The following is a 57,190-nucleotide window of genomic DNA, read 5'->3' on the forward strand; positions in this document are numbered from 1 at the left end:
GTCTGCGCCGCCGTTGTTGGCCGTGGGCAGGAAAGGAAAACTAATCAACATAGAAATAATCCTGTGGTCACACGGAGAACGGAAGCTTGTCGCTGTACATGAATGTGATGTTTGTAAAAATGTAATTTCGATTTCAAGTCGAATGGGGCCCGCTTGTTCCGTTGTCTCTTTTGTTGCTGCGACGCAAATTGCGCCGTATGAAAACCATCTTCGTCGACTGCTTGATGTGATTGTATTTTTACGTCTCGTCGACTCCGCAGATAGTGGTCAATTTATGTTTGAAGTTACGAAACGTCGGGTCAAAGCAAAGGCTTGTAGCTTTTATTAAAACAGCTCAAATTTATTCGAGTCAAGGAAAACAGAGTTCGAAATAGTTTTGAGATAATGCGGTGAATAAAGAGATTTAATCGAACGCTCGGGAAGATTCTTTAGATGTATGGGAAATTAATTAATCGTTAAAAACCAGACGCATAGAAAATCTCTGCGCCATTCGATACAAGCTTATTTTCATTTTGAGATATTTTCGCGACATTTTGAGATCCGCGGAGTGTGGCGAATCTTAGCCGGTTCGCGAAAATCAACCTACCAGACTTGTGACAACACATAGTCCTGTTACTGATCCACGTAGCTTAAGCCGAATGAGGATTGACCCCGTTACCTAGCTTTTAGAAACAAAAATTATGGATTGCGGCTCTGCGCTTCGTTCGTGTCAACAAAAGCCCCGCAAGCGTCAAGCTGATCGGCGCCGCTAATCGCAAGCTTGCCCGGCGTCATCGCTCGTTGGGAGGCTAAGTGTCTTATTGTCTAGGCCAGTATCGTACAGGTCGCATCCAACTCGCTTGAAACATAGGTTGTCGTACAACATGTAATTTCTGTGGCGAAGAAAATGCGTACGGCTGTCAAATCTAGCGCCAGACGCCGAGTCCTATCTCACTTCCTGCAAGGTCCGACCCACCGAGCTTTTCGGCCTTGCAGCCTTAACTTTTAAACTCACCCCGAACCTTACGTTTAAGGGTTAACGGTTATGGAAAGCGCCGTGCGTCCCGGTTATGTTCTCATACGACAACATACATCGATAAACGCGCTGTAAAGAGCGTCCGCATCGGCTGAAACAGGCCGAATGGCCGGCATCGGCCCCAAATCGATCCGCATAAAATTCATATGAAGAGCGAGGAGACGAAATGATTCTGTCCGGCCGTTTATTGGCTAGATTCTCAACGAAGCTGACCGCGGTGTGCGGCGCCTTGAGCGCGGTCGCGGCCATTGCCGTGATCGCCACGCCTATGGCGCACGCGGCCGATCCTGTATCGATCAACATTGTCGACGTCGCGGGTAACTTGCAGCTCACGCAAAAAGCGTTCGAAGCGTTCAAGGCGAAGAATCCGCAACTCGTTTCCAACATCACGTTCACCAACGCGCCCGCGCCGCAATTGCCCGGCAAGATCAAGGCAATGCAGGCTGCCGGACGTTCCGATATCGACCTCGTGCTGACTGGCACGGACGCGCTGGCTGCGGGTATCGAACAGAAGCTGTGGATGAAACTGCTTCCCGAGCAATCGGCCGCATTCCCGGGCGTCCTCGATAAATACGCGCCCGGCCCGCGCAAGATGCAGGACGTGGCGCAGGGTTATGGCATTGAAGTGACGTACATGCCGGCCGGTCCGCTGATCGAGTACAACCCGGCAAAGGTCACCGATCCGCCGAAGACGCCCGAGCAACTGCTCGCGTGGTGCAAGGCGCATCCGGACAAGCTCATCTATGCACGTCCGGCGAATTCCGGTCCGGGGCGAACCTTCCTGATGGGCTTGCCCTACGTTCTCGGCGACAAGGACCCGCGCGATCCCATCAACGGCTGGGACAAGACGTGGGCATTCCTCAAGCAATTAAATGATTGCATTCCTTACTATCCGGGTGGAACGTCGGCGGTGATGAAGGAACTGGGCGAAGGCTCGCGCGACATGACGTTGACCGTGACGGGCTGGGACATCAACCCGCGTGCGCTGGGTCTCGTGCCGGCGGAATTCAAGGTTCAGGCCTTCGACAACATGACGTGGGTGAACGATGCCCATTACATGGTGATCCCGAACGGCGTGCCGAAGGAAAAGCTCGACGTGCTCTACAAGATGATGAACTTCATGCTCGAGCCGGCGCAGCAGGCCATGACTTTCGACGATGGTTATTTCTATCCGGGCCCTGCAGTGAAGGGCGTAACCATCGAATCGGCGCCCGCGAAAAGCCAGGACGTGATCAAAAAGTACGGCCGCCCGGAATACGCGAAACTGCTGGCCGACCGTCCGCACGTGGTGCCGTTGAGCGCGACCGCGATGGTCGCCGCGTTCCAGAAGTGGGACCGCGAGATCGGATCGCAAAAGTCGAAGTAAACGCCTGAAGCCGTGCGGTTTTGGTTAAGCCGCACGGCGTCGTTATCAGCTTCACGAATGAAGTATCAGGAACCAGCCATGAAACATCAGTTCGATGAGTTGCGACTCGATTCCGTCAGCCGCAGTTTCATGAACACCGAAGGCCAGGCGGTCGCGGCGTTGCGCGGACTCGCATTGAATATCCAGCGCGGCGAGTTCATCGCGTTGCTGGGACCTTCCGGATGCGGCAAGTCGACGGCGCTTAATTGCATCGCCGGATTGCAGCCCTTGACCGGCGGCAAGATCTGGCTCGATACGCAGCGTATCGATGTCCTGCCGCCAGAGAAACGCGGCTTCGGTATGGTGTTCCAGAACTACGCGTTGTTCCCGCACATGTCGGTGCTCGACAACGTCGGTTTCGGCCTCAAGATGCGCGGCGTGGCGAAAAGCGAAGCCGCGCGCCGCGCGTTCGAGGCGCTGCAGATGGTGCAACTCGTGGGACAGGAAAAGAAATTGCCGGGGCAGTTATCGGGCGGTCAGCAACAGCGCGTTGCAATTGCACGGGCGATCGTGATCGAACCGTCGCTCGTGTTGATGGATGAACCGCTATCGAATCTCGATACCAAACTTCGCATTGAAATGCGTGCTGAAATCCGGCGCATTCATAGTCAGCTCGGCCGCGCGACCATCTATGTGACGCACGATCAGGACGAGGCGTTGTCGATGGCGGATCGTATCGTGGTGATGCGTGAAGGCACCGTACAGCAGGTTGCGTCGCCGAAGGAAATCTATGAGCGGCCAGGCAACCTGCATGTGGCGCGTTTCATGGGATATCGGAACGTGGCTGAGTTCACGCTCGAAGGCATGGCGGGTGAGGGCGTTGCTGTCAACGCGAACGGCGTGCGCCTGACCGGCATGCCGATGGCAGGTTTCAACAGCAAGCGCGTGAGCGTTGCAATGCGCCCTGAAGATATCGACCGTGCTTCTCCGGGTGCGGAGAATGCGTTCAATGCCGAAGTGCTGACGGTTGAGTACGGCGGCCAGGATTCGCTGATTCGCGTGAAGGCTGCGTTTGGTCTGCTGTGGGCGCGCGTGACCGGCGATGTTGCCGTTGGCGACGTCGTCACGCTTCGCGTTCCGCCATCGCGCACGCTGGTGTATGAAGGGGAAGCGCAATGAGTTCGCCACCGCTGCCGCTGCCTGATTCGCTGCCTGATTCGCCGCCCAACGCGGTGCCGCGCGATGCCAAGGCGTGGCTCGTTTCGCCGGCGCTGATCTTCATCCTCGCGTTGTTTGTTTATCCGTTCATCTACGGCCTGGTGCTTTCGTTCCAGCCGATGAACGGCGGTTCCGCGTTCGCCAACTACATCGCGTTTTTCACCGATACCGCGATGTGGCCCACGATCATCGTCACGTTGAAGCTTGCGGTTCCGGCGACGATCATCAACGTGGGTTTATCGGTTCCTGTCGCGTTTGCGTTGCGGCGCAATTCGCCGTACCAGAAGTTCGTGACCACGTTGCTCGTGATTCCGGTGACGCTCGGCACGGTGTTGATCGCGGATGGCATGCTGACGTATTTCGGACCCAACGGCTGGTTCTCGCAAGCGGTGCACGGTCTGCATTTTTACCGCGACGAAGTCAGGCTCACGCATAACTATTGGGGCGTGTTGATATCGCTGATCGTATCGGGATTTCCGTTTGCGTTCTTGCTGACGCTTTCGTATGTGACCGGTATCGATCCGACGCTTGCGCGTGCGGCCGCTACGCTTGGCGCAAGTCCGTGGCAGCAGTTCAGGCAAATCTATTTGCCGCTCTTGATGCCCGGGCTGACCATGGCCGCGTGTTTATCGTTCGTGCAGGCGTTCTCGGTGTTTCCTTCGGCGGTGCTGCTTGGCGCGCCGGCCGGACCTACGCGTGTGATATCGATCGCCGCTGCAGAAGCCGCGTTCGAGAACTACGATTATTCGCTTGCATCCGCCATCGCGATGGTCATGGGCTTCGTGCAATTGCTGGTGGTGGCCGGAATGCTCGGCACGCGGCGCTTCTTCTACACAGGTCCGGTGACCGGAGGTAAAGGCTGATGGCAACCGATAATCATGCACCCGTGTGGTCCGCTTCCTCTCATGCTTCCGCGCCGGATAGCCGGAACGACGGCGCCCGGCCTGCCAAGCCGATGAAACCTCGTGTCAGCCTCGGCGATCGTATCTGGAAGATGTTCGTCTGGGGCGCGATGGCGTTTTTCCTCTTCAACGTGTTGCTGCTGATTGCGACTGTTGCCGTGAATTCGGTCGCGACACGCTGGTTTGGTACGTTGTTGCCGGCTGGCTTCACGCTGCACTGGTATGCGCAGGCCTGGGGCGACTTTCAGTTGGCGAGCGTGCTGTGGGTGACCATGGAGGTCGTGGGCGCGGTGGTGCTTTTATCCATTGCGCTTGGCGTGCCCGCGGCTTATGCGTTGGCTCGCGTGCAGTTTCGCGGCAAGCGTTTTGCGATGCTCGTGTTTCTGTTGCCGTTGATGGTTCCGCCTGTCACTTATGGGATTCCGATGGCAACCGTCATGTACAAGGTCGGGCTCGCGGGGACGCTGAGTGGCGTGATCTTGGCGAATCTGGTGCCGGCGTTGCCGTTTGTCATTCTTGTGATGACGCCGTTTATCGAGCAGATCGATCCTAATCTTGAGGCTGCAGCGCGGATTTTTGGGGCGAGTACTGCGAAGTATTTTCGATATGTGCTGTTGCCGTTGTTGATGCCTGGCATGCTCGCCGCGGGGTTGCTGGTGCTGGTTCGCACTATCGGGATGTTCGAGTTGACGTTTTTTACGGCGGGGCCGACGACGCAGACGTTGGTGGTTGCGCTGTACTACGCGGTGTTTTCGACGGGGGTGCGGGCGCCGCAATCGATTGACGCCATGGCGATGATTTATATGGCGATTACACTGGTGTGGGTGTTGATTGCGCTGCAGTTTGTCAGTCCGACGCAGTTGGTTTCACGGGTTAAGGAGCAGAGGTAAGACGGGCAGGGGGTGGTGCTGGGTTGTTGCTGCTTAGGTCTTCGCGGGTTATGTCGTGGCTGATTTCTTTAGCGCTGTTAGCCACTGACCGTGGTGGGACTTTATTTCACGAGGTTTAACGCTGGCGCGAGGACAGTTGTTTGTAGCGGTTGGGGTCGGGGTTGGTGCTGGGTTGCTGCTGCTTAGGTCTTCGCGGGTTTCTCGATGGCTGATTTCTTTAGCACTGTTAGCCACTGTCCGTGGCGGGACTTCATTTCTTTGTCCAACGGCGACAAAGAAACGAAGCAAAGAAAACGCCTCTCCACCGCTAATTCTTAATGTCCGTGGCGGGACTTCATTTCTTTGTCCAACGGCGACAAAGAAACGAAGCAAAGAAAACGCCTCTCCACCGCTAATTCTTAAGTGTCCACAGCGTGCCGTGACAACTGCGTGGCACGCAAGAAGCACCCTTAGCGCATAACCGCGCCTGGTTGAAACCCTCCCCCTCCGTTCGCGGATACCCACACGCTTCGCCACCAGTGTGGGAATCCACTAACCAGGCCTCCGCGCTGCGCGCGCTAGCGCCCAAACGGAACAAGCCGCGGTACTGGCGGCAAAGTCTGCAGTTCAAGATGCTTTGGCCAGTTATGAGCCCGCCTTTTCGTTATGCGTTGGACGGGTTTCCGTATTAACGGATTCCGACGCTGGTGGCGAAGCGTGTGGGTATCTGTTGCCGGAGGGGGAGGGTTTCAGGAGGATGTGGTTATGCGCTGAGGGTGCTTCTTGCGTGCCACGCAGTTGTCGTTGCACGCTGTGGACACTTAAGAATTAGCGGTTGGAAGGCGTTTTCTTTGCTTCGTTTCTTTGTCGCCGTTGGACAAAGAAATGAAGTCCCGCCACGGACACGTTTTCTTTGCTTCGTTTCTTTGTCGCCGTTGGACAAAGAAATGAAGTCCCGCCACGGACAGTGGCTAACAGTGATAAAGAAGTCAGCTAAGACAGAACTCGCGAAGGCCTAGGTAGCAACAACCCGGCATCAAACCTGACCGCTACAAACAAACGCCCGAGCGCCAGCGCCAAACCTTGTGAAATGAAGTCCCGCCACGGACAGTGGCTAACGGTGATAAAAAAGTCAGCTAAGACAGAACTCGCGAAGGCCCAAGCAGTAGCAACCCGGCATCACCCCCGACCACTACAAAAAAACCGCCCGAGCGCCAGCGCTAAACCTTGTGAAATGAAGTCCCGCCACGACCAGTGGCAATAGTGCAAACGAGAACAGCTAACATCAACCTCGCGAAGGCCCAAAAACCACCACCTCAACCCCACCCACGACCGCCCCTCGCCCGGAACCATCGAAAATGGAACAACCCCCTCACTACATCCGCGTCCATCCCCACGACAACGTCGCGATCATCGTCAACGACGGCGGCCTGCCCGAAGGCACAACCTTCCCCGATGGCCTGACACTGCGCGACCGCATCCCCCAAGGCCACAAGGTCGCGCTAACCGACCTGACCAAAAACGACCCCGTCGTACGCTACGACGTAACCATCGGTTATGCGCTCCAGGACCTGCCCAAAGGCAGCTGGATCAACGAGCACGTAATCCGCATGCCAGAACCGCCGGGTCTGGAAGCCCTGCCCATCGCAACCCGCGTCGCGCCCGCCATGCCGCCGCTCGAAGGCTTCACGTTCGAGGGATTCCGCAATGCCGATGGCACCGTCGGCTCGCGCAACATTCTCGCCATTACCACAACCGTGCAGTGTGTATCGGGCGTAGTCGAGCACGCGGTCGCGCGCATCAAGGCGGAATTGCTGCCGCGATATCCGAATGTGGATGATGTCGTCGGGCTCGAACACACGTATGGCTGCGGCGTGGCGATCGATGCAACCGATGCCATGGTCCCGATTCGAACCGTCCGAAACATCAGCCTGAATCCGAATTTCGGCGGCGAAGTGATGATGGTGAGCCTCGGTTGCGAAAAGCTCCAGCCCGAGCGCCTGATGCCCGCCGGCACCATCCCGATTGCAATGCAGGACGATGCGAACGGCGACGTTGTCGTACTGCAAGACAACGCGCACGTCGGCTTCCAGTCGATGATCGATTCCATCATGCACACGGCCACGCGCCATCTCGAACGTCTGAATCAGCGGAGGCGCGAAACATGCCCGGCATCGGATCTCGTGATCGGCGTGCAGTGCGGCGGCAGCGATGCGTTCTCCGGACTCACGGCCAACCCAGCAGTCGGTTTTGCGACCGACTTGCTGGTCCGGGCCGGCGCCACGGTGATGTTTTCCGAAGTCACCGAGGTTCGTGATGGCGTCGATCAACTGACGAGCCGCGCGGCGAACGCGGACGTCGCGCACGCGATCATCCGCGAGATGCAGTGGTACGACACTTACCTGAAGCGCGGCGGCGCGGACCGCAGCGCAAACACGACGCCGGGAAACAAGAAGGGCGGGTTATCGAATATCGTCGAAAAGGCGATGGGATCGATCATCAAGTCCGGCAATTCCGCGATCTCCGGCGTGCTTTCGCCGGGCGAGAAAGTGAAGCAGAAAGGCTTGATCTTTGCAGCAACGCCGGCAAGCGATTTTATTTGCGGCACGCTGCAAGTGGCAGCCGGTATCAACCTGCATGTGTTCACCACCGGACGTGGCACGCCGTACAGCCTTGCAGAAGTGCCCGTCATCAAGATGGCGACACGGTCGGATCTCGCGCGCCGCTGGCACGATCTGATGGACATCGATGCCGGACGCATCGCAACGGGCGATGCAACCATTGAAGATGTCGGCTGGGAATTGTTCCGGCTGATGCTCGATGTCGCAAGCGGCCGGACAAAAACGTGCGCGGAAAAGCTGAAGTTGCATAACGCACTGACGCTGTTCAACCCCGCGCCGGTGACGTGATCCGGGTTGCTTAGGGCGATGCGCAAGCTGCGGGGATATCGACGTAATCGTCCGACGTCACGTTGTCGCCGCAGCGTGGACATGCGGGATCGCGCATCAATTTCATGCGGTTGAATCGCATGCCGAGTGCATCGAACTGAAGCAAGGTTCCTGATAGCGAGTTCCCGAGCGCGAGGATTAGCTTGATGGCTTCAACCGCTTGCAACATGCCGATCACGCCTGGCAAGACGCCCAGCACGCCGGCTTCGGCGCAGTTCGGTGCGAGCGCGGCAGACGGCGGTTCGGGGAACAGGCACCGATAACAACTGCCGCCTTCGTGCGCAGGCCAGAAGACGCTAACCTGGCCATCGAAGCCTTGCACCGCGCCATACACGAGCGGTATGCCGAGGCGTACGCATGCGTCGTTGACGAGGTATCGCGTGGAGAAATTATCGGAGCCGTCTATCACAACGTCATGTCCTCGAAGCAATTCCTCGACATTCGATGCAAGCAGCCGTGTTTGCTTCGCATCGATTAAAACGTCGGGATTGAGCGCCTGCAGAGTCCGTTGCCCGGACTCCACTTTAGGCGCACCGACATCAACCGACCGATGCAACACCTGGCGTTGAAGATTGCTCAGATCGACGAGATCGTCGTCTATCAAAGTGATCCGTCCGACTCCCGCCGCCGTCAGGTATAAAGCCACGGGCGAGCCAAGGCCGCCCGCACCGATCAGCGCAACGCGCGCAGCGCCAAGTTTGCGCTGCCCAATCAACCCGACTTCTTGCAATTTCAAGTGTCGCGAATAACGTTCTAGAAAAGCGGCGTCGGCGGTGGGCGCGCTCATCGGGAAGCCTTCCAGCTTCCAGCGAGTCGTGCCGCCGCTGACGGAGAAGACGTGGGAGTATCCCTTTGATTGCAGTGCTTTCGCGCATTGCAAGGAGCGTGCGCCGGCCGCGCATATCAGTAGGATTTCGGCAGCAGGGTCCGATAACCAGGCCGATGGATTTGCTTCGAGTTGCGACCGGCTAACGCCCGATGCGCCTTCGGCCATGCCGGCAGCACGCTCACCGTCCTCGCGCACGTCGACGAGCGTCGCACCGGATTGTTGGCGTTCGCGTGCTTGGTCAGGGGAAAGTTCGACAACTATGGCATTCATGAGAGTGCTCCTTCTTGCTGTTTTAATCCACGGTGACCAGACGTGTGAACTCACGCAGAAGATCGTGTCCGTCCCAGATCGAAGAAAATTCGAGCGCGCGGCCCATGGGCACGATGCGGTCGATACCACGTCCCGCAACTTCGCGGCCGAATAACATCATTTCAGCAGGCGTGAAGCCGAAATAGCTCAACGTCTGATCCTGACGCTGCAGTAGCGGCGCAATGTCATTCAGTGACGCCACGCGATATTGCGGGAACGTTCCGGCGCCGAGCCACCTTCGTGGAAGGTGAACTGGCTCTGCAAGCTGAACGACTGCGATCTCATTTTCGATGAATCGCACTTCGCGGGCTATGCCTTCAGCGGCAAGACCGTAGACCGCAACGTGCTTTTCGATTGCCATGGCTGCGTCGACACGAGGCCCGCGAATTTCGACCACCTGCCTCAGCAAATCGAAGAATGCTTGCTGGGCCACGCTGACCGACGACACTGATCCTACCCAGAATATGGTACCCGGTGACGAGCAAGCTGCTTGATCGAAAAGATAGGCATCCGAATGAAATGATTCGACGGCGCGAAGCCGACTCGTCGCGTCAGTGGCAAGAAATGAATCCGCCGAAATCGCGGCAAACGATGAACGGTTGGGAAACGGTAAGTCGCGCGCTGCGGGTTGCAACGGCGAGCGACGAATTTCCTGGATCGCCCGGTCTCCTCCCCACATCACGCGCAGGTTGCAGGCGGCAGAAAGGGCGTTGGTGATGTTTTCTTCGCTATGGTCGTAGCTTATGATCCGCTGCGTTCGTGCGATCACCGGCGAAGACGCTTCAAGCGTTTGGACGAGCACGTCGAGTATGACCCGCGCCGCCTCGCCTCCTCGCGCTGAAAGCCGGACGACGTTGCAATTGCCTGTCAACGCGGCAAGCGCCCAGGAATACACGAAAACGGTATCGGCATTGCCTGGTGCAACATGGAAAATGAGGCCACGGGGAAATCGCAACTGGCGATCGGTTGTATTGATACGAGCAAGTTCCGCAGTCAAATGGCCGCGGCGAAGATAAGCCCCGAGCGCTCCAAGCTCCGGATGACGCCGGGCAATTGCAGGTGCGCGAAGCCGCTGGCCGGCTGTATCGAGGAAAGAAAGCATACGTTCGTCGCCGACCTGCAAATCGGGCCCACCGATGGAATCGAGCAACGCGGATGCATCGAGCGGCGCAGCTGGCGGGAACAACTGGCGGATCATTGGGGAACCTCGTTACTCGCCTTGGTGATCAGCGCACGATAATCGATCTTTCCGTTGCTAAGCGCGGGCAATGCGCCGATGCCGAAAGCGCGGACTCCATGGCGATTCACGTTCAGTTGTTCAGCGACGCGCTTGGAAAGCACCGCGAGTTTTTCCGTGTCAGTTTCGCCTTCGCACCAGATCACGATGGTTTCGTCCTCGAGCGACACGGCCGCCGTCATTCCGCGTGCACCGGCTTCGGCTGCAAGACGTTCAACTGCGTCCAGATTGATGCGTTGACCAAAGAGCTTTGCAATACGTTTGAGACGGCCTTCGAGAAAAAGGTAGCCATCCTGATCAAAATGACCGATATCGCCGGTTCGCAACATGCCGTGGTGATCGTCGCCGCGAGCAAGATCGACGGCGCTATCGGCATAACCCATCATGACGCCGGGACCGCGAAATACGACCTCGCCCGAAGCGTCCGCTTTCTGCGTCTCCTCGCCGGATTCGAGTCGTATAGAAAGTGCGCTGCCCGGCACCGCAAGACCGACCGAGCCCGCTTTCGATGCAATCTTGACAGGCGGCAATATCGCCATGCGGGCTGTCGCTTCGGTTTGCCCGTACATCAGGAAAAAGCGGCCCTGCACTCGGTCGATGTCACCGGCTAACTGTGCGATCAATTCGGGCCGCATGCGGCTCCCCGACTGGGTGAGCGTGCGCAAGGAGGGATGCATTGAAGGCGTCCATCGCAAGCGCGATAGCAACTCGTACACGTGCGACACGGCCGCGAACGAGCTTGCGCAATATGTATCGCAGGCAGCCCAGAATTCCGGACCGATGACAGGGTGCGGCGTCACGATAATGGTCGCGCCGGCGAGCAGATGACTGTTCAATACCGAAAGCCCATAGCCCAGGTGAAACGGCAAACTGGTCGGGGCGATCTCGCGCGACGTGATGTCGAGCGCGCGCACAATTGCGCCGGCGTTGGCGTACACGCCGTGACGCGACAGCCGCACCATACGGGCGGCGCCCGTCGACCCGGAAGTGGTCATGAGCAACGCGAGGTCCGGGTGAACGGCCGCGGCGGGCGACTTCCGTACCCACCCCGGAACTTCGCGGCGATATCCCTCGCTCACCGGTGCCTGGATTGCGGGTTGCCACACACCTGCGGGTTCGAATCGAGTCGTCAACTCGGCCAGTGTGGCCGAGTCGATCTGCGGATCGAGCAACGCGATTGGCCGTCGTCTGCGAAGTGCGGCGAGATAACGGCAAATGGTATCGATGGTCCAGGGCGCAGGGAGGAAAACGAGCCCCTCCGGCATGGCGCGCAACTCCAACTCCATTGCAAGGATCCGTTTTGCAAGGTCAGGCCCGGCGAGCGTCGAGCCGTTGGTGGCATCTATAAGGCGAACATCGGCACCGAACGTGTTCATAATGCCAGTCCTCCATCTACGCCTATTATTTGTCCGGTAACGAACGACGCGGCGTCGCTGAGCAGAAAGGCGATCACCATTGCGACCTCGGAAGCGCTGCCTGTACGGCGTAGCGAGGTCTGCGCGCGACGTGCTGCAATGACATCGGCGGGAACGGACGCGAGCACGTCGGTATCGATCAACCCGGGCGCCACGGCGTTCACGCGAATGCCTAAAGGCCCCAGCTCCTTCGCTGCCGATTTGGCGAGCGCCGCGATGCCGGCTTTGGTTGCCGCATAAATGGTTTGTCCTGCGGCGCCGCGCTCGCCGACGAGAGAACCCAGCAGCACGATGGCGCCGCGTCGTCGTCGCATCATCACCTTTGCGGTGACCTGTAATGCTTCCGCTACGCCTAGCAGGTTCACGTCGAGCAGACGACGCGCGACCGATTCCTGCGTCAATCCAAGCGGCGTGCTTTGCATGAAACCGGCGCTGACAAGCATCACATCGATACCGCCATGCTCGGCGGCAATCGACTTGATCGCCACGCTGATCGATGCATAGTCAGCGAGATCGAGCGCATGACCCGCTGCTCGCACGCCATACGCCGCGCTGATCTGGCGAGCCTCGTTGTCCGCTCGTTCCCGGTCGGTGCCGGTCACGATCACGGTTGCGCCTGCTGCGGCGAGTACGCGAGCGCTTGCCTGCCCGATACCGCGCGTGCCGCCAATTACCACGGCAATGCGAGTAGGAGAATCCGTCGGTTGCATCGAATCATCCTGGATAGGGTTCATGTCAGATGCCGATAGTGTGAAAGCCACCATCGGCATGGACGATTTCGCCACTCGTGACGGGGAACCAGTCGGACAGCAGCGCAACGCATGTGCGTGCAACGCCGTCCGCAGAGGTGGAGTTCCATCCGAGCGGCGCGCGTTCACGCCATGTGGCCGCGATGTCCGCGAAGCAGGGTTCGCCATGCGACGCCGCCGTGCGCAAAGGACCGGACGAAACGAGATTGACGCGCACGCCACGCGCGCCGAGGTCGCGGGCGAGATAACGAGCGGTAGCTTCCAGTCCCGCCTTCGCGACGCCCATCCAGCCATAGCCGGGCCAGGTGACGGAGGCATCGAAGTCGAGGCCCACGATCGCGCCGCCTTCGCGCATGAGCGGCAATACGGCGGCGACCAGCGCTTGCATTGAATAGGTGGATACCTGAAGGGTCGTCGAAACATCGCTCCAGGGTGTGCGGAGGAACTCGTTGCCGAGTACTGCGGAAGGCGCGAACGCGATCGAGTGCAACACGCCGTCGAGCCGCGGCACGTGAGCTTGCACGCGTTCCGCGAGCGTGGCGAGTTGCGAGGCATTGGTGACATCGAGTTCGATAACCGGCGCCGGGAAGGGCAAGCGGCTGGACGCGAGTTCGACCATATGCAGCCGGCCATGGCCGGTCAGGACCACCTGCGCGCCTTGTTCCTGCGCGTGTTTTGCGACGGCGAATGCAATCGACGCATGGTTGATCACGCCAGTGACGAGCAGATGTTTGCCTTCGAGCAGGCCGCTCATGGCCGCAGTCCAAAGGTTGTCTCAGGCCGCGTCTCAGGCGGCGTCTCGAGTAACTTAGCAGGCAACGTGTCGGCGCAACCGCGCGGCTCCGCTCGAGCGAGTCTGCCGAGAACGGAAAATCGTTTTCCCGGCCGCTCGCCATCGTCAACGCCATGCACGACTCCGCGATCCTCGGTCAACAGCACGTGTCCCGGATGCGCTCGCGGCACGGCGCTAATGACTTCGATTACGCCTTCCGTGCCTGTCGCTGCTTCTTTCCATGTGTGCGGATCGCGAACGATGACATCGGCGAACTCTGGGCAATACAGGCCATCGCCCGACGCCGATTCGACGTGGATCACGCCGCCTTGTTCCACCATGCCGTAGAAGTTATGGCATTGAGAAAGACCTGTCGCATTGCGAAAGCCGTTGCGAAACGCTTCCGGCGATACAGCCTGGTCCGCGAGCTTTTTCCAACCGCCCGTGTGCAGAAGCCGCGCGTGCGACAGGTCCGCTCCAGTGGACTTTGCGAACGAATAAAACTGCGTCCAGACGAGCGAGGTGAAGCCGAATATCAGAAAAGATTCACGGCCATGACGATGCAGGAAGTTCTCGACTGCAACCGTATCGATGTTGTTGTTTTTATCGAGTGCGAAGACATGGTCGCGGCCAATGTTCATCACACCCAGAACGGTTGCGCCACGAATGGAGAAGCGCTCTTCGCGCACGGCTGTTGGCGAATCGACGATCAGCATAGGCAACCGGCGAGGACCGGTCAGCGTTGCGAGCGTGGTGGTCAATGCGCGCCGCTGATATTCGGCCGCGTCGCGATCCAGTGCGATCCTGCTTACGTTGGAACTGGTCGTGCCCGATGAGGTCAGCACAGCCACTTCGTCGGACGTGGTGCTGACCAATCGATGCTCCTTGAAGAGGCGCACGGGCAGCCACGGCAGGTCCGCCAGCTGCTCGTATTTCCGGTCAACCGAGTGACCGATTGCATCGAGGATGCGCGCGTAGGGTGCGCACGTGCGCCGATGATGCTCGATCAGTTCGCGCATGATCGGCAGCAACTTGGCTTCGCGTATTTCCTGGCGATCGAGCGTTGTACTCATGGTGTCAATCTGGAACACCCAGCTCCCGAAGCATTTGCGCCGCGCCGTCGAACGTTTCCATTTTCAACGCGCGATCCGTGTCGATCTCGATCCGAAATTCTTCTTCTATCGACGAGATCAATAACACCGCGCCCAAAGAGTCCCAGCCGGGTGTCTCCTGGTAACGCAGGGACGAGTCGGGCAAACTCGCATCGATCTCAAGGACCGTGTTGAATATGGAGCGCAACCGGGTGTCGAGGGACATTGCAGATTCCTTTTTGTGAGCCGATGTTGCAGCGGAGGACGTATCAACCGCCGGAGATCGCGGTCATGATTTCGACGGAATCATTTGGCGTGAGCGGTCTGGAAATGTCGCCACGAATCACCTCGCTGTTGATTGCAAGGCGCATGGTTCGGCGAAACGCGAAGTCCTGATCCATCAGCAATTCCCTGAGTTCGGGATAGTCCGCAAACAGTGCGTTCAACGCATTGCCGAGGGTGCTTGCGTCATAAGCAAGCTGGCGACGGTAGCCTACGAAACGAAGCAACGAACCCGAAAAATTAAACGTCATGTGCCACTCCTTTTTCTTTCGGTCACGCGCACGAGAACACTTCTAAAGCGTCGCCGGCATCGGCCCCGGATGCAGTCATCAGCCGATGATGGAAATGGATTTCCTGGCCAACGCAATACGCGGTTGTGATGACGTAGCCACGATCGAAAAGCATGTAAGGACGCCGCAACCCGATGCTGATTCGTTCGATGCGTTGTGACAGGCCCGGCAGCAATGCCGGATGTGTGTCGAGCCATTGCATGACCATGGCTTCGCGACTGTCGCCAACGTAGTCGCAGACATGCTCGGAATACCACTGGTCGGCCACTTCACACGCATGCCGGTGAACGATGAAATCGTGCCGATATTCGATGATGCGTTCTGCGTCTTCGGGCACTTGCGGTGTTCCGCGATTCATCAGCGTAGGACGCTCGTGGATATCTGCGGGACTGTCCAGGAACATCGGCGCTAACCCGCTCGGCAGGCGGCCCGGCGCGGCCGCAAGCGTCTGCGGCGACTCTATGCGCACGCATACTTCTTGCATCGTGATCCGGGCGACTTGGTTTCCATGCTTCGTCGAGAGCAGTACATCAATATCTTGCAGCGTGTGAAACCCATGAGGATTCCAGGTGCTGACTCGCGTGACCACGTCCATGGTTTCGCAATCGAGGAAGCTGAACGGACCGAGATATTCGATGCTCAGACCAATGGGCACGAACCCGGTCAGATGATCACGAACGAGTGCAGCGTGAGACACGGCGTGTTCCATCAGCCACGCCGACCAGCCCATGAACCCGAAGGAGAAGGCGACTCTGGGCTTGAGCTGCAAGTTGGTGAACATCCCGCTGCTGCAGGTGAGAGCGGAGGTGGTTTGCCGTGCTGAGTTCATGCGAGGCGAACGCTCCTCATGCATTCCGTTCAGTCTGCGGTAGCCAGGGATGGTGAGGAAGTCCGGGAAGGCTTTGCCCATTGCGACTTCTTCAAAAAGTGCCTTGGCATTATCGAGGTCGCTTTCGGCGAGTGTTCCATCCGATGACTCACAGTATCGACTGATCTCCTCCGCCATCAAGGCACGCACCACATCGTGGCTGATCAGGCGGCCGTCCTGAAGACGTGCGCCGTGTTGCAGCCATTGCCATATCTGAGAGCGTGAAATCTCGACGGTCGCCGCGCCTTCCATCAGGCCAAAAAGTCGTACGGACCCTCGGCCGCGCAGCCATGCCTCCAGATAGCGGATCGAAATCGCGATGTTGCTTCGCAATCCTTGCTCGGTAATGTGTCCGCCGATTGGACTGGCGGGCATGAGATCCGCCGCCGATATAGGCGCGCCAGCGTGCATCCGGCCAATCTGATTTGGCCGCCGGTCGAGCACAGGATCGAAAGCGTCGTGGCACACCTTGACGAAATCCGGATGGACCACCCACGTCCCGTCGAATCCTTGCGCGGCTTCATGTTCTTTGTCCCGCCGCACGACATTTATCGCCTGTGCACGTGCGTCTACATCGGACCGGTCCGGAATCTGCGTTGCTACGCCCCCGAGTGCATGCGTTCCCCTTTTATGGCAGGTCCGGATCAAAAGCTCGGTGTATGCGCGCATGAACGGCAAGCTCATGGTCAAATCCGAGCGGTCTGGAAGAACACAGTCTTCGCGATTGCGGAATTCCTTCGCGATACTGAAGAAATAGTCCCATCGTCCTGCCGTCAGGCCAGCCGCATGAGGACCGAGGACATGGAGGATTTCCTCCATTTCATACGCCGCTCCAATATGCTCGATGATCACGGTGGCGCGAATAGTCCCATGCGGCATGCCGGCCCAATCTTCCGCGAACTCGAAGACATCGTTCCACAAACGCGCATCCAGATGATTCTCGAGCTTGGGAAGATAGAAGTAGGGACCGCTGCCGTGTTCCAGTTGCTTGCTCGCGCAATGGAAGAAGTACAGGCCGAAGTCCACAAGGCTTGCCGACGCAGCGTGTCCGTCAACTAACAGATGATCTTCGGGAAGGTGCCATCCGCGCGGCCGCACGACTATGGCCGTGGCGTTGTTTTCGAGTTCATATAGCTTGCCGTGTGGATCGAGATAACTAATAGTTCCGGCTACGGCGTCCTTCAGATTACGCTGGCTGACCATTGCGTTCTGCCAGGTCGGAGACATTGCGTCTTCAAGATCAGCCACCCAAACTTGAGCCCCGGCATTCAGCGCGTTGATGACGACTTTTCGGCTGTCGGCTGTGCTTGCTATTTCCACGCGACGGTCGATGAGATCGCTTGGAGCCGAAGGTACACGCCAGGCGGGATCGTTTCGGATATTCGCGGTAATAGGGAGGAATCCGAATCTATTTCCATCTTGGCGCTGACGTGAAGAATTTTGTCGGGCCTGAAGAACTTCTCTGCGCCGAGCCGTAAACTCGCGATCCAGCGCCGCTATAAATGCCAGCGCTTCCTCGGATAACACATCGGCAAAGGGATCTGCCGCATCAATCCGAACTGAGCGGCTTGCATAGGTCGATGGAACCAACTGGAACTCCCGAAAGTTTATTCCGCGCGTTCTATGCCCGCTTCAAGCGAGCGGCTGGAATCCACTATCGGCATCGCGCCGTTTCTTAGCAAGGCTAATAAGGAAATAACGGTTTATATATTTCTGCACAGTCGGATTTTCCGCAGTTGGAGCGCAACAAGTCGATGGCGTTATGAAACGCCCGCCGACCGCGTTTCTTTTTATTTCCCCTTGTCCTGCCCAAGCATCTTCTGCGCTTGCGCCGCGTTTTCTTTGCTTACGAGAATTGAAGGCACGTAGGTCGCGGGCGGTATCGTGCGATCACCGGCGAGATAACGCGCGACGCTATCAACGGCTGTCTTGCCGATCAGGTAAGGCTGTTGCGCGACCACGGCCGCCGCGCTCGATTGCTCATCCTTCACGAGCATCACGGCCTCGGGACTTCCATCCACCCCATAAGTCCGGATCTCGCCGCGTTGCGCTGCATCTACGGCCTGGGTCGCGCCCACTTGCGGCCCGTCCCACGCAGCCCAGATTGCTTGCACGGTGCCCTTCGGATATGCATCGAGCAATCGCGCAATCTGCTCGCGCGCATTCTCCACCGTGTCCGGGATGACTTCATGCAACTCGGGCTGGATGATCGTGATCTTCGGATACCACTTCAGCACCGCGCGCAGCATCTCGTAGCGGATTGCATCGACGGGCGTGTTATAGAAACCGTTGAACACGAGTATCTTTCCTTCGCCACGAAGATCGTTGACGAGCTTCAACGCCAGCTGCTCGCCAATATAAAAGTTATCCGATGTCGTCACGTTGATGCTGGACGGGCTGGCGGTATCGACGGTGAAAAGCGGGATACCCGCCTCACGGATTTTCTTGAGGTACGGTTCAAGTAGCGCCGCCGATCCAAGCTGTTCAATGATCGCGTCAGGCTTCTGTTCGATCAGTGCCTGCAACTGCGCTATCTGCTTACTGTCGTCGCGGCCTGCGTCCATGGGAATGGGCGTGCCGCCGAGCCTTTTGACTTCATCGATTTGTCCTTGATACGCCTTCAAATCCCAATAGTGTTCCGTACCGGCCACGCTGATGCCTATCCGCTTGCCCTTGAGCGTAGGCGTGGTATTCGCATGCGCGATGGCGTCCGCGGACGGCGCTGCGATCGCAGCGCACGTCTGCAGAATGAGCAGCGTCGCGATAATAAATCCAGCCAGCGCGTTGCATCGTGGAAGCGTTGCGTTGGTCTTTGTAGTGCCGTGCTTGGTGACCATGATGGATCGTGACGAAGCGTGATCGCGGAGTTAATGAAGGACATAAAAACCAGATCGTACGTCCTGGACACTCATTTTAGAGTCTTCACTAACTGCGGCCCACGTTCAACGAAACGCTCTCATCTGCGAGGACATCAACTGCAGCATCTTGTTCGATGCCACCGACAACTTTCGTCCCGCACGCGTGACGAGATGCGCCTCGGCTTTCTTCAGAATGGGATGATCGATTTCGATGGCGAGCAGTTCACCCGCCACAAGCTCGGTCGTAACAGCAAACGCAGGCAATACCGCGAGGCCCAGGCCCGACTTTGCGAACTGCTTGAGGATGTTGATGGAATTGGTTGTGACGATGGGATCGAGCCTGACCTTCTCTGCAAACTCGACCGCCTGAAGCATCTGGCGCGTGCCGTAGGTCGCGTGTGTGGCCGCGAGCGGATAACCGGCCAGTTCCTTCACGCTCATGGTTTTTTGCTTGGTGGTACGAATGAAATTCGGATTGACGATTGCCATCATCGGTTGCTGCTTGATGGCACGCGATACGATTTTCGGTTCGGCCGGCGGGTTATACACAAGTCCAATCTCGCCTTCGTCTTCCGAGATCCGGCGCATGACATCGTTTGTGCTGCCCAGATCGAGATTGATCTTGATGCCCGGATAAAGCTTGCAGAAATGCTGCATGGGTCCGGCCAGAACGTCCGATACAAACCCTTCACCAAGCACCACGCCGACGGTCCCCGTTTTCAACCCGCGCAATTCCTGCAGACGGGAAATGAAGTCGTCCTTGTGCGCGAGCTGCTCGCGAAAATACTCGATCAGATATTGCCCGGCCTCCGTTGGCCGCACGCCACGTGCGTGCCGCTCGATCAGCGTGGCGTCCAGTTCCGTCTCGAGCAAGCCGATCTGCCGGCTCACGGCCGATGGCGCGACATCCAGCCAGTCGGCGGCAGCGCGGATCGTGCCGCAACGGACGGCTTCAAAAAAATAGACGATTCGGCTTTCGGTGAGGTTGTCGGCCATGGCTCGGGTCTCGCGCGTGCTTGCGAATGGGTGGTCCGAAGAGTGTTCTAAAAATTGGAACGATTTCAATATTGGCGTTGATGGATTATAGGGTCTTGCGAGCCGAAGATAAGCATTCCAAACGCGCTCGCGACGGACAGACCTTTTCTTTCCGGCCGGCAGCGTATTCGCAATGGAGTGGATTTATGCAGACGGTTGGGGTTATCGGATTAGGAAACATGGGGCGCGGCATGGCGCTTTCGCTCAAACGCGGTGGTTATGAAGTGCTCGGGTTCGACGCGGCGCCTGGCGTGGCAGCGGCGCTCGAAGCGCAAGGCGTCTCGCCGCGTACATCTGTTGCAGATATTGCGCGCGATGCCGATGTGCTCGTCTTGTCGCTGCCGACATCGGCGATCGTGGAAGAGGTCGTGCTCGGCGAAGGCGGTGTTGCGGCGCACGGAAAGGCGGGGCTCATTGTTGTCGATACCACCACGGCCGAGCCAAACAGCACACGCAAGGTTGCGGCCGCGTTGGCGGAGCTGAAGATCGGTTTCGTCGATGCTCCTGTGAGCGGCGGTCCGAAGGGCGCGGCGACGGCGACCATGACCATGGTCCTCGGCGGTTCCGAAGACGACGTCGCGGCAGTCGAGCCGATCCTTGCCGTGATGAGCGCGAAGCGCGTTCACGTTGGCCCCGTCGGCGCGGGCCACGTCACAAAGATCATCAACAACTTGCTGACAGGCGTGCATCTGCTCGCAACGAGCGAAGCGGTGCGCGCGGCAAAAGCAGCAGGCGTCGATCCGCAGAAACTCGTCGAAGCGCTCAACGGCGGTTCCGGGCGCAACAGCGCGACGCTCACAAATTTCCCCACGTGGATCTTCACCGACACGTTCGATTCTGGTTTCACAATGAAACTGATGCGAAAGGACGTGCGCCTCGCGATGGACTTGCTGCACGCTCAGGACATTGATGCACCCATTGCAGCCGAAGCCGGACGTCTCTGGGCGGAGAGCTCAAAGACGATCGGCGACGGCGAGGACTTCAATCGCATCGTGCAATTCATCGAAGAAAAGTAAGCGAATTCTGGAGAAGCAAAAATGGAAAACAACGCAGCAGAAAACCTGTTGGCAGCCTTCGCACATTTCTTTCCGAACGCGAAGACGATCGGATCGTACGTTGGTGGCGAGTTGATAGAAGGAACGGGCGAACCGATTCAGCTCTACGATGCCGCCACCGGCAAGCCGAGCCTTTCGTATAAAGATGGCGGCGCGGCTATCGTCGATATCGCGGCGGACGCCGCCCAGCGCGCGCAAAAACAATGGTGGGCAATGACTCACGCTGCACGCGGCCGCGTGATGTTCGACATTGCCCGCGAGTTGCGACGCGATACCGAAAACCTCGCGCGTCTGGAATCGATGGGATCCGGAAAACCCATCCGCGATTGCCGTGGCGAAGTCGCGAAGGTCGCCGAGATGTTCGAGTATTACGGCGGCTGGGCAGACAAATTTTACGGCGATGTCATTCCCGTTCCAACGTCTCATCTGAACTACACGCGCCGCGAACCGGCGGGAACGGTCCTGCAGATAACGCCTTGGAACGCGCCGGTTTTCACATGCGGATGGCAACTTGCACCCGCTATTTGCATGGGCAATGCGGTATTGCTGAAGCCATCGGGGATGACGCCTTTCACGTCGCTCGTGGTCGCCATGCTCGCCGAAAAAGCGGGTGCACCGAAAGGCTTGATCAACGTCCTTGCAGGCCTCGGGCAGACGGTGGCGCAAGCTGCAATCGCCCACAAGGCCGTGAAGAAAGTCGTGTTCGTAGGTTCTCCGGCAACCGGCATTCGTATTGCCGAAGCCGCGGCGAAACGCGTGCTGCCGTGCGTGCTTGAACTCGGCGGCAAGTCGGCCAACATCATCTTCGCTGATGCCAACCTGAAGCATGCCGCGCTCACCGCGCAAGCCGCGATCTTCGCCGGCGCGGGCCAGAGTTGCGTGGCGGGATCGCGTCTTCTCGTGCAACGCTCGGTCTATGACGAGTTTGTCGGCATGGTCGCGTCGGGCGCGCGCAAGATCAAGGTGGGTCTTCCGCTCGATGACGCCACTGAAGTCGGCCCCATCAACAACGTCACGCAATACAAGCACGTGATGAAGATGATCGCGAGCGGCATCGAGGCCGGCGCGACGCTCGCGGCGGGATCGGCGGAACAATTGGATGGCGGTTACTTTGTATCGCCGACAGTGCTGTCGAACGTAACGAACGAGATGGACGTCGCGCGCACCGAAATTTTCGGACCGGTGGTGGCCGCCATTCCATTCGATACGGAAGAGGAGGCGCTCGCCATTGCGAACGATACCGAGTTTGGTCTCGCGGGCGCGGTCTGGACGAATGACGTTGGCCGTGCTCATCGCGTGGCAGGTCAGGTCAACGCCGGAACCTTCTGGATCAATGGCTATAAAACCATTAATGTCGCGTCTCCATTCGGCGGCTATGGTATGAGTGGATACGGCCGCTCGAGCGGCGTTGAAGCGTTGTATGAATACACGCAGACCAAGAGTGTCTGGGTTGAAACGGCTAAAGAACCCGCAACGACGTTTGGTTATCTATAGCACTTTTATAAAACTACCTGTCCTTCGTCGCCGATAAAAACAAGCGAATACAGGGACCTAAAGGGAGCAACACATGGCAAGTACGTTGGCCGCGCAACAACGGGGCAGTGATGGCTTGAGGAGCGCGAAGCTCTTCTTTTATGCAGCAATCATCCTGCTCATTGCCGAATTCATCGGCTCGTTCACGTTCAAGGTCGGACCGGGAAAAGTCGTGTTGCTCCCGATGATCTGGGCGCTTCTTCTCGGTGCCGCTTTAGGTTTGGCAAGCGGCCGATGGAGCGGCGTTGCGCGGCTCGACGTCAAGACGCAATTCCTCGCGGCCGCCATTCTTCAGCCGGCGCTTTTATTGTTTGTCGCGAAGCTGGGTTTGCTGGTCGGTGGTGCGTTGCCCAAGCTCGTTGCATCCGGATGGGCGCTTGCGTTTCAGGAACTCGGCCATTTTGTCGGGACCATCCTGCTTGGCTTGCCGCTCGCATTGCTGCTCGGAATCAAGCGTGAGGCGATCGGCGCGACGTTTTCCGTGGGGCGTGAACCGAGCCTTGCGATCATCGGCGAAAAGTACGGCATGGACTCGCCAGAAGGGCGCGGCGTGCTCGCCGAGTATCTGACAGGGACGGTCTTCGGCGCGGTGTTCATCGCAATTCTTGCCGGCTTCGTTGCGAGCTTGAACATCTTCCATCCGCTCGCTTTGGCGATGGGTTCCGGCGTCGGATCGGGCAGCATGATGGCGGCGGCATCGGGCGCGATCGCCGCGCAGCAGACGCCCGAAATGGCGAAGGCCGTGCTGACGTTCGCTGCCGCGAGCAATCTGATCACCACGACTATCGGCACGTACTTCACGCTCTTCATTTCGTTGCCGATGGCCGTGTGGGGTTATCGTATTCTCGAGCCGCTGATCGGGCGTACGAGCCGTGCATCCAACGCATCGCAGGCCATAGAAGACGACCGTCCGAAGCTCGGCGATGTCGAAACTGCTACGCCTGAACTGGGATATCGCGGCAAGCTGGTTGCGTGGGGCGTGACCGCGGTATTCGCGCTCGGTTGCGACTGGATCACGCACGGCACTACGCCGTTTTCAGGTTTCCCCGGCATGCTGATCATGGTGCTCGCGACCATTGTGGGCGACGCAATCTATACCTTCAGCGGGCGCAAGATTCCGGCGGTTTGCTGGGTCTCGATTGTTGCGATGTTCCTGACATCGCCGTGGTGCCCGTGGGCGTCGCAGATATCGGCGTATAGCGCGCAGAACGATTTCCTGAGCATCACCACACCCATGTTGACGTTCGCGGGTCTTTCCATCGCGAAGGATATTCCCGCGTTTCGCCGGCTGGGATGGCGCATCGTGCTGGTATCGTTCGTGGCGAATGCGGGCACGTTTTTAGGCGCTACTTTGGTGGCGCAGATATTTCATGTGTGAGCGGACATTGCGCGGTTTACGCCGGGGTTTTGAACTCCGGTAAAACCTCTGCCGCAAGCTCTTCGAGCATGTCGCGAGGCGTCCGTTTCGATGCCTGAAGGTTCAGCGTGATGTGATGCGTGCCGCTATCGCGCATCTTCTGCAGAATCCCGATGAGATCACTTCGCCCTGTCCTGTATCCCAGCGTTCTCGGCTCGGCGATTTCGTTTTTATCGGCGGCGAGATCGAGGCCCATTGCCACGCCGAAGGCACGAAACTCGCCGGGCGCAACCCGGTCGACCGCCGTCCTCCACATGCTGTATCGCGCGCGCTGCTTTTCCGGCTCGCGGTGATACGTCATCCAGCCGATCGAATTGCGCGCGATCCAGTCGACGCTCTGACCGCCCGATCCGACAGCGATCATTGGAACGGGCGTTGGTGTCTTGGGCAGCAGAAAGAACTCCGGAGCGTCGGGCGGCGATTGATCAGGGATCACGCGCGCTTCGTGTTCAACCGCGGACGCGACCGTATCCCAGTTTCGCCGATATAGCTCGCGCCGCGCGTCTGCATCGACACCAAACGCCGCGTATTCATGCGGACGATCGCCGGAACCAAGGCCGAGGATAAACCGGCCGCGACTCAGCGTATTCACCGATACCGCGCCCTTCGCAATATGCAGCGGATGCCGCAACGTCAGCACGATTGCGCCGCTTGCAAGCGCGATATTCCTGGTGTGCGACGCCAGTGCGCCGAGAAAAACCCACGGATCCAGATGCCCGACCGGATCGGGATAGTCGTTGCTGTTCAAGGGCACATCGCGCACCCAAAGCGCGGCGAAGCCGAGCTTATCGGCGAGTTTGGCCAGCTCGATCTGTTCGCCGAAGTCGGCGACGGCATTGCCCGATGGCAGCATCGGCAACGTCAAGCCAACCGAAAGCCGGCCTTCGGTGAACACGCTGTGTTGAATCAGATCTGGCATTGCCACTCCACATATTGGAACACTCGCGAAATGCTATCACTGCACAGCGATCCGGTTTCGCTATCGCATCATCGAATACTCGGATTGTTCGGCTATGACTTGGCCTTTATAGTGCTTCCATCAGCAGAATATATCCAACACAAGGAGACACGATGAACCAGATCGATCTGGCCGGACGGAGCGTGGTGATCACCGGCGGCGCGCGCGGTATCGGTTATGCGGTAGCGCAACGGGCGTTGGCTTCGGGCGCGGAAGTCGCGCTGTGGGACATCGATTCCGAGCGGCTCGAACGCGCGCGCGGCGAATTATCGAAGGACGGAAAGGTCAGCGTTGCCGTGGTCGAACTGACCGAGGAAGCGTCGGTTGAACAGGCTGTCCAGCAAACGCTGGAAGCACATCGCAAGATCGACGTGCTGATCAATTGCGCCGGCATCACGGGCGGCAACGGCACGACGTGGGAGCTTGCGCCCGATGTCTGGCGTCGTGTAATCGATGTAAACCTGATCGGCCCGTACCTCACATGCCGCGCAATCGTGCCGCATATGCTGAAGGAAGGGTATGGGCGCATCGTGAATATTGCGTCGGTGGCCGGCAAGGAAGGCAACCCGAATGCATCGCACTATAGTGCTTCGAAAGCGGGTCTGATAGGACTGACCAAGTCGCTCGGCAAGGAACTCGCCACGCGCGGCATTCTGGTGAATGCAGTCACGCCGGCCGCCGCGAAAACCGAAATTTTCGATTCTATGTCGCAGCAGCACATCGACTACATGCTCTCCAAGATTCCGATGAACCGTTTCCTTCTGCCGGAAGAAGCGGCGTCGCTGATCCTGTGGCTGAGCTCCGAAGATTGTGCTTTCAGCACGGCTTCCGTGTTCGATTTATCCGGTGGCCGCGCGACTTATTAAAGCGCACTGCTTCACGCGGGCCAGGCCCGCAATGTCACCAATAACAATATCCGGAGACACGCATGAGCGAACACGCCAATGCGGAAGACGCCGTCACCGCGCGCGTGATGCGTCGTCTGCTGCCGTTCCTGCTGCTGATGTACATGCTTGCGTTTCTCGACCGGGCGAACATCGGCTTCGCACAGAAAGCGCTTCAACACGACACGGGTTTATCGAACGCCGCTTTCGCATTCGGCGCGGGCATATTTTTCGTGGGGTATGCGCTCTTCGAAGTGCCAAGCAATTTGTTGCTGCATCGCGTGGGTGCGAAGCTCTGGATGTGCAGGATCATGGTGACGTGGGGGCTGGTGTCGGCAGCAATGGCCTTCGCGCACACGGCCACGGCGTTCTATGTTTTGCGCTTCGCGCTGGGCGTGGCGGAAGCGGGTTTCTTTCCCGGCATCGTTTATTACCTCACGCGATGGTTCCCGCAATCCGCGCGTGCGAGAGCATTGGGAATATTTTATTTCGGCGCACCGCTCGCGTTCATTTTTGGTAGTCCGATGTCAGGCGCTTTGCTCGAACTGCACGGCGCGCTTGGATTCGCAGGATGGCAATGGCTTTTCCTGGTCGAGGGCGTGCTTGCATCGATCGTCGGCGTGTGGGCATTCTGGTATCTCGACAACGATCCATCGAAAGCGGGATGGCTCAATGCCGATGAGCGCAGCCTGCTGATCTCGCGACTGGATCAGGACGCCGCCACTGCATCCGCGCATGGTCCCCGTTCCGTGCTTGCCGCACTGGTCGATCCACGCGTGCTGGTTTTATCGGCGGTGTATTTCCTCATTCAGATGTCCGTGTATGGCGTGATCTTTTTTCTGCCGCAACAAGTGGCCGCTTTGATGGGCGCGCATGTCGGCGCGAAGGTCGGGTTCGTCACGGCGATCCCTTGGTTGTGCGCGGTGCTCGTGACGTGGATCGTGCCGCGTTACGCCGATCGTCATGCGCAACACAGGCGGCTGGCGGTCGTGATGCTGGTTGTCGCGGGACTCGGCATCGCGATCTCGGGGCTTGCAGGCCAGCCGCTGATTTCGTTGATCGCGTTGTGTTTTGCAGCCAGCGGATTGATTGCCGCGCAGCCGCTCTTCTGGACTTTTCCTACGCATTACCTCACAGGCGCCGCAGCGGCAGGCGCTATTGCGTTGATCAATTCGCTCGGCAGCCTCGGCGGTTTCGTTGCGCCGATGGTCCGCACGAGCGCCGAGCGTATCTACGATTCAACCAGCGCCGGTCTGGTGCTGCTCGGTCTCGTTGCGGTGCTCGCGGCGATCGCCATCATCGTGTTCGTGCGCCCGGCGCGAACCTCTGCTTACACGCCTGGCGAACGCGCCAAAGCATCCTGAACATCAGAACCCAAACGGAGTCCGATCATGTCCATGCCCACCATTCGCCACGTCCGCGCGTTCACCGTTCGCGGCGGCGGCGCCGATTATCACGACCAGGGCGCCGATCACTGGATCGACGACCACGTCTCCACGCCAATGGCGCGTTATCCCGAGTACCGGCAAAGCCGGCAATCGTTCGGATTGAACGTGCTTGGTTCGCTGGTCGTCGAAATCGAGGCAAGCGATGGAACCGTCGGCTTTGCCGTGACCACGGGCGGGGAGATTGGCGCGTTCATCGTGGAGAAACATCTGGCGCGATTCCTCGAAGGGCAGCGCGTGACCGACATAGAAAAGATGTGGGACCAGATGTACTTCGCTACGCTCTATTACGGACGCAAGGGGATTGTGCTGAACGCAATTTCCGGCGTGGATCTCGCTCTTTGGGATTTGCTTGCAAAGGTCCGCAAGGAACCGGTGTTCCATCTTTTGGGTGGACCCGTTCGCGACGAACTGCAATTCTATGCAACCGGCGCGCGTCCGGATCTGGCGAAGGAGATGGGGTTTATCGGCGGGAAGATGCCGTTGCAGCACGGACCGGCTGAAGGCGAAGAAGGGCTCTTGAAGAACATTGCCAAGCTCGCCGATATGCGCGCGAAGGTTGGCGACGATTTCTGGCTGATGTTCGATTGCTGGATGAGCCTCGACTTGAATTACGCAACGCGTCTCGCGCATGCCGCGAAAGAGTATGGCTTGAAGTGGATTGAAGAAGCGCTGCCGCCCGACGACTATTGGGGTTACGCCGAACTGCGCCGTTCGGTGCCGCGCGGCATGATGGTGACGACCGGTGAGCATGAAGCCACGCGCTGGGGTTTCCGTATGCTGTTTGAAATGGGCTGTGCCGATCTCGTGCAACCCGACGTTGGCTGGTGCGGCGGCATCACGGAACTGATCAAGATATCGGCGCTGGCCGACGCGCATAACGTGCTGGTCGTGCCACATGGTTCGTCGGTGTACAGCTATCACTTCGTGGTGACGCGCCATAACTCGCCGTTCGCGGAGTTCCTGATGATGGCGCCCAAGGCCGACGAAGTCGTGCCCATGTTCAACCCGCTTCTGCTCGATGAACCCGTGCCCGTGAACGGCCGGATGAAAGTGCCGGAGACGCCGGGCTTCGGCGTGCGGCTCAATCCTGAATGCACGCTGACGCGTCCTTATTCACACTGAGGTTTGTAGAGGTCAATCGTGCTGCTCGAAAACAAAGTGGTGATCGTGACCGGCGGATCGCGAGGCATTGGCCGCGCGATCGCGGTGGCCTGCGCGAAGGAAGGCGCGGACGTCGTGCTGAACTATTGGGGCGATAACGATCGCTCGTATGGGCGTTTATCGGCGGTGGAAGAAGTCACCGGCGAGATAGAACAACTCGGCCGTCGCGTGATCGCCGTGGAAGGCAACGTGGCGGAGCGCGAGACGGGTATCGAACTTGTGAAGCATGCCGTGGATGCATTCGGTCACGTCGATGTCCTCGCGAGCAACGCCGGCATCTGCCCGTTTCATGCGTTTCTGGACATGCCGGCATCAGTGTATGAAGCGACCGTTGGCGTGAACCTGAACGGCGCGTTCTACGTCACGCAGGCGGTGGCGAACCAGATGAAATTGCAGGGCACGGGCGGTGCGATTGTCGCCACGAGTTCGATCAGCGCGCTCGTTGGCGGCGCAATGCAGACGCATTACACGCCGACCAAAGCGGGCGTGCATTCGCTGATGCAATCGTGTGCGATCGCATTGGGACCTTACGGCATTCGCTGCAACTCGGTGATGCCAGGCACGATTGCGACCGACCTCAATGCCGAAGATCTCGCCGATACCGAAAAACGTGCGTACATGGAAAAGCGCATTCCGCTGGGACGACTGGGTCAACCTGACGACGTCGCCCAATGCGTGACGTTCCTTGCCTCCGATCGCGCGCGGTACGTGACGGGTGCGTCGTTATTGGTCGATGGCGGTTTGTTCGTCAACCTTCAGTGAGGCCCGGTGAGGCTTAGTGAGGCTCAATGAGGTTCGGTGAGCGAGCCGGCCGAATATTTGCGCAGCAGCGCGATGCAATATTCGGCAGGTTCGCTGAGCGTTTCATGTTTGCGTCGAAGAAGGCCGAAGCCTGAGAGACTCTTGCCAATTTCGATGGGCAACTCGACCAGCAAATGCGCGCGCAAGTAGTCGCGCACGACGGACTCGGGCAGCATCGCAACGGCATCGCTGTTTTGCAAAAGCTGCAGCGTCGCGAAGATCGACGCGCATTCAACAATGTTGGAAGGCGATGCAAGCTTGGCGCGTGCAAGTTCTTCTTCGAACAACGCGCGTGCGGGACTCGTGATCGGTTGCAGGATCCACGGCCATGAGATCAGCGCATCGAGTGAAAGCGGTGTTTGTTTTCCGAGCGGATGACCGGCGCGAACGACAAGCCGCATCGCTTCACGCGAAAGCGGTTCGAAGTCGAAGTCGTTGTGTTGCAGCGGCGTAGTGAGGCGGCCGAGCGCCAGATCCACTTCCCGCCGATGCAGCAGTTGCACGACCTGGTCGCTCGTCTCGCCGAGAATGCGCACGTTGAGGAGAGGCCGCTCGCTTTTGAGTTCCGCGATGGCCATGGCGAGCACGTCGGGCGCGGCGCCCATGATTGCGCCGACTGTCAGTTGTCCATGACCGCCGCGCCGTTTGCTTTCGAGGTCGGCGGCGAAGCGGGTGAGATCGGCGAGTGAACGGCGCGCGTAGGCGAGTGTGGTGACGCCGAGCGGTGTGGGTTGCATACCGCGTGCATTGCGCTCGAACAGGAGGAAGCCGAACGCTTCTTCTATGTCGCTCAGCATGCGGCTTGCGCTGGGCTGCGCGACGTTGATGGCCTCTGCCGCCTGATGCAGGTTGCGGGCGTCGTCGAGTGCGACAAGCAGCGCAAGATGCTTGAACTTCAGGCGATTGACAAGGGCGATCTGGGAGACGTTTTGGGTCATTGGAACTCTCGCGATGAACTCCGCTCTGCGATCCGGTTTTGCGATCGGCTGATCCTTACTTCGGATTGTCATGTTATCAGCCGGCGAATTATAGTCGTAGCCAAACGACGCTACGCCGTAGCTTCAACACTTATAAAAGGCAGGCCGCAATGGAGACGATTGCGTTCAGGATGACCCTCAAGCCAGGCATGCGCGATGAATACGAACGGCGTCATCGCGAGATCTGGCCCGAACTGGCGGAAGCCTTGCGGCACGCCGGCGTGCGTGATTACTGGATCTTTCTCGACGAACCCACCAGCCAACTGTTCGCCACGCTCAAGCGTGCGCCCGATCACGGCATGGACGCGTTGCCCGATTTGCCCGTGATGCGCAAATGGTGGGACTACATGGCCGAACTCATGGAAACGAATCCCGACAACTCGCCGGTGCAAACCGCGCTCGTGCCGGTCTTTCATCTTCCCTGATCGCGCTTATTGTTTCGGTTTGCTTTCAGCTCTTCGGCACGAGGACATATTCATGCAGGTTGTCGATCCGCACATTCATCTTTGGGATTTGAAAACGCATCATTATCCGTGGCTCGCGAACCCGGGGAAGTCGTTCGTGGGCGACGCACGCGATCTGAAGCACGACTACCTGATCGACGATTTTGTGAGCGAGACGGGATCGGTGCAGGTGCTGAAAGTGGTGCACGTGGATGCCAATCACGATCCGGACGATCCCGTCGAAGAGACGCGCTGGCTGCAACAAGTCGCCGATAACGAAGGACGCGGCTTGCCAAACGCAATCGTGGCGGGCGCGGATCTGTCGGCGGAAAACACGCATGAAATACTCGAGTCACACGCAGCGTTCAAGAATACGCGCGGCATTCGCCAGATACTGAATGTGCATTCGAATACGCTTTACAACTATGTGAACCGGCACTTCATGCGCGAGACGCAATGGCGCAAGAACTTCGCGCTGCTGAAGCAATATTCGATGTCGTTCGATCTGCAGTTATATCCGTCGCAAATGCACGAAGCAGCTTTGCTTGCGCACGAACATCGCGATACGCAGTTCATCGTGAATCACGCCGGCATGTGCGCGGATCGCGATTCGGCTGAAGGGAAGGACGAGTGGCGTGACGGCATGCGTGCGCTCGCAGCGTGCCCGAATGTGTCGGTCAAAGTGAGCGGCCTCGCGATGTTCGATCACGAATGGACCGTTGAAAGTTTTCGGCCTTACGTGCTTGAAACCATCGATATATTCGGTTGTGACCGGTCGATGTTTGCATCGAATTTTCCCGTCGATCGTTTGTTCGCCACGTACGAAGGACTGTGGAAGGCGTATGCGTCTATCGTGAAAGATTTCAGCAATACAGAAAAAGATGCGCTCTTTAAAAGCAACGCAGAGCGAATCTATCACATCTGAAGGAGACAGGCATGAGCACGAATCAAACGCCTCGGCTGGAGTTGACGCACGCGAGCAAGTCGTTCGGACGCGTGCGCGCGCTCGGCGACGGCAGCCTCGCATTATGGCCGGGAGAAGTGCATGCGCTGCTTGGTGAAAACGGCGCGGGCAAGTCGACGCTGGTCAAATTGCTAGCGGGCGTTTATCAACCTGACTCGGGCGAGTTGCTCGTGGGCGGCGTGGCGCGTACGTTCGCGAATCCCGCTGAAGCGCGCGATGCAGGTCTCGCTGTGATTTATCAGGAACCCACCTTATTCGCTGACCTCTCGATAGCGGAAAACATCTACATGGGACGTCAGCCGCGGGATCGTATCGGCCGGATTCGTTACGACGAAATGAACCGCGAAGTCGATTCACTGCTGCAATCGCTCGGCGTAAATTTGCGGGCGGAACGCCTGGTGCGCGGTTTGTCGATCGCCGATCAGCAGGTGGTCGAGATCGCGAAGGCGCTTTCACTGAACGCAAACGTGCTCATCATGGATGAACCCACGGCGGCGTTATCGCTGACTGAAGTCGAGCGTCTTTTCGCAATCGTGCGCGCGTTGCGTGAACGCGATGCCGCCATCCTGTTCATCACGCATCGGCTCGATGAAGTCTTTGCGTTGACGCAGCGCCTGACCATCATGCGCGACGGCATGAAGGTTTTCGATGCAATGACCGCCGACATGACGATCGATTCCATCGTGAGCAAAATGGTTGGACGCGATCTCGACACGTTCTATCCGAAAGCCGATGTTCCGCCGGGAGAAGTCCGTCTTTCGGTGCGCAACCTCACGCGCGATGGCGTGTTCAAGAATGTTTCCTTCGATGTCCACGCGGGCGAGATCGTGGCGCTTGCCGGACTTGTCGGCGCCGGACGCAGCGAAGTTGCGCGCGCGATCTTCGGCATCGATCCGGTGGATTCAGGTGAGGTGAAAATCGCTGGCAAAACGTTGCAACTCGGTCGCCCGCAAGCAGCGGTTCGCGCCGGACTCGCGCTTGTTCCCGAAGACCGACGAGCGCAAGGTCTCGCGCTGGAGTTGAGCATTGCACGCAATGCGTCGTTGACCGTGTTGGGGCGGCTCGTCAAACACGGGCTGATATCGGCGCGCAGCGAAACCAGCCTGGCATCGGAATGGGGCACGCGTCTGCGCCTGAAAGCAAGCGACCTGGACGCGCCCGTCGGCACGCTTTCCGGTGGCAACCAGCAGAAGGTCGTGCTCGGAAAATGGCTTGCCACAGGGCCTAAAGTGCTGATCATCGACGAACCCACGCGCGGTATCGACGTGGGCGCCAAGGCCGAGGTTTATAGAACGCTTGCCGAGCTCGTGAAAGAAGGCATGGCAGTCCTGATGATTTCCAGCGAATTGCCCGAAGTCCTCGGCATGGCCGACCGTATTCTCGTGATGCACGAAGGGCGCATCAGCGCCGACATTGCACGCGCCGATGCCAGCGAAGAACGCGTGATGAGTGCCGCGCTCGGCGCTTCGCCATCCACGCTTGGGAAGGCCGCATGATGACCCGACATTCTTCCGCAATGCCGGCCGTGCACGCGCCCAAAGCCAAACGTCGCAACGTGCTGGCCGAACTCGTCCGCAGCCGCGAGGCGACGCTGTTCGTGGTGCTGATTGCGTTGATTGCGGCCACCGCTGCGGTCAAACCCGAGTTCCTCAATCTGCAGAACTTGCGCGACGTATTGCTCAACGTATCGATCATTGGCTTGCTTACCGCGGGCATGACGGTCGTGATGCTGATGCGGCACATCGATTTGTCGGTGGCTTCCGTGGTCGGCGTGAGCGCGTATTCGGTTGGCGCTCTCTACGTGATGTTTCCGCACATGCCGATCATCGTCGCGATGCTTGCCGGGATCGCGATCGGATTCCTGATCGGCGCGGTGAACGGAACGCTCGTGACATTCGGGCGCGTGCCTTCTTTGGTCGCCACGCTATCTACGCTGTACATCGTGCGCGGTGCGGATTACGCGTGGGTCCATGGCGGACAGATCAACGCAACGAGCCTTCCCGATGCTTTCTCGCGCATTGCCACCGGCTCGCTGCTCGGCATTCCGAACCTCGTGTTGATAGCGGTCGTGGTGCTGGTCGCGATCGGCGTTTACCTGAAGCAATATCGTGGTGGCCGCGAACATTACGCGATCGGTTCGAACCCCGAAGCCGCGCGTCTCGCGGGCATTCAGGTCGAGCGCCGCGTGATGATCGGCTTTCTGTTGTCGGGCGCGATTGCGGGTCTTGCAGGCGTTCTGTGGCTCGCGCGATTCGGTACTGTCGATGCCAGCACGGCCAAAGGTATCGAATTGCAGGTCGTGGCTGCAGCAGTCGTCGGCAGTGTGGCGATCACCGGCGGCGTGGGCACGATCATGGGCGCGACGCTCGGCGCGCTCGTGCTCGGCGTGATCAACATCGCGCTCGTGGTGCTGCGCGTGTCGCCGTTCTGGCAACAGGCAATTCAAGGCGCGCTGATCGTTGCGGCGATCGCGCTCGACACATTGCTGGCGCGTTCCGTCGCGCGCCGCATGATGAGGAAACGCGATCATGGCTAAACCCGATTCCGCACTCGCGCTCACCAAGCGCCGGCATCTCTCGTGGGAGACCATGCTCGTGGTCGTCCTAGTGCTCGCATTGGTCCTCGGACGCGTGTTGTCGCCGATGTTTTTATCGAGCGCGAATCTTTCCAACATGCTCGCCGACTTCACCGAGATTGCGTTGATCGCGTTGCCCATGACGCTGATCATCGTCGCGGCCGAAATCGATTTGTCGGTGGCGTCGGTGCTTGGTGCATCGAGTGCGCTGATGGGCGTGCTGTGGCACATGGGCTTGCCGATGCCGCTTGTGATCGTCATCGTGCTCGTTGCCGGAACGCTTGCCGGGCTCTTCAACGGTCTCGTGATCGTGCGCTTCAACTTGCCATCGCTTGCTGTCACCATCGGCACGCTGGCGCTGTTTCGCGGCCTTGCCTACGTGTTGCTCGGCGATCAGGCCGTCGCGGATTTTCCGGCTTCATACACGTCGTTCGGCATCGATACGATCGCGGCTTTCCTGCCAATGCCCTTCGTGCTCGTGATCGTCGGCGCGATCATTTTTACGGTGCTGCTGCAAGCCACGCCCTTTGGCCGCAGCCTCTACGCGATCGGCGCGAATCCGGTTGCCGCGCAGTTTTCGGGCATCGACGTGGCACGCACCAAGCTCAAGCTTTTCATGCTCTCGGGTGCGATGAGCGCGCTCGCCGGCATCGTCTACACGCTGCGTTTCACGAGCGCTCGTGGCGACAATGGCGAAGGCTTCGAACTGTCGGTGATCGCGGCCGTGCTGTTCGGCGGCGTCAGTATTTTCGGCGGACGCGGTTCGATGATCGGCGTGCTGTTGTCGTTGCTGATCATCGGCGTGTTGCGCAATGCGTTGACTTTGTCCGACGTCTCCAGCGAGACGCTGACCATCGTCACCGGCGGTTTGTTGCTGTCGTCGGTGCTGATTCCGAATCTTGTTGCACGTTGGCGTGTCATGCGTGAAAAACGCTTGATGACGCAGACGCTTTGAAGAAAGTTGGCTTTTTAAAACCAGCGTGAAGACTCCAAAAAAACGGAGCGGCGCGCGACATCAGGAGACACAGGCATGTTCAAACCCTTTCACTCACTTCGCGGTCCGGTGCTATGCGCTGCGCTGATCGCGATCTCCGCAGCGGCCACAGTGCCAATCAGCGCGGCCGCCGCCGATCTGAAGAAGGACCTGAAGATCGCGTTCTTGCCGAAGCAGATCAACAATCCGTATGAAGTCATCGCCGACGACGGCGGCCTCGCAGCCATCAAGGAGATGGGCGGGCAGGGCAAGGTGGTTGGACCATCGGATGCAGGCGCTTCGTCGCAGGTGCAATACATCAATACGTTGATTACGCAACGCCAGAACGCGATCGTGGTCGCGGCCAACGACGCGAACGCCGTTGTCCCGTACTTGAAAAAGGCGATGGCGCAAGGCATCAAGGTCGTCACGTTCGACTCCGATACCGCGCCCGACGGCCGGCAGATTTTCGTGAACCAGGCGAACTCGGAATCGATTGGACGTGGACAGATCCAGTTGTTATCGAAACTGGTGGGCGGCGAGGGCGAGTTCGCGATCCTTTCGGCCACGCCGAACGCGACCAATCAGAACACCTGGATCAAGTACATGCAGGAGGAGTTGAAGAAGCCCGAGTATTCGAAGCTGAAGCTCGTGAAGATCGCCTACGGCAATGACGACGACCAGAAGTCGTTCGTCGAAACGCAAGGCTTGCTGCAGGCGTATCCAAACCTGAAGGGCATCATCTCGCCAACGACCGTGGGTATCGCGGCAGCCGCGCGTTATATCTCGACGTCGCCGGCCAAAGGCAAGGTGATGGTGACGGGCCTCGGCACACCGAACCAGATGCGCGCGTTCGTGAAGAACGGCACCGTCACGGCGTTCCAGTTGTGGGACCCGGGTCAACTCGGTTATCTCGCGGCGTACGCGGCGGCCAACCTCGCGTCGGGCACGATCACCGGTAAAGAAGGCGACAGCTTCGAAGCGGGCAAGCTCGGCAAGCGCACGGTGGGCAAGAGCGGCGAAGTCGTACTTGGGCCGCCGACGACGTTCGATTCATCGAATATCGATAATTTCAACTTCTAATGCAGTAGCAATAGCCACGATGAAAAACGCCCTTCGGGGCGTTTTCAAATGGTTTCAGAGCGCGGCTTCAGAATACGCGCGGCAACGTGTTTCCAGGCCAGTCCGCAAGGACGCAGCCCCATACACGTCTGCCAGGCGGCACCTCAATCCGGCAGCTTCAAACCCTGTAGAACTCTATATCTTGCCCGGCATGCACGGCGCGCTTTAGCCACTCCGGCATTTCACCTTCTCCGTCCCACGTGTCGCCGCTTGCATTTCTGAATACCGGCGTAGCGCCATTGGCGTTCTCCGGCATTTGAGGCATTGAAGGTAACGCGCGCTTGGTGGCGCTCGAACTCTTCGTCAACGGGGGTGGAGTAACAGAAGCCTGTGCTTCGGCCAATGCTTCAGCCAAGGCGGTTTCGGAAATGCCGAACTCAGCCATTCGGCTGCGCAAATAGGCAATGATGCTGTCTCGCTTTCTTTCGTCCACGGCTGTCCTGATTCAGCTTTTACTTTCTTGAAGGCGAGCCATCTGCCCGCGCGGACCGGGGCGGCTCGAGGAATATGTGGGTTGACTAAAATCGTGCCGCGCTGAATGGCACGCGTTAATTAGTGTAATACCGCAAATCACCGCATTACTCGCAGCGGCCAATAATGCGCTGCTGCAAATGCGATTCTACAAACTGGTTACTGTGGTTGTGATCGGTGTGAAGCGTCAAGTTGCCGATTCAGCGGCTGTGGCTCACGACCCGATCGGTGCACGACTGGCGGCTGGTCTCGTGTTTCGGAAACGCCTTCAACACAGCCGCTAATTCACAATTTGTCCGACACCCGCGGGCGCCACGAAGAAATGATAGCGCCGAATGCCGCTATTGTATGCCTAAATCATTTTAACGATTATGTTGCTCGCCTGGCAATTCCGCACCGTGGGCGCGAATTGCTGCAATCAATTCAGCCGGCGTGATTTCATAACGCACTTCACGATGAATGCCCGCTTTCCTTTCATCGATTTCAATCAGCAGAACAGCCTTGCCATCGGCCGCCGGCTCGAGGCGCAACGTACGCACTTCCTGACCGGTTGCTTCGTCATGCTCCGTCAGCAAGGTCATGGATCCTGTGGCGGGACTTCTGGCCATTCTCATTCTCCCTTCCGAAAACTGACATTGTGTTGTCGAGACCTATCGTTCTTTCGTAAGCACGTCAGGCACTAAAAACGGGCATCGCGCGACAAAGCGTCGGGTCAATGACCTCATTATTGCTTGTCAAAACGATACCCGTCCAGTCTTGGAGCATGTGTTCGCTGCTCCGCTTTCGTCCCGAAAGAGCGTAGCCAGAACGCGGTGCCTTACAACGACAACGCCGTGCGCGCCTGCGCCGTGATCTCGAATGAACGCAGCCGCGCGGCTTGATCGTAGATTTGCGCCGTGACCATCAACTCGTCAGGCTGCGTCTGTTCTATCAGCGAGGCCAGGCCCGCTTCCACTTCGCGCTGGTCGCCGATCACGGAGCACGCCAGCGAATGATCGACGCCCGCACGCTCCGCATCGTTCCACGGAATCTGTTTCACGGGCGGCGGCAATTGTCCGGGCGTGCCGCGGCGCAGATTGATGAACTGCTGTTGCAGCGACGTGAACAGGAACTCGGCTTCGTCGGTGGTATCGGCGGCGAACACGTTGACGCCGACCATCGCATACGGGCGATCGAGTTGCTTCGACGGACGGAATTGCGACCGATACACCTGCAACGCGGTCAGCAAATAATCCGGCGCGAAATGCGAAGCAAATGCAAACGGCAGGCCAAGTGCGGCGGCGAGCTGCGCGCTGAACGTGGATGAACCCAGCAGCCAGATGGGCACTTCGAGCCCGGCGCCCGGGACGGCGCGCACGCGCTGCCCCTCCACGGGTTCGGCGAAAAAGCGCTGCAGTTCCACGACATCGTCCGGGAAACTGTCAGCGCTGCCTTGCAGATCGCGACGCAGCGCGCGCGCCGTGGTCTGGTCGGTGCCAGGCGCGCGTCCTAGCCCGAGATCGATACGTCCCGGAAACAGCGACGCAAGCGTGCCGAACTGTTCTGCAATCACGAGCGGTGCATGGTTGGGCAGCATGACGCCGCCGGAGCCGACGCGAATCGTGCTGGTGCCCGCGGCAACGTGTCCGATCACGACCGATGTCGCGGCGCTCGCGATCCCGGTCATGTTGTGATGTTCGGCCAGCCAGAAGCGCAAAAAGCCGAGTTTTTCGGCATGCTGCGCGAGCTCGCGCGAGTGGCGGAATGCGTCGGCGGCGGTCGATCCGGCCGGGATCGGGGAGAGGTCTAGAACTGAAAAGGGGATCATTGCGGCTTCCTGACTTCGAGCGGGCGGCGTGCGAACAGGCGGGCGAAACGCACGCCGTTATCGCGAGGCTAAATGCCGATTGTGCCGAAAGTCTTGAAAGTCTGCCGTGACCGGGCTCAGGCGAGGCGTGGATAACCGCGCTTCGCAGCATCCTTTTCGATATCGATGATGGACGAATAGTCAGCCAGCGGGCGCTGGACGAAACCGGCGAGCTTGAGGCGAGCGGCGAGCGGCGGATCCTGGGAAACAGCGTGGGAAAGGGCGGCCCGCAACGCATCGATTCCGTCGGGTGGAACTTTCTTCGACGTAATCAGCGGCAAGCCAGGCGACGAAGCCGTTACGCCGATCTCGATCACGCCATCGGCGAGGTCTGGAAGCTGTTCGCGCACGAAGGCGAAGGTCACGCAGTCGATGGCGGCGATATCCGCGCGATCATCGTGCAGCGCTTCGAGCGACGCCAGATGGCCGCCCGTTTCGATCACCGACGCAAAAAACGCACGGCCACCGGCAAGCGGCGCGACCGCGTGACGCAGCAGGCTCATGCCGCTGTTTGAATCAATGCTGTTGTATGCGGCGCGCAGGCCACGGCTGCTTGCAAGCGATGTCACGCCCGCCGCCTTTCGGGCCACGAGCACGCTTCGATACGCCCCGTTCGCGCAGCCATCGACGGAAAAAATCGGGGTCGTGACAAGTTGCACGCGGTCGTGCAACGCGTGCATCAACGGATAACCGCAGGTCTGCGCGAGGAGCAGATCGTCGCGCAGCCAGAATTCGGTGAGCGACGTGGTGGGATCGACGAGTTCGAGCGAATCGCCGCGGGCATCGAGCCACGGCTGAAGGTGGCCGTGTACGTGTTCCAGTAGAACGCGCCAGTCGGCCGCGAGCCTTGGCGTGACGTTGTACATCGGTAAAGCTGCAAGCCAGTTCATGCAGATTCGTTGTCCTTATACGGCTTGTGCAACTCCGGACTTCGCGTTTTTGGCGGCATCGCGTTCGACGAGGACGATCTGATCGGCGCGAGCGTGCAGCGGATGCAATGCCGGCGCCACGGGATTTACGCCGTGCCTGATCATCCATTCCTGGTAACCGCGCACAATAAACCCGCCGTTCCGCCGTAGATATGCGTCACGTTCACCATGATAAATCGCCGATAACGCGAACCACGGCGCGCCCGGCAAGTCATGATGCACCGAATGGAAATTGTTGTTCAGAAACAGCAGGCGCCAGAACCACGATGCTTCGTTGATGACAGTGCGTTCGCTGATTTTATCGGCGGCGCGATGTTCCTGGAACGAGCGGATCGCGCTCAACGCCAGCGCCGGATATCCCACGCCGAAAATGAACACGAGCGGGCTGATGCCGCAATAGCGGTCGAGCCACGTCAAAAGCAAACCGAGCAGGACGAGATGCAGCGCCCAGGCGCCGGCCATCCGCACGTTGCCGCGCGCGATGTCCACGATCGCCGATCCGAGCGTCGATGCAATGGAAAACCAGGGCGCGAGCAAGATGCGTCCAACGAACGTATTGCGGAACGTCAGCAGCCCGCGCACGACAATCCCAGCCTCGCGCCAGCGTTGCGCCGATACAAAATAGGTTTCCGGGTCCAGATCGGGATCGGTGAGATGAACGTCGTCGTGATGGCGCAGATGCGACTCGCGATACACCGCGTACGGAAACCACACCGCGAGCGGCGTTATGCCGAATAGTGCGTTGACGAAAGGAAAGCGCGTTGGATGTCCGTGCAGCAATTCGTGCTGCAACGAGAGGTAAAGGCAGGAAAGCACCGCGAGTATGCCGGCGGCAATAGGCAGGGGCAGGCCAATAGCGCGTGCATAAAGCGCCGTGCCGAACCAGCTTGCATACAGCGCCACGATCAGGACCCACGTGGGCCACTCGCTGCGCCAGCGCCACGAAGCGCGAAGCTGATGGATCTTGCGGCGTTGCGCGTCGTCGATATAAAGACTCATGGGGATTCAGTGCCGGATCGAGCCACGATCTTATCGGTGCACCGGCGCCGGCCAAACCAAGCGATTCGGCTAAGCTTGTTCCCATGTGAAGAATCTGGTTATCACGATCACGTGACAGCAATCGATTTTGGCGTGTAAGACTTTAGTAGGCATCTTTCGTGCTGTTGTCATGCAACCCCAGTCCCCACGTGGACAAAGCCTCGGCGGGGCGGCCCGTTCGTCCGGACACGGCCAAAAAAGAAGCGACATTGGCATGACCGGTGACCGCTGCAGGGAGCGCGCAATGCCGCAAACGCAGGAATCGAAAGAACAGGGTCAAGAAGCGGGTTCGAACTCTCCCCATCTGGATAACGAAGAAAAAGAGCAGGCCGCCGAACATTCGTCTCCGCACGCGCTTGTCATTCACGAGATCGTTCGCGAGGAAGGCGAAAACTCGATGGAGCGTACGTTTTTCGCGCTTGCATGGTCGGCGCTGGCGGCGGGTTTATCGATTGGATTTTCGTTCCTCACGCAAGCCACGCTTCTAGCTGCCTTACCCGATGAACCTTGGCGTGATCTGGTGGCATCGTTCGGATACACGATTGGTTTCGTGATCGTGATTCTCGGGCGCCAGCAACTGTTCACGGAAAGCACGTTGAGCGCCGTGCTGCCGGTGCTCACCCGGCGCGATCTGAAAACGTTGTTGAAGACCTTCCGGCTATGGGCAATCGTGCTGTCTTTCAATCTGATCGGCACGATCATCTTTGCCGCGATCCTTCAGATCCACGGCGTGTTCCCCGACGATGTCGTCGAAGCGCTCGGCAAGCTGGCGCAGTTGCCGATATCCGCTAGTTTCGGCGTAACCGTGATCCGCGCGATGTTTGCGGGATGGTTGATCGCCCTGATGGTGTGGCTGCTTCCAAGTGCCCGTTCAGCACGTTTCCTGACCATCTTGCTGATCACGTATACGGTCGCCGTGAGCAAGCTTTCGCATGTGATCGCGGGATCGGTGGAGACGTCGTACGCGGTAATGACGGGCGCCGCGACCATTCGCGACTACTTGCTCGTGTTCCTGGTGCCGACGTTTATCGGCAATATGATCGGCGGCATTTCGCTCGTGGCGATCGTCAACCATGCGGCAATCGCGCCAGAGATCGATTGAGACTGTTACCGGCTTGAGGGCAGCCCGGTTTCACGGGCGCAGCTCATACACATGACAGCAAATGAACAACAGGTGCGCGCCCTTGCGCGCAATGGCGAAAGCGCCGCGTGCGTCCTGATTACGCCGCTTTCGCCCAAAGCCTGTTGGTCGATCTCTTCCCCCCGGAAACGGGGCCGCCTGGCGGTTGCGAAAGAGAATCGAGAATCTTGCGCAAGGCGTCTATGCGCCGCCGTTGCGCCGGCACCAGCACATGTTCGCCGCTGACTGCGGTAAGCCGTTCGCGCCAGTAATCCACGTTGAGCGCGCCGGCAGGTTTCTGGCTCATCGCGCGCAACTGGCCGATTGCGCGCTCGATGTGTTGCAGTTCCGCGTCCGCGTGCGACGATGTTTTCAAGCCCCCAGATGCTGCATTCTGTTTGTTTTTCATCTGCGCCACCATCTTTGCCGGCGTACTGCCGCGCGCTGTCATTTCTTCGATGACATGGCACCCGTGCGTCGTCCGGCTTTTTCCCCATCGCCCGCGTGACTTTGTGCACGTCGGGCGGCCCCGGTTTGATGCGACCGTCGATGCATACTCGCCCGGCGTGGCGCGTGGATACTGTCTGGAATCGCACATTGCGAGCGCCGCTAAGTGCGCGGGGAAACACGGGCGTATTACAGATGAAATGCGCAAACGTTGTCGCGGTAGCCATAACCGAAACGAAAAAAGCTTTTTGGTAACGATTACCCGCCGTCGGGGACGCGAGATTTGCCGCTGCGTTTGATCTGCTCGTCCATGGCGAGGTCGAGCTTGCTCACGCGCCGGGGTTTTTCCGGCTTGAGCGCATTTACAAAGGCGACGAAATCATCGAGCAAGAGGGGCGATGAGAGTTTTTGCTCGCCAGCGAGGGCGCGGTCAACGAGATAAAAGAGACCGCCGCTCAGGCTGATCGCCGCATATTGAGGATTGCCCGAGCGTGTCTTGAGCCGTTCGACGGCGTTGATGGCTTTAGTGGATCGCACGATGAAATCCGAGAACCGCGCTCATCAGGAACCGCTGGTTCCAGGCGCGCATTTCTTGCTTGCGCCTTCGAGCCACAAGTTGGAGACATGCCGTTCGCCCGGGTAAAACCGGTACGAGGTTTCGCCGTTATCGAAGCGGACCTTGATCACGTTCGAATCGCCGAATTCGAGCATCGTGCCTTGAGGAATCGGGGTTTTCTTGAACTTTGCGTCGTGCTTTTGCGCTTCGTCCGTCAGGCACTGGACGATGCTCGTCACCGATGCGTTGGTAGCCGTTTCGACTTCGGGTTGTCCGGCGTCGGCATTGTGGAACTGGCCGCAGGCCTGGAGCAAAAACACGGGGAGCGCGAGGGCGCAGGCAATCTTTTTCATGGTGTCCTTCAAGTATTCGGCCGCAGCGGCATTAAATTCAAACATGCCGATTACATCACAGCGGCCTTACGATTTACGTATCAGCGCATCACGCGTCCGGTGGCACGCCCAGAAGCTGCATGGTCCCGCCAACAACGCCTGAAAATACCGGTCCTGCCACGGTGCCGCCATAATACGAGCCTGCCGAGGGTTCATCGATCATCACCGCGACAATCACTTGCGGGTCGCTCATGGGCGCCATTCCGACAAACGACGCACGATACTTGTTCGCGGCGTACGTTCGACCAATCTGCTTGCGCGCCGTACCGGTCTTTCCACCCACGCGATAACCCTCTACCGCTGCCGCACGTCCCGTGCCACGGGGTCCCATCGCAAGTTCGAGCATGTCGCGCACGGCCGCGGCCGTCGTGGCTTTGGTGACCTGAACCGGCTCCGGCGCAGGCTTGCCGCGCACGAGCGTGGACTGGCGAAACTCGCCCGTACCCGCGTAAGCCGTATAAACCTGTGCAATCTGCAAAAGCGACAGCGACAACCCATAACCGTAGGCCATGGTCGCCTGCTCGATTGGCCGCCAGCGCTGGTATGCGCGCAAGCGCCCGGTTGCGGCGCCCGGGAAGGTCAGTTCCGGCGCCTGCCCAATCCCATATTCGCGATATTTGTCCCAGATCGTTTTCGCGGGCAACTTGAGCGAAAGCTTCGTCAATGCAATATTGCTCGACATCTGCACCGCTTCCGACACCGTGATCACGCCGTGATTCGATGTGTCGTGGATAGTATTCGGACCGAGCTTGAACGTGCCCGGCGATGTATCGATACGCGTATCCGGCCGAACCTGTCCCATGTCGATGGCAAGTGCCGCGACCAGCGGCTTGATGGTCGACCCGGGTTCGAACGTGTCGGTGAGCGCGCGGTTGCGCAACTGGTCGCCGGTCAGGCGCGAGCGGTCGTTCGGATCGAAGGTTGGATAGTTGGCGAGCGCGAGGATTTCGCCGTTCTTGGCGTCGAGCACGACCACGCTGCCCGCGCGCGCCTTGTGTTTTGCAATGGCGGCGGCGAGTTGCGTATGCGCGAGCTGCTGAATGCGCCGGTCGATGGTCAGATGGATCGTCTCGCCGTTTTCGGGCAGCTCGGTTTCGCCAATCTCCGACACCACGCGTCCCAGCCGATCTCGAATCACTTCGCGCTGACCGTGCTCGCCGGTGAGTCGGTCGTTGGCCGCGAGCTCGACGCCTTCCTGGCCGTTGTCCTCGTTATCTGTAAAACCCACAATATGCGCCGCCGATTCCCCTTCCGGATAAAAGCGTTTCGTATCCGCGACGAGCGTGACGCCCGCCAGCCCCGTTTCCGCGATGCGCGTTGCCTGGTCGGCATCGACCTGACGTTTGAGGAGGACAAACGAACGCTCCGTTCCCAACCGGCGCGCAAGTTCCTTCTCGGGCATGTCGAGAAGCCGCGCAACATCCGGCCGCGTTTCCGGGCTGAAACGCGACGGCGTTGCCCAGATCGAGTAGGTCGCGAGGCTGACCGCGAGCATCGCGCCATTTCTATCGACAATGCGCCCGCGCGTGGCGGTCAGTTCGAGAGTGCGCTGATAACGCTTTTGCCCCTCGCCGATGTAGAAGTCCTGGTTCACGACCTGAACCCATAGCGCGCGCGCCGCCAGCGTCGCGAACGCCGCGAACAGCATCATGACGATGAAGGTGGAGCGCCACTGCGGCAGCCGGCTTTCGAGAACGGCGTTCCTCACGGGCGTTCGATACGATTCGTGAGCGCGCCTGGCGGTTTTACGCATGCTTCGGCCAAGTCAGGTTCATGATCAGGTTCATGAATCAGGTCGCAGCCGATGCAGATTGCGCAACCAAACGTTCGAGCACGTTCTCGACCTTTGCGTCTGCCGGCAATGCAAGGCCGAACGTATCTTCCAGTACGCCGCGCATCTCGGCGACAGACGCGAGTTCACGATGCTCCTCGGCCGTTCCCCGGCGCGTCAGCGTCCGGTCGAACAAGGTTCGGCGCTGCCCCGGAACCACGCGCGCCACGATCAGGTGCTTGACGAAGACGGAGTCAGGGAATGTGGAGACGTATTGGTTTGCCATGGCGTAATCGGCGGGCACCTGCGGTTCGAGATCGAATCGGTAGATGGGCTTCCACGTATCGCCGAGCTTCACCAGCAGCTTGAAATCGCCGTGCTCGATCAGATCGAGGCGGAAGGTTTCGTGCGGCGTGGCCTGTTCGCGGCCGTTGTCGAACACCAGAGGCGCGGTGAGCGTCATGCTGCCGAAACCGACATCGGCGAGCCATGTTTCGTCCGGCGTTTCGACTAGCAACATCATGTGCGTACGCGGCAGCATGGCATCCGGATCTGCCCAAAGCACGCGCGCCGCAAGCCCGGTCGTTTCGAAGCCGATGGTCTCGAGCACCGCGCGAAACAATAGGTTATGTTCAAAGCAATAACCGCCGCGCCGCGCGCTCACCAGCTTCGCAAATACCGATTCGAGGTCGAGCCGCGGCGTGAGCCCAAGTAGCGTGTCGATGTTCTCGAACGGGATGGCTTGAGGATGCAGCCGGTGCAACGCGCGCAGCGTTTCGCCGCTCGCTTCATGCGGGCCGGTGTAGCCGATACGGTCGAAATAAGCGGCAAGCTGCGCTGGCGATACTGTCTGAATCATGTGTGGAACTCCTGCCCTGATGAGGGAAAAACTAGGCCGGGCGTGCCGTTGAGACGTGCCGTTATTCTACGGCACAGACCGCCCTTGTTTACATATTGCATACGGCGGCGAGCATAAGCCCGCCGTTTGGTCACGATTTTGAACTGTGAGACGGCTAACATGGTCTTTAATAGGCAGTGCGTTCAACTCTTCTTTTAAAGAACCCTATGTCGACCCCACTCGCTACAGCTTTTTCCTCCCCGCCGGTTCCCGGCAAACATCCCGCCCCGCCATGCACGCTCGTGATCTTCGGCGCTGCCGGCGACCTGACCAAGCGGCTCTTGATGCCGGCACTGTACAACCTCTCGTCGGACGGTCTGCTCGACGACAAGATGAAAATCATCGGCGTCAATCACGGCGAACTGGAAACCAGCGTCTGGCGTGACCAGCTGACCGAATCCCTCAAGAAATTCGCCGCCGACAAAGCCGGCGCCTTTCATACATCCCAGCTCAACGAACAGGCCTGGAAGTGGGTCGCGGACCGCCTCGAGTATGTTGCCGGCGAGTTCGAGACGGATGACGTATTCAACAAGCTAAAGCAGACTTTGGGTGAGAGCGGAAATGTCATTTTTTATCTCGCTGTCAGCTCGCGCTTCTTCAAACCCATCGTCGAGCGGCTTGGACGTGCCGGATTACTGAAGGAAAACGATCAGGCGTTCCGGCGCGTGGTCATTGAAAAACCGTTTGGGCATGACTACGCATCGGCGAAGGACCTTAACGAGAGCATTCTCAAGTTCGCGGGCGAGAATCAGATTTATCGCATCGATCATTTTCTCGGCAAGGACACCGTTCAGAGCATTCTTGCAGTGCGCTTCGCCAACGCGTTGTTCGAGCCGATCTTCCGGCGTGAATATATCGATCACGTCCAGATCACGGCGGCGGAAACCATCGGCGTCGAAGGGCGCGGCGGATTTTATGAGCAAACCGGCGCGTTTCGCGACATGGTCCCTAACCACTTGTTCCAGTTGCTCGGCATGGTCGCCATGGAACCGCCGAATTCGTTCGATGCCGAAGCCGTCCGCGACAAGAAAGCCGAGATCTTCGACGCCATTCAGCCGCTGAAAGCCAGCGACGTCGTGCTCGGGCAGTACGAAAAGTCGGCGAGCGTGCCGGGTTATCGTGAGGAAAAAGACGTCGCGCCCGATAGCCAGACCGAGACGTACGCGGCGGCGCGGGTGTTTGTCGAGAACTGGCGCTGGGCCGGCGTGCCGTTCTACTTGCGCACGGGCAAGCGCATGACGGCGCGGCGCACGGAGATATCGGTGCAACTGAAAGCCGTGCCGTTCCTGCTGTTTCGCGACACGCCGGTGGATACGCTGGTGCCGAACGTGCTGACGTTGCGCATCGATCCGGAACACGGTACGACCTTCGACTTCAACGTGAAGGTGCCCGGTCCGGTGATGCAGGTCGGGGCAGTGAAATCGTCGTTCAAGTACGGCGATTTCTTCGATGAAAAACCCAACGTAGGCTACGAAACGCTGCTCTACGACTGCATGCTCGGCGACGAAACGCTGTTCCAGCGCGCGGACAGCATTGAGACGAGCTGGGCGGCGGTCGAGGCCGTGCTGCATCCCGAAGGCGGTCCGTTGCCGGTTCACGGCTACGAGGCCGGCAGCGCGGGTCCGAAGGAAGCCGACGCGCTGTTGCAAGCCGATGGCCGTACATGGCGCCCGCTTGCCGACGAACATACGAAGAACGCCAATCACGACGACAAGAACTGAGGAGAAACCTGATGGGGACGGCAGCAAGGAAAACAGCAAGTAAATCTGCTAAACGAACGTCAGCTGCAGAACGCATTCTCGCCATCGACGTGGGCGGCACGGGCCTGAAGGCGGCCATCATCGATGCGCACGGCAACATGAAAACCGAGCGCCTGAAGGTCCCGACGCCGCATCCGTGTCCGCCGGAATTGCTGGTGGACACGCTGGTAAAGCTGGTCGAGCCGCTGGTCCAGCCGCTTCCGGCCACGCATATATCGATCGGCTTTCCGGGCGTGGTGCGCGACAACCATGTGCTGACCGCACCGAACCTCGGCAACGAAAGCTGGCACAACATCCCGCTCGCACAAATGCTCTCGGATCGACTCGGCCATCACTTGCCGGTACGCATCATCAACGACGCCGAAATGCAGGGACTGGCGGCTATCGAAGGGAAAGGACTTGAGCTTGTGCTGACGCTCGGCACGGGCGCCGGCACCGCGCTTTTCCGCGATGGCGAGTTGATGCCTCACCTTGAACTCGCGCACCATCCGGTCAGCAAAAACAAGACTTACGACGAATATCTGGGCAACGCCGCACGCGATAAGGCGGGCAACAAGCGCTGGAATCGGCGTGTGGAAAAAGTCATCGGCATTCTGAGTTCGCTCGTGAACTACGACCGGCTCTGGATCGGCGGCGGCAACGCGGCCAATCTTAAATTCGAGTTGCCGGGTAACGTGAAAGTGGTGTCGAACGAAGCGGGCATCGAGGGCGGCGCGCGTCTCTGGCATCCGCGTTCGGTGCGCGAAACGCGTCAATTGCCGCCGGGGACATTCGAATGATTCCGAAGGGTTTGAATCTCACCAAACGTTCGCAGAATGATCCCGATCGGGCGCTGGATGCGCTATCGAAGATCGAACTTGTGATCACCGATTGCGATGGCACGCTGCTTTACACCGACAAAACTCTGGGTGAGCCCGCGAAAGAAGCGGTGCGAAACCTGAGCGCGGCGGGCATGCGCTTCACGGTGGCGAGCAGCCGCCCGGGCAAGGGCATGCGCACGATCGTGGAGACACTCGGCATCGAGACGCCGTTTGCCGCGTTCAACGGCGGCAAGCTCGTCGATCCCGCCGGCTGGAAGACCATGCATGCGCACTGGCTCGCGCGCGATGCAGCCGAAACCGCGCTGGAAAGCCTGGCCCGCGATGGAATCGATGCGTGGGTGTTCATCGACGACGCGTGGTACATCACGAATCCCGGCGGTGAATACGTGCCGCTGGAGCGCCGCACTGTTGGATACGACGCGGTCGTGGTGAAACGGTTCGAAGATATCGACCTGAATTCGGTGGAGAAGATCGTGGCGTCGACCAAGGACGCAGCGTTGCTCGAACGCAAGGAAACCGAGTTTGCCGGAACGCTGAAAGGGCGTGCGACTGCCATGCGTTCGCAAAGCTACTATCTCGACATCACGCATCCGCTTGCAAACAAGGGTGAGGGCATTCGCGAACTCGCGCAGCTGTCTGGCGTGGCGCTCGAAAACGTGGCGGTGCTCGGGGATATGCAGAACGACGTCGCCATGTTCGATGTAGCGGGCGTGTCGATTGTGATGGGGCAGGCGTCGGCGCAGGTGCAGGGAAGCGCGACGTTTGTATCTTCAACAAACGACGCAGACGGCTTCGCAGTAGGCGTGAACGGTTTGCTCGCGGCCCGGAAGCGGTAGTTGCGTTGTTGAACAGGAGAGCGACATCGGCGCCACGCGATGCTGATTGACAGCATCCAGCGGCGGCGCCGACGAAGCCTTGCTCTCGGCGTTGGTGCGGTTTTACAGGAAATCCACGGCGCGCATGGATGCGTGCCTTACCTCAGGAAGTCCGGTATTAACGGCGACGCATTTGCGGACGCGGTCCGCCGCCGCCAGTGGCGCGCTCGTCCTTGTGCCGGAAGTTGATCCGGCCCTTTGTCAGGTCATATACCGACAATTCCAGTGTCACGCGGTCTCCGGCAAGAATCCGGATGTGATTCTTGCGCATGCGGCCCGATGCATACGCGCCCACGACCACGCCGTTATCCAGCGTCACGCGGTAGCGGCTGTCGGGAAGCACTTCATCAACAATGCCGTCCAGCTCGAGTAACTCTTCTTTCGCCATATAAAGCTCCTAAATTCTTCGTTCGATGCGATTGTATGCGAGAGAAGCACGCAACCGCGATTCCTTTTATCGCTTAACAATCACCGATAGTCACAGATCTGCAACAGTCTGGCCGTCGATCTGTCCGTCGATCAATTTTTCCGCATGCAACAAGCAGGCCCGACGAGCCTGTCCGCCGTTTTCAAAACTTCCATCCTGCTCGATGCGGAACACACGGCTTTCGCCCGTGGCTTCCTCACCTGCTGGCGGCGCGCGGCAGATACGCACCGATGCTTCATAACCGGTATCCGCTGCACGTACCGCCGCGCCTTGGCGTGCTCCGCGCGGGTAGATCAGCGGATGAATTTCGTAACCCTTGTACGTCTTGAGCGGCTTGACCAGTTCTTTCATATTTCGTGAATTCCTGTATTGCGCCCGCCCGCGCCTCGAAATTGTGCATTCGATGCGTGAACCCTTGCTTGCAGCCGGTTGCGGCGCCTTGGCACTCGCAGTCGATCAGCGGTTACGAGCAAAAAATAGCGGACGGCGCGCACAGAGTGCAGCCGTTCGCCGGGCTGTAGGTGTCGAAGAACGCCGGGGTAACGCACGCAATATCGAAGGTCATACACGATATAACGCATGGACTAAGCCATCCGCCGACGTCGCTGCTGTTTAAACTTTGAAGACTCTGAAGACGAGTGCCGGGCCGCGTTTTCGATGCGAAGCCTGCACTGCCGGGGCGATGACATTCAGCGAAATACTGTGCCGAGATGCCAGGAGGATCGCTGCTGCCGTGGCGAACACGCTGCGCCGAAGCGCACTATGTAGTTTAGACAGCAAATCAGAAAAAAGTTCCGCTGTCGCCGGGGCCCCGCCTCTCGATGCTGCAACGCTGACGCGGTTTTGAAGCTGAGCGGCTTGCCCGCTTTCGGGATCACGTCGCGCCACCTTCTACCGGCATCGAAAACACCATTATACCGTTATAGCCAGCCCGCCTTCCGGAACCGCCAGTAAAGGAAGATGTCCACCAGCAGCATGACCGTGATGCAAGCCGGATAACCGTAAGACCAGTCGAGTTCTGGAATCTTGTGAAAATTCATTCCGTAGATGCCGGCAATCATGGTGGGAACCGCAAAAAGCGCAGCAAATGACCCCAAGCGCTTGGTAACTTCGCTTTCCGCCAGCGAAATCAGACCCAGATTGACCTGAATGGCTGTGACGATCATTTCCCGGCGTCCCTCGATGGTCTTCACAATGCGCTGCAAATGGTCGTAGACATCGCGGAAATAGTCCTGCATGCCGCTGCATACGCCCGGCGCCCGGCCGCCATAAAGCTTGCTGACCGCTTCCAGCAACGGCGCAGTGTGATGCTGCAGCAGGACCAGACGGCGTTTCAACGAATACAGATCTTCGATGATTACCCGCGACGCCGCAGAACCGTTGCGATCGAAAATACGCTCTTCGAGTTCATCGAGTTCCGAACCTAGCGCTTCCAGAATGGGGAAATAGCGGTCGACGACGTTATCGATCAACGCGTACATCACGAATGCGGGCCCATGTTTGAGCAGATGCGGTTCGCGCTCACAGCGCTTGCGCACCTCCTGGAAGCCCTGGCTGGTCCGGTTTCGCACGGACAATACATAGTTTTCGCCAACGAACACGTTGATCTCGCCAACCACAAGTTCGTTGTCGGCATCGAGTTCGACCGTGTGGAGCACGCAAAAAAGCGAGTCCGTGTATTCCTCGATCTTCGGGCGCTGATGGCCGTGCTGGGCATCTTCCACCGCGAGCTCATGCAACCCGAACTGGTGCGTCATGTGCGCGAGTTCGCCGGGACCGGGATCTTTCAGCGCAACCCACACGAAGCAGTCGGGGACATCGCGGTAGGCGGAGATATCGTCGATGGGGACATCGGCGAGCTTGCGGCCATCTTGATAAGCCGCGCAATTGACCAGCATGTAGTCTGCCCTTGTCTCACGGTAACGAAACCGGCGCGGCCCGCCCGCGTTGAATACTGAACGCGTGGCGCGGCCGGCGCCGGAACATCCGTGAATCTTAGCGGATTTGCGAACGTGCCTCGGGCGGGGCGTTCATCCGGCGGCCGGCTCCGGTGCCGGCCTGTAAAAGCGAAGCCTAGCTGTTCGAATAATCCGATGTCATGTCGGAACTGAGCCGGGGCGTCTCGACCGGCGCCAGGGAGTTGTCGCGCTTGGTGAGTTTGCCTTCCACCGATGCGCCCACATCCATGCGCAACTGCTGATAATAAATGTTGCCGTTCACGTGCGCGTTCGATTGCAGCTCCACGAAATGCTCCACGGTCACGTCGCCGGTAATAGTCCCGTTGATCACGATGTCATAAGCAACAACGTTGCCCGTGATCGATCCCTGGTCGCTGACCACCAGCAGCGTCTGCTCGCCTGCCCGGCCGGTCACGTTGCCCTTCACATGGCCGTCCATGCGCAGCCCGTCGCTGAATTCGAGATTGCCTGCGATCTGCACATCATGTGCAATCAGCGTGGCCAGTTTCGCCTGGCTGACGCCGGTAGTTTTTTTTGCCTTGAACATGGATGACCCCTTTCTAGTCTGAATTGCAATTTCGATATTGATACTGGCCGCGCACACTGCGTGAGCCAGTGCGTGCGTTAGTTGGATTTGTCCCGTTGTTTTTTGATGAACGCCAGATCGGTACGCATCTGGTGAATCTCGGCGGCACTATCGGTTGCCTGTTGTTGCAATACGAGCCGCGTCGCGACCTCGTGATCGAGTGCGATGCGCGCCTTCGAGAGCTGCTCGCGAATTTCACGCTCGGACATGGGCGGTGCGCACAAGGCGTCGGCTTTCTTGCTGTTTTCACGCGATGTCACCAGTGCAAAGCCCGCCGCCGCGAGCGCCGCGGCGGCGCAGGCAGCGGCCAGCAGGCCGAGCATGATCATCGGCCAGCTCGGGCCCCGGCGCGATGTCAGTGAATAGGTCCGGCGCGTGAGGCGATGCGTCGCCCGGCGTTTATCAGCTTGCGGCATTGGGAGTCGGCTTGAAGAGCGCGAGATAGTGCTTGGGATTGACCTGGGTTCCGTCGACGATCACTTCAAAGTGCAAGTGCGGTCCTGTCGAGCGGCCGGTGGAACCGATCTCGCCGATCTTCTGGCCGGGCATCACGAGATCGCCGGGTTTGACGAATATCTTCGACGTATGTCCGTAGCGCGTCACCATGCCGGTGCTGTGCTGGATATCGATGGCATTGCCATAACCGCCATGCGGTCCAGCCTGGATCACCCGGCCGCCGGCACTCGCGTAAATAGGCGTTCCGGTCGGCGCGACGAGATCCATTCCCGGATGAAAACTCAGGTGCTGATTGAACGGATCGATGCGATTGCCGAACGGCGAGCCAAAGCGCGCGGCCGGCGCGGGTTGCCGGCCGGGAAACGCCATATACGAGGCGTAATGCGCGAGGACGGCGTTATCGAGTTTGTTCAGCGTTGAATCGAGGCAGTCGAGCGCGTTTTGAGTGCGGCGCAGGCGTTGCGGCGCCGAGCCAGTTTGTGTGGCGCGCTGGGCATCGCAAAGCCGTGCTGGCAGTGCGGGACCGCCTTCGGCGTCCGTAGCTGCGGCTGCGCTTGCGGGTGCGGATCGCGACGCCGGGCGCGGAGGACTCGCAGCGGCGCTTCCAGGCGAGCGGCGCGGCGGCAAGTACGGGCCGCCGGCGCTATCGAGTGGCGATTCGTCGTCGTTATCCGGCAGCGGCGGCACGAGATGAATATCTGGACGGTCGGCGGCGCGCCGTGAGGCCTTCAACTGCGCTTCGAAGTCCTGAAGTTCGTTGACTTGCGTGACGAGCTGACCCACACGCGGTTCGAGATGAGTCAGCGTTGCGCTGATCTTGCCGAGCTCATCGATTTCATAGGAACGGCGCTCGGCCTGCGCTTTTTCTTCGGTCGCGTGGGTGTTGCCCATTGCTGCGCCGATTGCAATGCCGAGCGCGAGCGCAGCAAGGATCATCGCGATGACGGCGATGATCACCATCGTGCGAACCGTGCGTGCTTCGACGAACCGCACACGCTGATGCGACATGGTCCTGCGCGACCAGATGACGAAGGCCATCAGCGTACCTGGCGCGATGCGCGCAACGAAGAGAAAACGCTCATCGAAACAGAAACACTGGCGCGTGTTCGAGTGTTGAAATTGAGATAAATGAAAGTCACGTCCATGTGAAAACGCCGCAGCGGGGCTACGGCGAAAGGCTTTATGGGCGGACGATTATGCGCCAGTTATCCGAATGCGTATCTCATATATAAGGGTTGCTGAACAAATGCGAAATTCACGGCCGCGCTGTTTCGCTCCAAAGCATTTCACGGGTCTCTCCCATGAGCAGTGGATGGTTCAGTTCGGCCACTGTGCGCAGGAAGTCCCACACCGCCGTGATGCGTTTCAGTTTGCGCAAATCTTCGCGGCAGGAGAGATAAAACGCACGCGTGACGACGATCTCATCGGCGAGTACGGCTTCGAGGCGCGTGTCCTGGGCCGCCATGAAACACGGCAGGATGGCGAGCGCGCGCCCTTGCAACGCGGCGTGATATTGCGCGATCACGCTCGTGCTTCGCCAGTTGGAAACAGCGCCCGGAATGGCGCGATCGAGATAGAGAAGTTCGTAGCTGAAAGCGAGGTCATCGATATAGCTCGCGAAACGATGCGTCCTCAAATCTTCGACTCGATGCACGGGTTCATGTTGTTCGAGATATTCGCGCGTGGCGTAGAGACGCAAGCGATAGTCGCAGAGTTTGGTGTAGACGGTCTGGCCGTGTTCGGGGCGCTCGAGGGTCACCGCAATATCGGCTTCGCGCTTGGACAAGCTCACGAAGTGCGGCACCGGCAACAGGTCGATGGAGATCTGCCTGTGCATGTCCTGAAAGCGCGCGAGTTGCGGCGCGAGGAAAAAACAGCCGAAGCCTTCGGTGCATCCCACGCGCACGTGCCCGGACAGCGCATGCCCCGAATTCGCGATGTGTTCGGTCGCGGACTGGACGGTGGTTTCCATGGCATCGACATAGGCGAGCAGGCGCTGGCCTTCGGCGGTGAGGATGAAACCGCCGCTGCGGGATTTATCGAAGAGAAGGGTGCCTAGCGCATCTTCGAGCGCACGCACGCGGCGCGCAACGGTCGTGTAATCCACGCCTAGACGCTTGGCCGCGCCGCTCGCACGCTGCGTCCGCGCGACTTCGAGGAAATAGCGCAAGTCGTCCCAGTTGAGGTTGTGCAGATTGCTGGCACTCGGCGGCGCGCTTTTTTGCATGTCGGATGGGTATTTCTATCGATACTTCGTAGAGATTTGCATAACTATACTGAAGGCTATCGGTTCGCGGATTCTTTCCTCGAACCGGCTAAATTCAAATAAACGGAGACGATGTTTCGCTTGGGCGATCTGCACGGGTTTACCCCCTGCAACGGTCCGCGTCTCCGCTTCCACGTCCGTTCCTCAAGGAGACTCCTACATGAATACCGCTGCTGACCGCCCGGCGCTCGCCGAACACACCGCATCCACACGCACGGCCAAGTTGTTGATCGACGGCAAGTTCGTGGAATCGAACACGAAGGAGTGGCGCGACATCGTCAATCCGGCGACGCAGGAAGTCGTCGGGCGCGTGCCGTTCGCGACAAACGACGAAGTCGATGCCGCCGTGGCATCGGCGGCCAATGCGTTCAAGACGTGGCGGCTGACATCGCTCGGCGTGCGCATGCGGGTGATGCTGAAGTTCCAGGACCTCGTGCGCCAGAACATGAAACGCATCGCGCAGACGCTGACGGCCGAGCAAGGCAAAACACTGGCCGATGCCGAGGGCGATATCTTTCGCGGCCTTGAAGTGGTCGAGCATGCCTGCTCCATCGGCACGTTGCAGCAAGGGGAATTTTCGGAGAACGTGGCAGGCGGCGTGGACACGTACACGTTGCGTCAGCCCATAGGCGTATGCGCCGGCATCACGCCGTTCAATTTCCCCGCCATGATCCCGCTCTGGATGTTCCCCATGGCGATCGTCTGCGGCAATACCTTCGTGCTGAAGCCTTCGGAACAAGATCCGCTTTCGACCATGGAACTCGTGGAACTCGCGCTCGAAGCCGGCGTTCCGGCGGGCGTGCTGAACGTGGTTCACGGCGGCAAGGATGTGGTCGATGCCATCTGCACGCATCCCGACATCAAGGCGATATCGTTCGTTGGATCAACGCATGTTGGCACGCACGTGTACAACCTCGGCAGCCAGCACGGCAAGCGCGTGCAGGCCATGATGGGCGCGAAGAATCATGCGGTCGTGCTGCCCGATGCAAACAAGGAGCAAACGCTCAACGCACTCGCCGGTGCGGGTTTTGGCGCGGCGGGACAGCGTTGCATGGCGACGTCGGTGGTGGTGTTTGTCGGGGCATCGAAGGACTGGTTGCCGGACCTGGTCGAGCGCGCGCGAGGCCTGTCCATCAACGGCGGCACGGAAGCGAATACGGACGTCGGGCCCGTGGTTTCGCGCGCGGCGAAGGAGCGCATTCTCGGCTTGATCGAGACAGGCGTGGGCGAGGGCGCAACCTTGTCGCTGGATGGACGCGGCGTGGAGGTGAAGGGCTATGAAAAGGGCAACTTTATCGGCCCGACGGTTTTCTCCGATGTCACGACCGACATGACTATCTACAAGCAGGAAATCTTCGGCCCGGTAATTTGCGTGCTGGAAGCAGCCACGCTCGACGACGCCATTGCGCTCGTCAACCGCAATCCGATGGGCAACGGCGTCGGCCTCTTCACGCAGAGCGGCGCGGCGGCGCGCAAGTTCCAGAGCGAGATCGACGTGGGTCAGGTCGGCATCAACATCCCAATTCCAGTTCCGGTCCCGTACTTCAGCTTCACGGGTTCGCGCGGATCGAAGCTTGGCGATCTCGGCCCCTATGGCAAGCAAGTCGTGCAGTTCTATACGCAAACAAAAACGGTTACGTCGCGCTGGTTCGACGACGCCACCGTCAATGACGGCGTGAACACGACTATTTCGCTTCGCTAAGCATTGCCCGCAGAACAATAATCAGGAGACTTGCTATGAATATCGGTTTTATCGGGCTCGGCAACATGGGTGGTCCCATGGCCGCCAATTTGCTGAAAGCGGGGCATTCGCTGACGGTGTTCGATTTATCGGAGACTACTTTGCAGGCAGCGGTCGGCGCCGGCGCGCGGACCGCCGTATCGCCGCTTGAAGCGGCTCGCGACGCCGAGGTGGTGATCACCATGCTGCCGGCCGCCGCGCACGTCAGGGCAGTGTATTTGAACAAGGACGGCGTGCTTGCCGGCGTGCGTCCAGGCGTGCCGCTGGTGGACAGCAGCACCATCGATCCAGCAACTGCCCGCCAGATCGGAGAGAGCGCGACAGCCCAAGGCAATCCGTTCGCCGATGCCCCCGTGTCCGGCGGTACGGTCGGCGCACAAGCCGGCACGCTCACGTTCATGGTCGGCGCAAATGCCGGGTTGTTCGAAACGCTCAAGCCGGTACTCGCGGGCATGGGCAAGAACATGGTGCAGTGCGGTGAAACGGGCA

General features: G+C 59.2%; 55 protein-coding genes (1 of these 55 cut by a window edge). 25 read left to right on the forward strand and 30 right to left on the reverse strand.

The features are described 5' to 3' along the window. The 6 genes from ASG35_RS32340 to garD form a co-directional block, all read left to right on the forward strand. Positions 1–328, forward strand: a 328-nt coding sequence (locus ASG35_RS32340) for a hypothetical protein (protein ID WP_235527735.1), incomplete at its 5' end; no start/stop codon positions are given. Positions 329–1,283: 955 nt separating this feature from the next. Beyond that, entirely contained in the window at positions 1,284–2,381 is a 1,098-nt protein-coding gene (locus ASG35_RS26640; RefSeq protein ID WP_235527763.1) for an extracellular solute-binding protein, read from the forward strand. A 78-nt stretch (positions 2,382–2,459) separates the two neighbouring features. Beyond that, positions 2,460–3,539, forward strand: a complete 1,080-nt coding sequence (locus tag ASG35_RS26645) for an ABC transporter ATP-binding protein (protein ID WP_056365989.1) — start codon at positions 2,460–2,462, stop codon at positions 3,537–3,539. Then, on the forward strand, positions 3,536–4,441 hold the full coding sequence (locus ASG35_RS26650; RefSeq protein WP_056364759.1) for an ABC transporter permease: 906 nt from the start codon (positions 3,536–3,538) through the stop codon (positions 4,439–4,441). Before ASG35_RS26645 ends, ASG35_RS26650 begins: the two co-directional genes overlap by 4 nt. Continuing rightward, positions 4,441–5,370 carry an ABC transporter permease gene (locus ASG35_RS26655; protein ID WP_056364761.1) on the forward strand — a complete coding sequence of 310 codons (930 nt, stop codon included), beginning with the start codon at positions 4,441–4,443 and terminating at the stop codon, positions 5,368–5,370. The genes ASG35_RS26650 and ASG35_RS26655 overlap by 1 nt, the downstream gene beginning before the upstream one ends. Positions 5,371–6,707: 1,337 nt before the next feature. Next, a complete protein-coding gene (garD, locus tag ASG35_RS26660; RefSeq protein ID WP_056364763.1) occupies positions 6,708–8,258 on the forward strand; it encodes a galactarate dehydratase in 1,551 nt (516 codons plus the stop codon). A gap of 10 nt (positions 8,259–8,268) precedes the next feature. Here the strand turns inward: garD and moeB are convergent, their stop codons facing one another. From moeB to ASG35_RS26715, 11 genes are all read right to left on the reverse strand, one after another. Further along, on the reverse strand, positions 8,269–9,396 hold the full coding sequence (moeB, locus tag ASG35_RS26665) for a molybdopterin-synthase adenylyltransferase MoeB (RefSeq protein ID WP_056364766.1): 1,128 nt from the start codon (positions 9,394–9,396) through the stop codon (positions 8,269–8,271). A 22-nt stretch (positions 9,397–9,418) separates the two neighbouring features. Further along, a complete protein-coding gene (locus ASG35_RS26670) occupies positions 9,419–10,633 on the reverse strand; it encodes an acyl-CoA reductase (protein WP_056364769.1) in 1,215 nt (404 codons plus the stop codon). Next, positions 10,630–12,048 (reverse strand): AMP-binding protein, encoded by a 1,419-nt coding sequence (locus ASG35_RS26675; protein ID WP_056364772.1) that lies wholly within the window; start codon positions 12,046–12,048, stop codon positions 10,630–10,632. The genes ASG35_RS26670 and ASG35_RS26675 overlap by 4 nt, the downstream gene beginning before the upstream one ends. Further along, positions 12,045–12,797, reverse strand: a complete 753-nt coding sequence (locus tag ASG35_RS26680; protein WP_056365990.1) for an SDR family oxidoreductase — start codon at positions 12,795–12,797, stop codon at positions 12,045–12,047. Before ASG35_RS26680 ends, ASG35_RS26675 begins: the two co-directional genes overlap by 4 nt. A 25-nt stretch (positions 12,798–12,822) precedes the next feature. After that, the gene (gene fabI / locus ASG35_RS26685; protein ID WP_056364774.1) at positions 12,823–13,590 is read right to left on the reverse strand and encodes an enoyl-ACP reductase FabI; all 768 of its coding nucleotides are present in this window, start codon (positions 13,588–13,590) and stop codon (positions 12,823–12,825) included. Continuing rightward, positions 13,587–14,681 (reverse strand): LuxE/PaaK family acyltransferase, encoded by a 1,095-nt coding sequence (locus tag ASG35_RS26690; protein ID WP_082508633.1) that lies wholly within the window; start codon positions 14,679–14,681, stop codon positions 13,587–13,589. The genes fabI and ASG35_RS26690 overlap by 4 nt, the downstream gene beginning before the upstream one ends. Positions 14,682–14,685: 4 nt before the next feature. Continuing rightward, positions 14,686–14,925, reverse strand: coding sequence for an acyl carrier protein (locus ASG35_RS26695; RefSeq protein WP_056364778.1), 240 nt, complete (start codon positions 14,923–14,925; stop codon positions 14,686–14,688). A 43-nt stretch (positions 14,926–14,968) separates the two neighbouring features. Continuing rightward, positions 14,969–15,232 carry a MoaD/ThiS family protein gene (locus ASG35_RS26700; RefSeq protein WP_056364782.1) on the reverse strand — a complete coding sequence of 88 codons (264 nt, stop codon included), beginning with the start codon at positions 15,230–15,232 and terminating at the stop codon, positions 14,969–14,971. Positions 15,233–15,254: 22 nt separating this feature from the next. Then, a complete protein-coding gene (gene aceB / locus ASG35_RS31110; protein WP_082508634.1) occupies positions 15,255–17,729 on the reverse strand; it encodes a malate synthase A in 2,475 nt (824 codons plus the stop codon). A gap of 200 nt (positions 17,730–17,929) precedes the next feature. Continuing rightward, on the reverse strand, positions 17,930–18,976 hold the full coding sequence (locus ASG35_RS26710) for a sugar ABC transporter substrate-binding protein (protein WP_082508635.1): 1,047 nt from the start codon (positions 18,974–18,976) through the stop codon (positions 17,930–17,932). Positions 18,977–19,081: 105 nt separating this feature from the next. Continuing rightward, entirely contained in the window at positions 19,082–19,993 is a 912-nt protein-coding gene (locus ASG35_RS26715; protein WP_056364785.1) for a LysR family transcriptional regulator, read from the reverse strand. Positions 19,994–20,073: 80 nt separating this feature from the next. On the opposite strand from ASG35_RS26715, the gene ASG35_RS26720 reads away from it, so the two are divergent. The 3 genes from ASG35_RS26720 to ASG35_RS26730 all read left to right on the forward strand — a co-directional run bounded on the left by ASG35_RS26720 (position 20,074) and on the right by ASG35_RS26730 (position 23,998). Beyond that, on the forward strand, positions 20,074–21,048 hold the full coding sequence (locus ASG35_RS26720) for an NAD(P)-dependent oxidoreductase (protein WP_082508636.1): 975 nt from the start codon (positions 20,074–20,076) through the stop codon (positions 21,046–21,048). A 21-nt stretch (positions 21,049–21,069) separates the two neighbouring features. Beyond that, positions 21,070–22,581 carry an aldehyde dehydrogenase family protein gene (locus ASG35_RS26725; RefSeq protein WP_056364791.1) on the forward strand — a complete coding sequence of 504 codons (1,512 nt, stop codon included), beginning with the start codon at positions 21,070–21,072 and terminating at the stop codon, positions 22,579–22,581. 73 nt (positions 22,582–22,654) lie between these two features. Further along, a complete protein-coding gene (locus ASG35_RS26730; protein WP_056364795.1) occupies positions 22,655–23,998 on the forward strand; it encodes a DUF3100 domain-containing protein in 1,344 nt (447 codons plus the stop codon). 16 nt (positions 23,999–24,014) lie between these two features. Here the strand turns inward: ASG35_RS26730 and ASG35_RS26735 are convergent, their stop codons facing one another. Further along, complete coding sequence (locus ASG35_RS26735; RefSeq protein ID WP_056364798.1) at positions 24,015–24,956, reverse strand: LLM class oxidoreductase; 942 nt, start codon at positions 24,954–24,956, stop codon at positions 24,015–24,017. A gap of 152 nt (positions 24,957–25,108) precedes the next feature. On the opposite strand from ASG35_RS26735, the gene ASG35_RS26740 reads away from it, so the two are divergent. The 4 genes from ASG35_RS26740 to ASG35_RS26755 all read left to right on the forward strand — a co-directional run bounded on the left by ASG35_RS26740 (position 25,109) and on the right by ASG35_RS26755 (position 29,250). Further along, positions 25,109–25,861 carry an SDR family NAD(P)-dependent oxidoreductase gene (locus ASG35_RS26740; protein ID WP_056364800.1) on the forward strand — a complete coding sequence of 251 codons (753 nt, stop codon included), beginning with the start codon at positions 25,109–25,111 and terminating at the stop codon, positions 25,859–25,861. Positions 25,862–25,923: 62 nt separating this feature from the next. Further along, entirely contained in the window at positions 25,924–27,243 is a 1,320-nt protein-coding gene (locus ASG35_RS26745; protein ID WP_056364803.1) for an MFS transporter, read from the forward strand. A 27-nt stretch (positions 27,244–27,270) separates the two neighbouring features. Further along, complete coding sequence (gene rhmD / locus ASG35_RS26750) at positions 27,271–28,449, forward strand: L-rhamnonate dehydratase (protein ID WP_056364806.1); 1,179 nt, start codon at positions 27,271–27,273, stop codon at positions 28,447–28,449. A gap of 18 nt (positions 28,450–28,467) precedes the next feature. Then, on the forward strand, positions 28,468–29,250 hold the full coding sequence (locus ASG35_RS26755) for an SDR family NAD(P)-dependent oxidoreductase (RefSeq protein ID WP_056364809.1): 783 nt from the start codon (positions 28,468–28,470) through the stop codon (positions 29,248–29,250). Between the two features lie 23 nt (positions 29,251–29,273). Here the strand turns inward: ASG35_RS26755 and ASG35_RS26760 are convergent, their stop codons facing one another. Next, positions 29,274–30,227, reverse strand: coding sequence for a LysR family transcriptional regulator (locus tag ASG35_RS26760; RefSeq protein ID WP_056364813.1), 954 nt, complete (start codon positions 30,225–30,227; stop codon positions 29,274–29,276). Positions 30,228–30,376: 149 nt separating this feature from the next. Between ASG35_RS26760 and rhaM the strand changes: the two genes are divergently transcribed. The 6 genes from rhaM (at position 30,377) to rhaS (ending at position 36,304) form a co-directional block, all read left to right on the forward strand. Continuing rightward, on the forward strand, positions 30,377–30,691 hold the full coding sequence (gene rhaM, locus ASG35_RS26765; protein WP_056364816.1) for an L-rhamnose mutarotase: 315 nt from the start codon (positions 30,377–30,379) through the stop codon (positions 30,689–30,691). Positions 30,692–30,743: 52 nt separating this feature from the next. Beyond that, a complete protein-coding gene (locus ASG35_RS26770; RefSeq protein WP_056364818.1) occupies positions 30,744–31,634 on the forward strand; it encodes an amidohydrolase family protein in 891 nt (296 codons plus the stop codon). 11 nt (positions 31,635–31,645) lie between these two features. Further along, positions 31,646–33,169, forward strand: a complete 1,524-nt coding sequence (locus tag ASG35_RS26775) for a sugar ABC transporter ATP-binding protein (RefSeq protein WP_056364820.1) — start codon at positions 31,646–31,648, stop codon at positions 33,167–33,169. Next, the gene (locus tag ASG35_RS26780) at positions 33,169–34,209 is read left to right on the forward strand and encodes an ABC transporter permease (protein WP_056365998.1); all 1,041 of its coding nucleotides are present in this window, start codon (positions 33,169–33,171) and stop codon (positions 34,207–34,209) included. The genes ASG35_RS26775 and ASG35_RS26780 overlap by 1 nt, the downstream gene beginning before the upstream one ends. Continuing rightward, positions 34,202–35,203 carry an ABC transporter permease gene (locus ASG35_RS26785; RefSeq protein ID WP_056364823.1) on the forward strand — a complete coding sequence of 334 codons (1,002 nt, stop codon included), beginning with the start codon at positions 34,202–34,204 and terminating at the stop codon, positions 35,201–35,203. Before ASG35_RS26780 ends, ASG35_RS26785 begins: the two co-directional genes overlap by 8 nt. 75 nt (positions 35,204–35,278) lie before the next feature. Then, positions 35,279–36,304, forward strand: a complete 1,026-nt coding sequence (gene rhaS / locus ASG35_RS26790) for a rhamnose ABC transporter substrate-binding protein (RefSeq protein WP_056364827.1) — start codon at positions 35,279–35,281, stop codon at positions 36,302–36,304. A 157-nt stretch (positions 36,305–36,461) separates the two neighbouring features. On the opposite strand, the gene ASG35_RS26795 is transcribed toward rhaS, so the two are convergent. The 5 genes from ASG35_RS26795 to ASG35_RS26815 form a co-directional block, all read right to left on the reverse strand. Beyond that, positions 36,462–36,776 (reverse strand): H-NS family nucleoid-associated regulatory protein, encoded by a 315-nt coding sequence (locus tag ASG35_RS26795; protein WP_056364829.1) that lies wholly within the window; start codon positions 36,774–36,776, stop codon positions 36,462–36,464. 400 nt (positions 36,777–37,176) lie between these two features. Continuing rightward, positions 37,177–37,422, reverse strand: a complete 246-nt coding sequence (locus ASG35_RS26800; protein WP_056364833.1) for a hypothetical protein — start codon at positions 37,420–37,422, stop codon at positions 37,177–37,179. Between the two features lie 209 nt (positions 37,423–37,631). Next, positions 37,632–38,621 (reverse strand): LLM class flavin-dependent oxidoreductase, encoded by a 990-nt coding sequence (locus tag ASG35_RS26805; RefSeq protein WP_056364837.1) that lies wholly within the window; start codon positions 38,619–38,621, stop codon positions 37,632–37,634. A 116-nt stretch (positions 38,622–38,737) separates the two neighbouring features. Beyond that, positions 38,738–39,550 (reverse strand): phosphate/phosphite/phosphonate ABC transporter substrate-binding protein, encoded by an 813-nt coding sequence (locus ASG35_RS26810; protein WP_056364838.1) that lies wholly within the window; start codon positions 39,548–39,550, stop codon positions 38,738–38,740. 15 nt (positions 39,551–39,565) lie between these two features. Beyond that, entirely contained in the window at positions 39,566–40,588 is a 1,023-nt protein-coding gene (locus tag ASG35_RS26815; RefSeq protein ID WP_056364841.1) for a fatty acid desaturase, read from the reverse strand. A 283-nt stretch (positions 40,589–40,871) separates the two neighbouring features. Between ASG35_RS26815 and ASG35_RS26820 the strand changes: the two genes are divergently transcribed. Then, positions 40,872–41,729 carry a formate/nitrite transporter family protein gene (locus tag ASG35_RS26820; RefSeq protein WP_235527736.1) on the forward strand — a complete coding sequence of 286 codons (858 nt, stop codon included), beginning with the start codon at positions 40,872–40,874 and terminating at the stop codon, positions 41,727–41,729. 118 nt (positions 41,730–41,847) lie between these two features. Here ASG35_RS26820 and ASG35_RS26825 read toward each other — a convergent pair whose 3' ends face one another. The 5 genes from ASG35_RS26825 to ASG35_RS26845 form a co-directional block, all read right to left on the reverse strand. Next, positions 41,848–42,156 carry a hypothetical protein gene (locus tag ASG35_RS26825; RefSeq protein ID WP_056366001.1) on the reverse strand — a complete coding sequence of 103 codons (309 nt, stop codon included), beginning with the start codon at positions 42,154–42,156 and terminating at the stop codon, positions 41,848–41,850. A 296-nt stretch (positions 42,157–42,452) separates the two neighbouring features. Then, the gene (locus tag ASG35_RS26830) at positions 42,453–42,731 is read right to left on the reverse strand and encodes a hypothetical protein (RefSeq protein WP_056364846.1); all 279 of its coding nucleotides are present in this window, start codon (positions 42,729–42,731) and stop codon (positions 42,453–42,455) included. Positions 42,732–42,755: 24 nt separating this feature from the next. After that, positions 42,756–43,103 carry a hypothetical protein gene (locus ASG35_RS26835; RefSeq protein WP_056366003.1) on the reverse strand — a complete coding sequence of 116 codons (348 nt, stop codon included), beginning with the start codon at positions 43,101–43,103 and terminating at the stop codon, positions 42,756–42,758. A gap of 88 nt (positions 43,104–43,191) precedes the next feature. Then, positions 43,192–44,895, reverse strand: coding sequence for a peptidoglycan D,D-transpeptidase FtsI family protein (locus tag ASG35_RS26840; protein WP_056364848.1), 1,704 nt, complete (start codon positions 44,893–44,895; stop codon positions 43,192–43,194). 37 nt (positions 44,896–44,932) lie between these two features. Further along, complete coding sequence (locus ASG35_RS26845; RefSeq protein ID WP_056364851.1) at positions 44,933–45,772, reverse strand: arylamine N-acetyltransferase family protein; 840 nt, start codon at positions 45,770–45,772, stop codon at positions 44,933–44,935. 206 nt (positions 45,773–45,978) lie between these two features. Here ASG35_RS26845 and zwf point away from each other — a divergent pair, with 206 nt between their 5' ends. From zwf to ASG35_RS26860, 3 genes are read left to right on the forward strand one after another with little or no spacing between them, the layout of a single operon-like run. Next, entirely contained in the window at positions 45,979–47,532 is a 1,554-nt protein-coding gene (zwf, locus tag ASG35_RS26850; protein ID WP_056364855.1) for a glucose-6-phosphate dehydrogenase, read from the forward strand. A gap of 11 nt (positions 47,533–47,543) precedes the next feature. Beyond that, positions 47,544–48,350 (forward strand): ROK family protein, encoded by an 807-nt coding sequence (locus tag ASG35_RS26855; protein ID WP_056364857.1) that lies wholly within the window; start codon positions 47,544–47,546, stop codon positions 48,348–48,350. Then, positions 48,347–49,228: a Cof-type HAD-IIB family hydrolase gene (locus tag ASG35_RS26860; protein WP_056364860.1), complete on the forward strand. Its 882-nt coding sequence runs from the start codon at positions 48,347–48,349 to the stop codon at positions 49,226–49,228. Before ASG35_RS26855 ends, ASG35_RS26860 begins: the two co-directional genes overlap by 4 nt. A gap of 157 nt (positions 49,229–49,385) precedes the next feature. Here ASG35_RS26860 and infA read toward each other — a convergent pair whose 3' ends face one another. The 7 genes from infA to ASG35_RS26895 all read right to left on the reverse strand — a co-directional run bounded on the left by infA (position 49,386) and on the right by ASG35_RS26895 (position 54,921). Next, the gene (gene infA, locus ASG35_RS26865; protein ID WP_050382773.1) at positions 49,386–49,655 is read right to left on the reverse strand and encodes a translation initiation factor IF-1; all 270 of its coding nucleotides are present in this window, start codon (positions 49,653–49,655) and stop codon (positions 49,386–49,388) included. A 90-nt stretch (positions 49,656–49,745) separates the two neighbouring features. Continuing rightward, on the reverse strand, positions 49,746–50,036 hold the full coding sequence (locus tag ASG35_RS26870; protein WP_200945793.1) for a hypothetical protein: 291 nt from the start codon (positions 50,034–50,036) through the stop codon (positions 49,746–49,748). A 578-nt stretch (positions 50,037–50,614) separates the two neighbouring features. Then, positions 50,615–51,592 carry a magnesium/cobalt transporter CorA gene (gene corA / locus ASG35_RS26875; RefSeq protein ID WP_056364868.1) on the reverse strand — a complete coding sequence of 326 codons (978 nt, stop codon included), beginning with the start codon at positions 51,590–51,592 and terminating at the stop codon, positions 50,615–50,617. A gap of 175 nt (positions 51,593–51,767) precedes the next feature. After that, positions 51,768–52,199: a bactofilin family protein gene (locus ASG35_RS26880; RefSeq protein WP_056364872.1), complete on the reverse strand. Its 432-nt coding sequence runs from the start codon at positions 52,197–52,199 to the stop codon at positions 51,768–51,770. 77 nt (positions 52,200–52,276) lie between these two features. After that, positions 52,277–52,654, reverse strand: coding sequence for a hypothetical protein (locus ASG35_RS26885; RefSeq protein ID WP_056364876.1), 378 nt, complete (start codon positions 52,652–52,654; stop codon positions 52,277–52,279). Then, positions 52,641–53,732 carry a M23 family metallopeptidase gene (locus tag ASG35_RS26890; protein ID WP_056364879.1) on the reverse strand — a complete coding sequence of 364 codons (1,092 nt, stop codon included), beginning with the start codon at positions 53,730–53,732 and terminating at the stop codon, positions 52,641–52,643. The genes ASG35_RS26885 and ASG35_RS26890 overlap by 14 nt, the downstream gene beginning before the upstream one ends. A gap of 217 nt (positions 53,733–53,949) precedes the next feature. Next, on the reverse strand, positions 53,950–54,921 hold the full coding sequence (locus ASG35_RS26895; RefSeq protein ID WP_056364882.1) for a LysR family transcriptional regulator: 972 nt from the start codon (positions 54,919–54,921) through the stop codon (positions 53,950–53,952). 199 nt (positions 54,922–55,120) lie between these two features. On the opposite strand from ASG35_RS26895, the gene ASG35_RS26900 reads away from it, so the two are divergent. Together ASG35_RS26900 and mmsB are read left to right on the forward strand one after the other, a co-directional pair. Beyond that, positions 55,121–56,662 (forward strand): CoA-acylating methylmalonate-semialdehyde dehydrogenase, encoded by a 1,542-nt coding sequence (locus tag ASG35_RS26900; RefSeq protein ID WP_056364883.1) that lies wholly within the window; start codon positions 55,121–55,123, stop codon positions 56,660–56,662. A gap of 35 nt (positions 56,663–56,697) precedes the next feature. After that, positions 56,698–57,190 carry the 5' portion of a 3-hydroxyisobutyrate dehydrogenase gene (gene mmsB, locus ASG35_RS26905; RefSeq protein ID WP_056364886.1) on the forward strand. The gene runs 398 nt beyond the window's last position, so the window shows 493 of its 891 coding nt (coding positions 1–493); the start codon lies at positions 56,698–56,700; its stop codon lies off the right edge, out of view.

The organism is Burkholderia sp. Leaf177 (genome assembly GCF_001424345.1).
Classification (GTDB): domain Bacteria; phylum Pseudomonadota; class Gammaproteobacteria; order Burkholderiales; family Burkholderiaceae; genus Caballeronia.

Bases quoted from the DNA above. Each gene is read 5' to 3' on its own strand.
- ASG35_RS26640 (WP_235527763.1), top strand. From the start codon at position 1,284: ATGGCGCACGCGGCCGATCCTGTATCGATCAACATTGTCGACGTCGCG.
- ASG35_RS26645 (WP_056365989.1), top strand. From the start codon at position 2,460: ATGAAACATCAGTTCGATGAGTTGCGACTCGATTCCGTCAGCCGCAGT.
- ASG35_RS26650 (WP_056364759.1), top strand. From the start codon at position 3,536: ATGAGTTCGCCACCGCTGCCGCTGCCTGATTCGCTGCCTGATTCGCCG.
- ASG35_RS26655 (WP_056364761.1), top strand. From the start codon at position 4,441: ATGGCAACCGATAATCATGCACCCGTGTGGTCCGCTTCCTCTCATGCT.
- garD (WP_056364763.1), top strand. From the start codon at position 6,708: ATGGAACAACCCCCTCACTACATCCGCGTCCATCCCCACGACAACGTC.
- moeB (WP_056364766.1), bottom strand. From the start codon at position 9,396: ATGAATGCCATAGTTGTCGAACTTTCCCCTGACCAAGCACGCGAACGC.
- ASG35_RS26670 (WP_056364769.1), bottom strand. From the start codon at position 10,633: ATGATCCGCCAGTTGTTCCCGCCAGCTGCGCCGCTCGATGCATCCGCG.
- ASG35_RS26675 (WP_056364772.1), bottom strand. From the start codon at position 12,048: ATGAACACGTTCGGTGCCGATGTTCGCCTTATAGATGCCACCAACGGC.
- ASG35_RS26680 (WP_056365990.1), bottom strand. From the start codon at position 12,797: ATGCAACCGACGGATTCTCCTACTCGCATTGCCGTGGTAATTGGCGGC.
- fabI (WP_056364774.1), bottom strand. From the start codon at position 13,590: ATGAGCGGCCTGCTCGAAGGCAAACATCTGCTCGTCACTGGCGTGATC.
- ASG35_RS26690 (WP_082508633.1), bottom strand. From the start codon at position 14,681: ATGAGTACAACGCTCGATCGCCAGGAAATACGCGAAGCCAAGTTGCTG.
- ASG35_RS26695 (WP_056364778.1), bottom strand. From the start codon at position 14,925: ATGTCCCTCGACACCCGGTTGCGCTCCATATTCAACACGGTCCTTGAG.
- ASG35_RS26700 (WP_056364782.1), bottom strand. From the start codon at position 15,232: ATGACGTTTAATTTTTCGGGTTCGTTGCTTCGTTTCGTAGGCTACCGT.
- ASG35_RS26710 (WP_082508635.1), bottom strand. From the start codon at position 18,976: ATGGTCACCAAGCACGGCACTACAAAGACCAACGCAACGCTTCCACGA.
- ASG35_RS26715 (WP_056364785.1), bottom strand. From the start codon at position 19,993: ATGGCCGACAACCTCACCGAAAGCCGAATCGTCTATTTTTTTGAAGCC.
- ASG35_RS26720 (WP_082508636.1), top strand. From the start codon at position 20,074: ATGGATTATAGGGTCTTGCGAGCCGAAGATAAGCATTCCAAACGCGCT.
- ASG35_RS26725 (WP_056364791.1), top strand. From the start codon at position 21,070: ATGGAAAACAACGCAGCAGAAAACCTGTTGGCAGCCTTCGCACATTTC.
- ASG35_RS26730 (WP_056364795.1), top strand. From the start codon at position 22,655: ATGGCAAGTACGTTGGCCGCGCAACAACGGGGCAGTGATGGCTTGAGG.
- ASG35_RS26735 (WP_056364798.1), bottom strand. From the start codon at position 24,956: ATGCCAGATCTGATTCAACACAGCGTGTTCACCGAAGGCCGGCTTTCG.
- ASG35_RS26740 (WP_056364800.1), top strand. From the start codon at position 25,109: ATGAACCAGATCGATCTGGCCGGACGGAGCGTGGTGATCACCGGCGGC.
- ASG35_RS26745 (WP_056364803.1), top strand. From the start codon at position 25,924: ATGAGCGAACACGCCAATGCGGAAGACGCCGTCACCGCGCGCGTGATG.
- rhmD (WP_056364806.1), top strand. From the start codon at position 27,271: ATGTCCATGCCCACCATTCGCCACGTCCGCGCGTTCACCGTTCGCGGC.
- ASG35_RS26760 (WP_056364813.1), bottom strand. From the start codon at position 30,227: ATGACCCAAAACGTCTCCCAGATCGCCCTTGTCAATCGCCTGAAGTTC.
- rhaM (WP_056364816.1), top strand. From the start codon at position 30,377: ATGGAGACGATTGCGTTCAGGATGACCCTCAAGCCAGGCATGCGCGAT.
- ASG35_RS26770 (WP_056364818.1), top strand. From the start codon at position 30,744: ATGCAGGTTGTCGATCCGCACATTCATCTTTGGGATTTGAAAACGCAT.
- ASG35_RS26775 (WP_056364820.1), top strand. From the start codon at position 31,646: ATGAGCACGAATCAAACGCCTCGGCTGGAGTTGACGCACGCGAGCAAG.
- ASG35_RS26780 (WP_056365998.1), top strand. From the start codon at position 33,169: ATGACCCGACATTCTTCCGCAATGCCGGCCGTGCACGCGCCCAAAGCC.
- ASG35_RS26785 (WP_056364823.1), top strand. From the start codon at position 34,202: ATGGCTAAACCCGATTCCGCACTCGCGCTCACCAAGCGCCGGCATCTC.
- rhaS (WP_056364827.1), top strand. From the start codon at position 35,279: ATGTTCAAACCCTTTCACTCACTTCGCGGTCCGGTGCTATGCGCTGCG.
- ASG35_RS26800 (WP_056364833.1), bottom strand. From the start codon at position 37,422: ATGGCCAGAAGTCCCGCCACAGGATCCATGACCTTGCTGACGGAGCAT.
- ASG35_RS26805 (WP_056364837.1), bottom strand. From the start codon at position 38,621: ATGATCCCCTTTTCAGTTCTAGACCTCTCCCCGATCCCGGCCGGATCG.
- ASG35_RS26810 (WP_056364838.1), bottom strand. From the start codon at position 39,550: ATGAACTGGCTTGCAGCTTTACCGATGTACAACGTCACGCCAAGGCTC.
- ASG35_RS26815 (WP_056364841.1), bottom strand. From the start codon at position 40,588: ATGAGTCTTTATATCGACGACGCGCAACGCCGCAAGATCCATCAGCTT.
- ASG35_RS26820 (WP_235527736.1), top strand. From the start codon at position 40,872: ATGCCGCAAACGCAGGAATCGAAAGAACAGGGTCAAGAAGCGGGTTCG.
- ASG35_RS26825 (WP_056366001.1), bottom strand. From the start codon at position 42,156: ATGAAAAACAAACAGAATGCAGCATCTGGGGGCTTGAAAACATCGTCG.
- ASG35_RS26835 (WP_056366003.1), bottom strand. From the start codon at position 43,103: ATGAAAAAGATTGCCTGCGCCCTCGCGCTCCCCGTGTTTTTGCTCCAG.
- ASG35_RS26840 (WP_056364848.1), bottom strand. From the start codon at position 44,895: ATGCGTAAAACCGCCAGGCGCGCTCACGAATCGTATCGAACGCCCGTG.
- ASG35_RS26845 (WP_056364851.1), bottom strand. From the start codon at position 45,772: ATGATTCAGACAGTATCGCCAGCGCAGCTTGCCGCTTATTTCGACCGT.
- zwf (WP_056364855.1), top strand. From the start codon at position 45,979: ATGTCGACCCCACTCGCTACAGCTTTTTCCTCCCCGCCGGTTCCCGGC.
- ASG35_RS26855 (WP_056364857.1), top strand. From the start codon at position 47,544: ATGGGGACGGCAGCAAGGAAAACAGCAAGTAAATCTGCTAAACGAACG.
- ASG35_RS26860 (WP_056364860.1), top strand. From the start codon at position 48,347: ATGATTCCGAAGGGTTTGAATCTCACCAAACGTTCGCAGAATGATCCC.
- infA (WP_050382773.1), bottom strand. From the start codon at position 49,655: ATGGCGAAAGAAGAGTTACTCGAGCTGGACGGCATTGTTGATGAAGTG.
- corA (WP_056364868.1), bottom strand. From the start codon at position 51,592: ATGCTGGTCAATTGCGCGGCTTATCAAGATGGCCGCAAGCTCGCCGAT.
- ASG35_RS26880 (WP_056364872.1), bottom strand. From the start codon at position 52,199: ATGTTCAAGGCAAAAAAAACTACCGGCGTCAGCCAGGCGAAACTGGCC.
- ASG35_RS26885 (WP_056364876.1), bottom strand. From the start codon at position 52,654: ATGCCGCAAGCTGATAAACGCCGGGCGACGCATCGCCTCACGCGCCGG.
- ASG35_RS26890 (WP_056364879.1), bottom strand. From the start codon at position 53,732: ATGGCCTTCGTCATCTGGTCGCGCAGGACCATGTCGCATCAGCGTGTG.
- ASG35_RS26895 (WP_056364882.1), bottom strand. From the start codon at position 54,921: ATGCAAAAAAGCGCGCCGCCGAGTGCCAGCAATCTGCACAACCTCAAC.
- ASG35_RS26900 (WP_056364883.1), top strand. From the start codon at position 55,121: ATGAATACCGCTGCTGACCGCCCGGCGCTCGCCGAACACACCGCATCC.